This window comes from Chryseobacterium candidae (assembly GCF_004916905.1).
GTDB classification, from domain to species: domain Bacteria; phylum Bacteroidota; class Bacteroidia; order Flavobacteriales; family Weeksellaceae; genus Chryseobacterium; species Chryseobacterium candidae.
On the sequence record NZ_SDLV01000016.1, the window covers coordinates 57,672 to 115,342 of the forward strand.

At 36.4% G+C, this 57,671-nt stretch carries 50 protein-coding genes and 2 pseudogenes (2 of these 52 cut by a window edge); 28 read left to right on the top strand and 24 right to left on the bottom strand.

The genetic code is table 11. From position 1 onward, the window contains the following. The 6 genes from purM to EK417_RS08725 form a co-directional block, all read left to right on the top strand. Positions 1–719, top strand: partial view of a phosphoribosylformylglycinamidine cyclo-ligase gene (purM, locus tag EK417_RS08700; protein WP_110367264.1) — the 3' portion only. 274 nt of this gene lie to the left of the window's left edge; the window shows 719 of its 993 coding nt (coding positions 275–993); its start codon lies beyond the left edge, outside the window; its stop codon occupies positions 717–719. 83 nt (positions 720–802) lie between these two features. Further along, on the top strand, positions 803–1,369 hold the full coding sequence (gene purN, locus EK417_RS08705; protein ID WP_136521929.1) for a phosphoribosylglycinamide formyltransferase: 567 nt from the start codon (positions 803–805) through the stop codon (positions 1,367–1,369). 174 nt (positions 1,370–1,543) lie between these two features. Then, positions 1,544–3,061, top strand: coding sequence for a bifunctional phosphoribosylaminoimidazolecarboxamide formyltransferase/IMP cyclohydrolase (gene purH, locus EK417_RS08710; RefSeq protein ID WP_110367262.1), 1,518 nt, complete (start codon positions 1,544–1,546; stop codon positions 3,059–3,061). Positions 3,062–3,151: 90 nt separating this feature from the next. Next, positions 3,152–4,390, top strand: coding sequence for a phosphoribosylamine--glycine ligase (gene purD / locus EK417_RS08715; protein ID WP_076594259.1), 1,239 nt, complete (start codon positions 3,152–3,154; stop codon positions 4,388–4,390). Between the two features lie 172 nt (positions 4,391–4,562). After that, on the top strand, positions 4,563–6,092 hold the full coding sequence (gene guaA, locus EK417_RS08720; protein WP_076594260.1) for a glutamine-hydrolyzing GMP synthase: 1,530 nt from the start codon (positions 4,563–4,565) through the stop codon (positions 6,090–6,092). Positions 6,093–7,181: 1,089 nt separating this feature from the next. After that, positions 7,182–8,684 carry a bifunctional GNAT family N-acetyltransferase/carbon-nitrogen hydrolase family protein gene (locus EK417_RS08725; RefSeq protein WP_076594263.1) on the top strand — a complete coding sequence of 501 codons (1,503 nt, stop codon included), beginning with the start codon at positions 7,182–7,184 and terminating at the stop codon, positions 8,682–8,684. A 57-nt stretch (positions 8,685–8,741) separates the two neighbouring features. Here the strand turns inward: EK417_RS08725 and EK417_RS21035 are convergent, their stop codons facing one another. Then, entirely contained in the window at positions 8,742–8,906 is a 165-nt protein-coding gene (locus EK417_RS21035) for a hypothetical protein (protein WP_168801959.1), read from the bottom strand. Positions 8,907–9,118: 212 nt separating this feature from the next. Between EK417_RS21035 and EK417_RS08730 the strand changes: the two genes are divergently transcribed. From EK417_RS08730 to EK417_RS08740, 3 genes are all read left to right on the top strand, one after another. Beyond that, positions 9,119–10,768: an ABC1 kinase family protein gene (locus EK417_RS08730; protein ID WP_110367259.1), complete on the top strand. Its 1,650-nt coding sequence runs from the start codon at positions 9,119–9,121 to the stop codon at positions 10,766–10,768. An 88-nt stretch (positions 10,769–10,856) separates the two neighbouring features. Further along, entirely contained in the window at positions 10,857–11,366 is a 510-nt protein-coding gene (locus EK417_RS08735) for a hypothetical protein (protein WP_110367258.1), read from the top strand. Positions 11,367–11,520: 154 nt separating this feature from the next. After that, a complete protein-coding gene (locus EK417_RS08740; RefSeq protein ID WP_136521930.1) occupies positions 11,521–12,873 on the top strand; it encodes a DEAD/DEAH box helicase in 1,353 nt (450 codons plus the stop codon). Positions 12,874–12,949: 76 nt separating this feature from the next. Here EK417_RS08740 and EK417_RS08745 read toward each other — a convergent pair whose 3' ends face one another. The 5 genes from EK417_RS08745 to EK417_RS08765 all read right to left on the bottom strand — a co-directional run bounded on the left by EK417_RS08745 (position 12,950) and on the right by EK417_RS08765 (position 16,880). After that, complete coding sequence (locus EK417_RS08745; RefSeq protein ID WP_076594267.1) at positions 12,950–13,606, bottom strand: GDSL-type esterase/lipase family protein; 657 nt, start codon at positions 13,604–13,606, stop codon at positions 12,950–12,952. 66 nt (positions 13,607–13,672) lie between these two features. Continuing rightward, complete coding sequence (locus EK417_RS08750) at positions 13,673–14,134, bottom strand: lipocalin-like domain-containing protein (protein WP_076594268.1); 462 nt, start codon at positions 14,132–14,134, stop codon at positions 13,673–13,675. A 306-nt stretch (positions 14,135–14,440) separates the two neighbouring features. Next, positions 14,441–15,604, bottom strand: a complete 1,164-nt coding sequence (locus EK417_RS08755; protein WP_076594269.1) for an iron-containing alcohol dehydrogenase — start codon at positions 15,602–15,604, stop codon at positions 14,441–14,443. Between the two features lie 228 nt (positions 15,605–15,832). Next, positions 15,833–16,438: a hypothetical protein gene (locus EK417_RS08760; protein WP_136521931.1), complete on the bottom strand. Its 606-nt coding sequence runs from the start codon at positions 16,436–16,438 to the stop codon at positions 15,833–15,835. A 37-nt stretch (positions 16,439–16,475) separates the two neighbouring features. Continuing rightward, entirely contained in the window at positions 16,476–16,880 is a 405-nt protein-coding gene (locus EK417_RS08765; protein ID WP_136521932.1) for a hypothetical protein, read from the bottom strand. Positions 16,881–16,990: 110 nt separating this feature from the next. Here EK417_RS08765 and EK417_RS08770 point away from each other — a divergent pair, with 110 nt between their 5' ends. Next, entirely contained in the window at positions 16,991–19,525 is a 2,535-nt protein-coding gene (locus EK417_RS08770) for a phosphoenolpyruvate carboxylase (RefSeq protein ID WP_136521933.1), read from the top strand. A gap of 209 nt (positions 19,526–19,734) precedes the next feature. On the opposite strand, the gene EK417_RS08775 is transcribed toward EK417_RS08770, so the two are convergent. Further along, positions 19,735–21,336: a S8/S53 family peptidase gene (locus EK417_RS08775; protein ID WP_136521934.1), complete on the bottom strand. Its 1,602-nt coding sequence runs from the start codon at positions 21,334–21,336 to the stop codon at positions 19,735–19,737. Between the two features lie 89 nt (positions 21,337–21,425). On the opposite strand from EK417_RS08775, the gene EK417_RS08780 reads away from it, so the two are divergent. From EK417_RS08780 to EK417_RS08795, 4 genes are all read left to right on the top strand, one after another. After that, positions 21,426–22,550 carry a DegT/DnrJ/EryC1/StrS family aminotransferase gene (locus tag EK417_RS08780; protein WP_136521935.1) on the top strand — a complete coding sequence of 375 codons (1,125 nt, stop codon included), beginning with the start codon at positions 21,426–21,428 and terminating at the stop codon, positions 22,548–22,550. Further along, positions 22,551–22,961 (top strand): hypothetical protein, encoded by a 411-nt coding sequence (locus EK417_RS08785; protein WP_136521936.1) that lies wholly within the window; start codon positions 22,551–22,553, stop codon positions 22,959–22,961. 18 nt (positions 22,962–22,979) lie between these two features. Next, positions 22,980–24,002 carry a UDP-glucose 4-epimerase GalE gene (gene galE, locus EK417_RS08790; protein WP_136521937.1) on the top strand — a complete coding sequence of 341 codons (1,023 nt, stop codon included), beginning with the start codon at positions 22,980–22,982 and terminating at the stop codon, positions 24,000–24,002. A gap of 144 nt (positions 24,003–24,146) precedes the next feature. After that, complete coding sequence (locus EK417_RS08795; protein WP_076594277.1) at positions 24,147–24,599, top strand: adenylyltransferase/cytidyltransferase family protein; 453 nt, start codon at positions 24,147–24,149, stop codon at positions 24,597–24,599. 44 nt (positions 24,600–24,643) lie between these two features. Here EK417_RS08795 and EK417_RS08800 read toward each other — a convergent pair whose 3' ends face one another. The 5 genes from EK417_RS08800 to pnuC form a co-directional block, all read right to left on the bottom strand. Then, entirely contained in the window at positions 24,644–27,253 is a 2,610-nt protein-coding gene (locus tag EK417_RS08800; RefSeq protein ID WP_136521938.1) for a TonB-dependent receptor, read from the bottom strand. A gap of 134 nt (positions 27,254–27,387) precedes the next feature. After that, on the bottom strand, positions 27,388–28,413 hold the full coding sequence (gene mltG, locus EK417_RS08805; protein WP_136521939.1) for an endolytic transglycosylase MltG: 1,026 nt from the start codon (positions 28,411–28,413) through the stop codon (positions 27,388–27,390). 33 nt (positions 28,414–28,446) lie between these two features. Then, the gene (gene dapF / locus EK417_RS08810) at positions 28,447–29,214 is read right to left on the bottom strand and encodes a diaminopimelate epimerase (protein ID WP_076594284.1); all 768 of its coding nucleotides are present in this window, start codon (positions 29,212–29,214) and stop codon (positions 28,447–28,449) included. Between the two features lie 88 nt (positions 29,215–29,302). Next, entirely contained in the window at positions 29,303–29,959 is a 657-nt protein-coding gene (locus tag EK417_RS08815) for a hypothetical protein (RefSeq protein WP_136521940.1), read from the bottom strand. A gap of 4 nt (positions 29,960–29,963) precedes the next feature. Then, positions 29,964–30,635, bottom strand: coding sequence for a nicotinamide riboside transporter PnuC (pnuC, locus tag EK417_RS08820; RefSeq protein ID WP_076594286.1), 672 nt, complete (start codon positions 30,633–30,635; stop codon positions 29,964–29,966). A 164-nt stretch (positions 30,636–30,799) separates the two neighbouring features. Between pnuC and EK417_RS08825 the strand changes: the two genes are divergently transcribed. The 4 genes from EK417_RS08825 to hemN all read left to right on the top strand — a co-directional run bounded on the left by EK417_RS08825 (position 30,800) and on the right by hemN (position 35,747). Beyond that, positions 30,800–32,317, top strand: a complete 1,518-nt coding sequence (locus EK417_RS08825) for an amino acid permease (RefSeq protein ID WP_110367244.1) — start codon at positions 30,800–30,802, stop codon at positions 32,315–32,317. A 45-nt stretch (positions 32,318–32,362) separates the two neighbouring features. Next, a complete protein-coding gene (locus EK417_RS08830) occupies positions 32,363–33,376 on the top strand; it encodes a WD40/YVTN/BNR-like repeat-containing protein (protein ID WP_136521941.1) in 1,014 nt (337 codons plus the stop codon). A 132-nt stretch (positions 33,377–33,508) separates the two neighbouring features. Continuing rightward, a complete protein-coding gene (locus EK417_RS08835; protein ID WP_136521942.1) occupies positions 33,509–34,150 on the top strand; it encodes a COG3650 family protein in 642 nt (213 codons plus the stop codon). 238 nt (positions 34,151–34,388) lie between these two features. Continuing rightward, positions 34,389–35,747, top strand: a complete 1,359-nt coding sequence (hemN, locus tag EK417_RS08840) for an oxygen-independent coproporphyrinogen III oxidase (protein ID WP_136521943.1) — start codon at positions 34,389–34,391, stop codon at positions 35,745–35,747. Between the two features lie 97 nt (positions 35,748–35,844). Here hemN and EK417_RS08845 read toward each other — a convergent pair whose 3' ends face one another. After that, positions 35,845–37,212, bottom strand: coding sequence for a PQQ-dependent sugar dehydrogenase (locus EK417_RS08845; protein ID WP_136521944.1), 1,368 nt, complete (start codon positions 37,210–37,212; stop codon positions 35,845–35,847). Positions 37,213–37,428: 216 nt separating this feature from the next. Between EK417_RS08845 and secD the strand changes: the two genes are divergently transcribed. The 3 genes and pseudogenes from secD to EK417_RS21400 all read left to right on the top strand — a co-directional run bounded on the left by secD (position 37,429) and on the right by EK417_RS21400 (position 42,682). Beyond that, positions 37,429–40,338: a protein translocase subunit SecD gene (secD, locus tag EK417_RS08850; RefSeq protein ID WP_110367239.1), complete on the top strand. Its 2,910-nt coding sequence runs from the start codon at positions 37,429–37,431 to the stop codon at positions 40,336–40,338. A gap of 175 nt (positions 40,339–40,513) precedes the next feature. Continuing rightward, complete coding sequence (locus EK417_RS08855; RefSeq protein ID WP_110367238.1) at positions 40,514–41,773, top strand: TCR/Tet family MFS transporter; 1,260 nt, start codon at positions 40,514–40,516, stop codon at positions 41,771–41,773. 172 nt (positions 41,774–41,945) lie between these two features. After that, positions 41,946–42,682, top strand: a pseudogene (locus EK417_RS21400) (arylamine N-acetyltransferase family protein). Between the two features lie 71 nt (positions 42,683–42,753). Here the strand turns inward: EK417_RS21400 and EK417_RS08870 are convergent. Further along, complete coding sequence (locus tag EK417_RS08870; protein WP_136521947.1) at positions 42,754–43,701, bottom strand: hypothetical protein; 948 nt, start codon at positions 43,699–43,701, stop codon at positions 42,754–42,756. A 303-nt stretch (positions 43,702–44,004) separates the two neighbouring features. Here EK417_RS08870 and EK417_RS08875 point away from each other — a divergent pair, with 303 nt between their 5' ends. The 4 genes from EK417_RS08875 to EK417_RS08890 all read left to right on the top strand — a co-directional run bounded on the left by EK417_RS08875 (position 44,005) and on the right by EK417_RS08890 (position 46,246). Further along, positions 44,005–44,346, top strand: coding sequence for a Sec-independent protein translocase subunit TatA/TatB (locus EK417_RS08875; protein WP_034696279.1), 342 nt, complete (start codon positions 44,005–44,007; stop codon positions 44,344–44,346). A gap of 2 nt (positions 44,347–44,348) precedes the next feature. Further along, the gene (locus EK417_RS08880; RefSeq protein WP_076594296.1) at positions 44,349–44,915 is read left to right on the top strand and encodes a phosphatase PAP2 family protein; all 567 of its coding nucleotides are present in this window, start codon (positions 44,349–44,351) and stop codon (positions 44,913–44,915) included. Next, positions 44,912–45,724, top strand: a complete 813-nt coding sequence (locus tag EK417_RS08885; protein ID WP_136521948.1) for a tetratricopeptide repeat protein — start codon at positions 44,912–44,914, stop codon at positions 45,722–45,724. The genes EK417_RS08880 and EK417_RS08885 overlap by 4 nt, the downstream gene beginning before the upstream one ends. A gap of 69 nt (positions 45,725–45,793) precedes the next feature. Then, positions 45,794–46,246 (top strand): tRNA (cytidine(34)-2'-O)-methyltransferase, encoded by a 453-nt coding sequence (locus EK417_RS08890; protein WP_076594298.1) that lies wholly within the window; start codon positions 45,794–45,796, stop codon positions 46,244–46,246. 146 nt (positions 46,247–46,392) lie between these two features. Here the strand turns inward: EK417_RS08890 and EK417_RS08895 are convergent, their stop codons facing one another. Beyond that, positions 46,393–46,866, bottom strand: coding sequence for a 23S rRNA (pseudouridine(1915)-N(3))-methyltransferase RlmH (locus tag EK417_RS08895; protein ID WP_076594299.1), 474 nt, complete (start codon positions 46,864–46,866; stop codon positions 46,393–46,395). Positions 46,867–47,286: 420 nt separating this feature from the next. On the opposite strand from EK417_RS08895, the gene EK417_RS08900 reads away from it, so the two are divergent. Further along, positions 47,287–48,300, top strand: a complete 1,014-nt coding sequence (locus EK417_RS08900; RefSeq protein ID WP_136521949.1) for a YihY/virulence factor BrkB family protein — start codon at positions 47,287–47,289, stop codon at positions 48,298–48,300. Here EK417_RS08900 and nhaA read toward each other — a convergent pair. The 3 genes from nhaA to EK417_RS08915 all read right to left on the bottom strand — a co-directional run bounded on the left by nhaA (position 48,297) and on the right by EK417_RS08915 (position 52,164). Then, positions 48,297–49,475, bottom strand: a complete 1,179-nt coding sequence (nhaA, locus tag EK417_RS08905; RefSeq protein WP_136521950.1) for a Na+/H+ antiporter NhaA — start codon at positions 49,473–49,475, stop codon at positions 48,297–48,299. The genes EK417_RS08900 and nhaA overlap by 4 nt on opposite strands. 2 nt (positions 49,476–49,477) lie before the next feature. Beyond that, positions 49,478–51,688 carry a RelA/SpoT family protein gene (locus tag EK417_RS08910; RefSeq protein WP_076594302.1) on the bottom strand — a complete coding sequence of 737 codons (2,211 nt, stop codon included), beginning with the start codon at positions 51,686–51,688 and terminating at the stop codon, positions 49,478–49,480. A 110-nt stretch (positions 51,689–51,798) separates the two neighbouring features. After that, positions 51,799–52,164: a hypothetical protein gene (locus tag EK417_RS08915; protein WP_136521951.1), complete on the bottom strand. Its 366-nt coding sequence runs from the start codon at positions 52,162–52,164 to the stop codon at positions 51,799–51,801. 320 nt (positions 52,165–52,484) lie between these two features. Between EK417_RS08915 and EK417_RS21040 the strand changes: the two genes are divergently transcribed. Continuing rightward, positions 52,485–52,646: a hypothetical protein gene (locus EK417_RS21040; RefSeq protein WP_168801960.1), complete on the top strand. Its 162-nt coding sequence runs from the start codon at positions 52,485–52,487 to the stop codon at positions 52,644–52,646. Between the two features lie 71 nt (positions 52,647–52,717). Here the strand turns inward: EK417_RS21040 and EK417_RS08920 are convergent, their stop codons facing one another. The 6 genes and pseudogenes from EK417_RS08920 to EK417_RS21045 all read right to left on the bottom strand — a co-directional run bounded on the left by EK417_RS08920 (position 52,718) and on the right by EK417_RS21045 (position 57,284). After that, the gene (locus EK417_RS08920; protein ID WP_136521952.1) at positions 52,718–53,149 is read right to left on the bottom strand and encodes a hypothetical protein; all 432 of its coding nucleotides are present in this window, start codon (positions 53,147–53,149) and stop codon (positions 52,718–52,720) included. 3 nt (positions 53,150–53,152) lie between these two features. Next, on the bottom strand, positions 53,153–54,061 hold the full coding sequence (locus tag EK417_RS21405) for an RHS repeat-associated core domain-containing protein (RefSeq protein ID WP_228457915.1): 909 nt from the start codon (positions 54,059–54,061) through the stop codon (positions 53,153–53,155). Positions 54,062–54,271: 210 nt separating this feature from the next. After that, positions 54,272–54,724 (bottom strand): hypothetical protein, encoded by a 453-nt coding sequence (locus tag EK417_RS08930; RefSeq protein ID WP_136521953.1) that lies wholly within the window; start codon positions 54,722–54,724, stop codon positions 54,272–54,274. Then, the gene (locus EK417_RS21655) at positions 54,724–55,929 is read right to left on the bottom strand and encodes an RHS repeat domain-containing protein (protein ID WP_317129501.1); all 1,206 of its coding nucleotides are present in this window, start codon (positions 55,927–55,929) and stop codon (positions 54,724–54,726) included. Before EK417_RS21655 ends, EK417_RS08930 begins: the two co-directional genes overlap by 1 nt. An 868-nt stretch (positions 55,930–56,797) precedes the next feature. Beyond that, positions 56,798–56,986, bottom strand: a pseudogene (locus EK417_RS21775) (RHS repeat-associated core domain-containing protein); the annotation flags it as partial. Positions 56,987–57,137: 151 nt separating this feature from the next. Continuing rightward, complete coding sequence (locus EK417_RS21045) at positions 57,138–57,284, bottom strand: hypothetical protein (RefSeq protein ID WP_168801961.1); 147 nt, start codon at positions 57,282–57,284, stop codon at positions 57,138–57,140. 230 nt (positions 57,285–57,514) lie between these two features. On the opposite strand from EK417_RS21045, the gene EK417_RS08945 reads away from it, so the two are divergent. Beyond that, positions 57,515–57,671, top strand: partial view of a hypothetical protein gene (locus tag EK417_RS08945; RefSeq protein WP_136521955.1) — the 5' portion only. The gene runs 107 nt beyond the window's last position; the window shows 157 of its 264 coding nt (coding positions 1–157); its start codon is at positions 57,515–57,517; the stop codon falls past the right edge of the window.

Below are 57,671 nucleotides of genomic sequence, written 5' to 3' on the forward strand. Positions count from 1 at the left end.
GTCACGGAGCAAAACCGTTATTCTTTTTAGATTATCTGGCTTGTGGAAAGCTGGATTCAGAAATTGCTGCAGAAATCGTTTTAGGAATGGTTGCCGCTTGTAAGGATAACAACTGTGCGCTGATTGGTGGTGAAACTGCTGAAATGCCTGGAATGTACCAGCCTGGAGATTATGATGTTGCCGGATTCTGTGTAGGAATCGTAGAAAAAGATCAGATCATTGATGGTTCTAAGATCAAGGCAGGAAACAAAATTATTGCATTACCAAGCTCAGGATTCCACTCAAACGGATTCTCTTTAGTAAGAAAAGTATTCCCGGACTTTGAAGAAGAGTTTGAAGGAAAACCGTTATACGAAACACTTTTAGTTCCTACAAGACTATATTATAAAGACATCCACAAAGTATTGGAAGAAGTGAAAGTAGAAGGGATTGCTCACATTACAGGAGGAGGTCTTTATGAAAACGTTCCAAGAATTATTCCTGAAGGACTTTGCGCTTCTATTGACGAATCAAAAATCAGAATTCCTAGTGTGATGCTTGAGCTTGAAAAAAGAGGTGGAGTAAAACGTGAAGAAATGCACGGAACATTCAATATGGGTGTAGGAATGGTAATCGTTGTAGATGCTGAACATGCTGAAAAAGTATTGCACCTTTTGGATGACGCTTACGAAATCGGAGTAATCACTGAAGGAGCAGAGAAAATCAATTTATCACTATAATAATATAACAATATAACAATGTACCGGTGTACCAATTAAATCATTGTTACATTGATAGACTGATACATTGTTACATTATTAATATGAAGAACATCGTTGTACTCGTATCCGGTTCAGGAACCAATCTGCAGAGAATCATTGATACTATTGACGCTGGAGAAATCCAGAATGCAAAAGTATCTTTGGTAGTGGCTGACAGAGAATGTTTCGGACTGGAAAGAGCAAAGAATCACAATATAGAAAACATATTGATTCCGAGAGGAAAGAATTTCAGCAGTGAATTGGCTAAAGTAATCCCTGAAAATACAGATCTTATTGTATTGGCAGGATTTTTATCCATCTTAAAATCTGAATTCTGTGAAAACTGGAATGGTAAAATAATCAATATTCACCCGGCTTTGCTTCCGAAATTCGGAGGAAAAGGAATGTGGGGAATGAACGTTCACAATGCAGTCATTGAAGCCAAAGAAACAGAGAGTGGGGCGACTGTACATTTTGTGACACCGGGCATTGATGAAGGAGAAGCTATTCTTCAGAAGTCTTTTGAAGTAACCACTGAAGATACTCCTGAAACGCTGGCTCAGAAAGTTCACCAGATTGAATATGAAATTTTCCCGCTAGCCATCAATAAGGTTCTGGGAAATGAATAAATATAACAATGTATCAGTGTACCAATTTACCAATGTTGAAGGTATTGTTACATTGCTAAATTGATACATTGTTACACTAATAAAAGAAATCTAAGTAAAATAAAAGTAAGTTCGGAGGTGAAAGACCCGGACACAGTTTGAAATAGCTGTAAAAAGTAAAAAATTGAAAGTAAAATGAGTAAAAAGAGAGTTTTAATCAGTGTTTCTGACAAAAGTGGATTAATTGAATTCGCACAGTTTTTGGAAGCTCAGAATTATGAGTTAATCTCAACAGGAGGAACGTTCAAACATTTGAAAGACGCTGGTTTAAATCCTATTCAGATTGATGAGGTAACCAATTTCCCTGAAATGTTGGATGGAAGAGTGAAAACTCTACACCCGAAAGTTCATGGTGGACTGCTGGCTGTCCGTACCAACGAAGAGCACATGAAAACCGTTCAGGAACACGGAATTGGTCTGATTGACATGGTGATTGTAAACCTTTACCCTTTCTTTGAAAATGTAAACAAGGATATTTCTTTACATGAGAAAGTAGAGTTTATTGACATCGGCGGCCCTTCAATGCTTCGTTCTGCAGCTAAAAACTTTGATTCTGTTACAGTTATCACTGATGTGGAAGATTATGCAGCAGTGAAAATTGAAATGGAACAAAACGGAGATACATACATCGAAACCCGTAAAAAGCTGGCAGGAAAAGTGTTCAATCTTACCTCTGCGTATGATGCAGCAATTTCAAGAATGCTTTTAGATGAAGAATATCCTGCTTATCTGAATGCTTCCTATAAAAAAGTAGCGGATCTAAGATACGGAGAAAACCCTCACCAGACAGCAGCTTACTACGTTTCTACTTTCGAGAACGGAGCGATGAAAGATTTCGAACAGCTTGGAGGTAAAGAACTTTCTTTCAACAATCTTCGTGATATGGACCTTTGCTGGAAAGTAGTCACTGAGTTCAAAGAAGAAATGGCCTGTTGTGCGGTAAAACACTCTACCCCTTGCGGAGTTGCCATTGGTACTTCAGCATTGGAAACCTACCAGAAAACATTCGAATGTGATCCGGTTTCCATCTTTGGCGGAATTGTTGCAATGAACTATAAGATTGATGCAGCAACAGCGGAAGAACTCAACAAAACTTTCCTTGAAATTGTAATGGCTCCTGAATTTGATGAAGAAGCCCTTGACGTTTTAAGAAAAAAGAAAAACCTGAGAATCATCAAAATCGTAAACCCGGTTTCAGACAAACAGACTTGGGTGAAAGTAGACGGAGGAATCCTTGTCCAGGATAATGACCTTCACTTTTCAGATGATATCAAAGTGGTAACTGAAGTACAGCCTACAGAAGAACAGAAAAAAGCATTACTTTTCTCTCAGAGAGTCGTAAAATATGTGAAGTCTAACGCAATTGTAGTTTCCAACGGAATTCAGGCATTCGGTATCGGAGGCGGACAGGTCAACAGAATCTGGGCAACTCAGCAGGCTATCGAAAGAGCAAAAGAGAAATTCTCAGGAGATTTAGTTCTGGCTTCAGATGCATTTTTCCCTTTCCGTGATGTGGTAGATTTCTGCGCTCAGGAAGGTATCAAGGCAATCATTCAGCCGGGTGGAAGTGTAAAAGATCAGGATAGTATTGAGGCGGCAAACGAGCACAATATTCCAATGATGTTTACAGGTGTCAGACACTTTTTCCACTAATTAAAATAGAATTAAAAAATAATTAGGGATTGTATTTTTAGCATTCAAAATTATATATTTGTAAAATAAGACTAGATAATAATATAAAGTATGAGAATATTAATCATAGGTGAAGGCGGTAGAGAATCTGCTTTAGCGGCAAAGCTTCAGAATGACTCAAGAATTTCTAAAATGTTTTTTGCCAACGGGAATGCTACTACCGATGTAATAGGGAAAAATGTTCATTTATCAGAAATCAAAGAACTTAGAGATTTCGCGATTAAAGAAAAAATTGATCTTACGATCGTAGGTCCTGAAGCTCCTCTTGTAGCGGGTATCAAGGATGAGTTTAAAAAGCATGATCTTAAAGTTTTCGGGCCTAATCAAAAAGTAGCGAGCCTGGAAGGAAGTAAAGCTTTCTCTAAGAAATTTATGCAGACCTATGATATCAAAACAGCTAAAGCGGTCGTATTTGATTCATACAATGACGCTAAAGAGTATGTGCAGACACAGCAATATCCTTTGGTAATCAAAGCTAGCGGTTTAGCAGGCGGAAAAGGGGTGGTTATCTGTGACAACCTTGAAGAAGCTGAAGCTACAATCCACGATTTCATGATCAGAAGAATCTATGGTGATGCTGGTATTCGTTTAGTTATTGAAGAATATTTACAAGGTTTTGAAGCGTCTATCATTGCTTTCTCTAACGGGGAAAAATTATTCCCTTGTGTAGCGGCTAAAGATTATAAAAAAGCTGGAAACGGAGATACAGGACCTAATACGGGAGGTATGGGTTCCGTAGCACCAAGCCCGGAATTTACTCAGGAGCACTATGCAGATTTTGAGAAAAATATCTTAGAACCTACTGTTAAAGGTCTTAAAGCTGAAGGTTTCGGATTTAAAGGAATCATCTTCTTTGGATTGATGGTAACGAAAAACGGAGCTTACCTTCTTGAATACAACATGAGATTCGGAGATCCTGAAACTCAGGTATTGATGGCATTAATGGAAAACAATCTTCTTGATGTGATCCAGGATTGTATGGAAGGAAAAGACATCGAGCTTAAGTTTAAAGACGAAAAAGCAGTTTGTTTGGTAATGTGTTCCGGAGGTTATCCGAGAAACATCGAAATAGGTTTCGAAATTACGGGTGAAGATAAACTGAAACACAGTAAACTGTTATACGCAGGAGCAATCAGCAAAGGAGATAAAGTAGTTTCCAATGGAGGTAGAGTACTGAACATTGTGGCTACAGGAGCTACTTACGAAGATGCCCGCAAAAAAGTTTACGAAGACGCAGGTCACGTACATTTCGATTACGGCTTCTACAGAGAAGACATCGGAAAGTTTTAATAAAAATCACGAAAAAAGATTTGGATACATTCCAAGTCTTTTTTTGTAAAACAGTTAAATAAGCAATAAGCTTTAAGCTACAGGCAGTATGCTTATTGCAGTATAAAAAGCTTATAGCCTGAAGCCTATTGCTTAAAGCTTATAATTAATCATCATTTATCAATTATCAAAAATGAACAACGGTATTATTATTTTAGATTTCGGATCCCAGTACAACCAGCTTATCGGAAGAAGAATCCGTGAGATGGGTGTATACTCTGAAATCTTGCCTTACAATACACCATTACAAGATATTTTAGCTAAACAGCCAAAAGGAATCATCCTTTCCGGTGGACCAAGTTCTGTAAATGCAGAAAATGCCCACCTGGTTGAAAAAGAATTATACGAGCAGGGAGTTCCTGTCTTGGGAATCTGCTACGGAATGCAGATGACGGCTCACCTTTTAGGAGGAAAAGTAAACAAAGGAGAAAAAGGAGAATACGGTAAAGCCAACCTTGAGATCGTTAAAGAAAGCTCTTTATTAAAAGGAGTTACTCAGAACTCTGTAGTTTGGATGAGCCACTTTGACGAAGTAGGAGAATTGCCTGCTGGTTTTGAATTAAATGCAAAATCAGGCGTAATCGCTTCTATCTCCAATGAAGACAAAAAAATCTTCTGCGTTCAGTTCCACCCGGAAGTTTCTCATACAGAAGAAGGAGGGAAAATGCTTGAAAATTTCGTTTTCAGCATCTGTAATGCAGAGAAAAACTGGAAACTGACCAACTATATTGAAAAAACAGTTGAGGAAATCCGTGAGAAAGTAGGAGACAATAAAGTAATCCTTGGTCTTTCAGGAGGGGTAGACTCTTCTGTAGCCGCTGTTTTGATCCACAAAGCAATCGGTGATCAGTTAACTTGTATCTTCGTAGATACGGGATTATTGAGAAAGGATGAAGGCAAAAAAGTAATGGATCAGTATGGAGAGCATTTCCATATGAACATTAAAATGGTAGATGCCAAAGAAAGATTCCTAACAAAATTAGCCGGAGTAGACGATCCTGAAGCGAAGAGAAAAATCATCGGAAACGAATTCATCCATGTTTTTGACGAAGAATCTCACAAAATTGAAGGTGCTAAATTCTTAGCTCAGGGGACTATTTATCCTGATGTTATCGAAAGCCAGTCTGTCAACGGACCATCTGCAGTAATCAAGTCTCACCACAACGTTGGAGGACTTCCTGAAGATATGGAATTTGAATTATTAGAGCCATTAAGAGAGCTTTTCAAGGATGAAGTAAGAAGAGTAGGAGAAGAATTGGGAATTCCTCACCATTTGGTATACAGACACCCTTTCCCAGGTCCTGGATTAGGAATCAGAGTATTGGGAGCGGTAGATGCTGAAAAAGTAAGAATCCTTCAGGAAGCTGATGATATCTTCATTGAAGAATTATACAAAAATGACCTTTACGAAAAAGTATCTCAGGCTTTCGTAGTCCTTCTTCCTGTAAAATCTGTAGGAGTAATGGGTGACGAAAGAACTTACGAATATACAGCGGTAGTTCGTTCTGCCAACACCATCGACTTTATGACAGCAACATGGAGCAGACTTCCTTACGAGTTCTTAGATACTGTTTCAAGCAGAATCATCAACGAAGTAAGAGGAATCAACAGAGTAGCGTACGATATTTCAAGCAAACCGCCTGCAACGATTGAGTGGGAATAATTTCTGACTTGAATTTAGATATAATCCTGCCCGTTTTTGGGTGGGATTTTTTTGTTAAAACTGTTTTAATGAAAAAACGATTACAATAATATTGATAACAATTAACAAGCAATATACCAGTTTAAAGAGTATATGCTTATGGAAAATAACGTAATTTATTAACATTGTAATCATTAAGTAAAAGTAAATGAAACTTTTTACTTCCTGAGGTTTTATTTCAGATGCTGAAAACAAGTTTAAATTATGTGAAAGATTGATCATTGAGTCTGAATAAAAAATTCTTAAAATAAAAATAATGGTGATACTGATGAGTAAAGTTACTGCGTATGGTTTCATCAGCTAATAAAAATTTAATATAATCATTACTCTCCGATAAAAAGTTATAAATACATTGAGAATATCAATATTTACAGCATGAATTAACAGGCCGCTCCTCCGGAGCCATAATTTTAAAACAAATATGTCCTATTAACAGTTTAGCTCCCAGTGGAGCTGGATTTGATCCCGTCGGGATCTGCTGTTAGTAGAAAAAAAGAAGTTCCCATAAAAATAAAGCTCCGGAGGAGCGACCTGTTAATTACGCTTTAATTTTAATCGGACGAGAATCATTTTTAATTGACATTGTAAAATAAAAATCTTCAGCAGAAAAAGCATTCAAATTTTCCATAAATTCAAAATAAACATTGTAAATGTCAGGATTTACAGATAGATATGGATTAGAGAGAGTATCAACACTAATGTATTCTATATCATGAAATGAATGAAGAATATTTTTTACTTGTAAAGCATATTGACTTTCGATAAAAATCAGAGGATTAATTCAAACAGATATATCCGATGGTTTTATTTTCAAGGCACAGAATAGTACTTTTTTTTCTGTATCCATTTCTATATCAATACTATAATGAGGTATAAGTGTCTCCATGACAGACCTGAAGTCAGAATGTTTCCAGTAATTATTTGAATAAACTGCTGTTTGCAAAGTTGCGGTGATATCCACTGTTAAATTTTGTATAAATAGTTTGGGAAGTACTTTGTATAAGGATATAAGTAAAATATTTTCCCTAAATTTAAGTAAAATTACATCAAATGCAAATAGAAACAAGAAACCTGACGCTTCAGGATTATGATGAACTGGCGGAAACGATGAAAAGGGCCTACCCGCAAATGTCGGAGTCCATTTGGTCCAAAAAAAGTATTGATAAGCTTACAAAAATGTTCCCTAATGGGCAGATATGTATTACTGTCGATGGAAAATTGGCTGCTGTAGCACTTTCTATCATCGTCAATTATGAAGAATTCGGGGATGAACATACCTACAGCGATATTACGGGAAATTATACATTTAATACCCATACTTCCACGGGAAATGTTCTTTATGGAATTGAAGTTTTCGTAGATCCTGAGTTTCGGGAGTTGCGCTTGGGAAGAAGGCTTTATGATGCCCGAAAAGAACTTTGTGAACACTTAAATCTGAAATCCATTGTTCTGGGCGGCAGAATCCCGAATTATCACAAATACAGCCATGAATTTTCTCCAAGAGAATATATCCGGAAAGTAAGAGATAAAGAGATTTATGATCCGGTATTGTCTTTCCAGCTTTCCAATAATTTTCTTCCGATAAGAATCCTGAAAAAATACCTTCCGGAAGATGAAGCATCCAGAGAAAATGCAGTTCTTTTACAATGGAACAACATCTATTACAGCAGAAAACCGAATACCATGCAGGACAGCATTATCCGTCTCGGATTGGTGCAATGGCAGATGAGGCACTTCAGAGATATTGAAGCCTTTTATGAACAGGTGGAATTTTTTGTGAATGTAATGGGAGATTATAAATCCGATTTTGTCCTGTTTCCGGAACTTTTCAATACACCTTTATTAGCTCCTTTCAACAATCTTTCTGAAAGAGACAGTATGATAGAATTGGCTAAGCTTACGGAACAGATTAAAAAGAAAATTTCAGAACTGGCCATAAGCTATAACGTGAATATTATTTCCGGAAGTATGCCTGTTTTTGATAATAATGATTTGTATAATGTCAGTTATCTTTTGCACCGTGACGGGCGTATAGACGAATACCGGAAAATTCACATTACTCCGAATGAAAAGAGATATTATGGAATGAAAGGAGGAAATGAAATTAAAGTATTTGATACCGACTGCGGAAAAATAGGTCTCGTGATCTGCTACGACGTAGAATTTCCGGAATTACCGAGGATTTTAGCCGACCAGGGCATGAAAGTACTGTTTGTTCCTTATCTGACAGACACTCAGAATGCTTATATGAGAGTACGCCACTGTGCTGCAGCAAGAGCCATTGAAAATGAATGCTACGTAGCCATTGCCGGATGTGTAGGAAACCTTCCTAAGGTCAATAATATGGACATTCAGTTCGGACAGGCAGCCGTATTTACCCCTTCCGACTTTGCCTTCCCATCCAATGCTGTAAAAGGAGAAGCGACTCCCAATACAGAAATGACATTGATTGTGGATGTAGATCTGAATCTCCTGAAAGATCTCCATCACAACGGTTCTGTTCAGGTGATGAAAGACCGCAGAAAAGATCTTTATGAGACTTATCTTAAATAACAAAACAGAATGCGAAAGCATTCTGTTTTTATTTTACCTAAAATTTTTTTGAGCAGCTTACATATACTCAGGACATACTACAGCAGGGCAGATCAATTTTGGACATCTTGGTCTTCCATCTTTAGGGCAGCATTCGTTGGAGCAGTTTCCGATAATGATCCCGCTTCCTGCAATCCCTTTTAATTGCGCTCTTGAAAGTTTGTTGTTACGTAAATTTTTCATGTGCTAATATTTTTGATTTGTTTTAATTTTGTACGCTGTAAATATATTAATTTTTATAATATATGATGCTATTTTGTTGTTATTGATGTATTTTATTCTTTAAAATATTGGTTATGTGTTATTATTTTTAATTTATTCATCGGTTTTGTAGTCATAATTCTTTTCATAAAGGAACAATTTTTGGAGTAAATTGCATCTACTATTGATACACTATGTTTGACAAGCCTCAAAGAAAACTGAAAAGATCCGCAAGACTGATTTCCGTACTAAGTAAATATGGATTCAAAGATATTCTTGCAAGAATGAATGGAAATAAACAGGAAGAATCTTCCTCCGGTAATTCAGATGAAATCATTTCAAAAGGAACCGTTTACGAAAGAATAAGACTGGCTCTTGAAGAGCTGGGACCTACGTTTGTAAAATTGGGTCAGACATTCAGTAACAGAGAAGACCTATTACCGCCGGAATTGATTCAGGAGCTGCAGAGGCTTCAGGACAAAGTGGAAACAGTAGAGATGGATGTAGAGGAAGCACTGGAAAATGAATTTAATATTTCTGTGAAAGATTATTTCCGAGAAATCCAAAAAAAACCTTTGGCTACTGCTTCCATTGCGCAGGTTTATAAGGCTGTTCTGCTGGATGGCAGTCCTGTGATTTTAAAATTGAGAAAGCCTAATGTACAGTCAGTCATTGAAGATGACTTACTTTTGATTAAAGATATTGAAAAGCTGATATCTGCCTACTCGGAAATAGGAGAAAAGCTGAATCTGAAACAGGCTATTTCTACCTTTGAAAGGTCTTTGCTGGAAGAAGTTTCCCTGATCAATGAAAAGAACAATATCCTGCAGTTCCGTGTGAATTTTAAGAACAATAAAGAAACTTATGTTCCTAAAGTATACGAAGAGTTTTCCAACAACAATATTCTCTGTATGGAATTTATTGATGGGATCAAAGTAACCGATACATCTGCCCTGGTGGAAAATGATATCGATCCTGTAAAGGTTTCAGAAACAGGATTAAGACTTTTTGTATCACAGATTTTAGACTATGGATTTTTTCATGCTGATCCTCATGCCGGAAATATTTTAGTGAGAAAAGACGGTAAAATTGTTTTCATTGATTTTGGAGCAATTGGGAAAATTCTGCCTAATGATAAAGAAATTCTTGAAAATCTTATCATAAGCTTCGTCGCCAAAAACTCTCATAAAATAGTCCGTTCTCTCAAAAAAATGGCCATAAGCTATGAAATACCTGATGAAAGGCGTTTTGAAAATGATGTGGAAGAAATTCTGAATTTTGTTCACAGTTCATCATTACAAGATATCAATGTACAGCTAATCATCAACAAGATGAAGGATATTCTAAAAGATAACAGGCTCTATATGCCGGATTATTTTTATCTTTTATTCAAAGGAATCAGCCTGATAGAAGGGGTGGGAAGGAGTATTAATCCAGATCTTGATATTGTTAAAAGTCTTCATCCTTACACCAAAAAGATTTTCACCAGGAAAATAAGCCCTAAGAACCTGTTAAAGACAGGGATGGACAGGATGATGAATTTCACGGATAATGTAGATGAAATCCCCAAAGAACTTCGTTCCGTTCTTCAAAAACTGGATGATAATAAATTCACCGTTTCCAGCGAAATCAAAAATATAGAGAAGACCAACCAGCTCATCAAATCCAGTGTGGTGAATCTTATACTAGCCATGGTTCTAGGGGCAAATATCATAGCCACTGCTATCGTTTTTTCTTCGGAATCAGGACCCAGAATAGGAGAACTTTCGGTAGTAGCAGTTTTAGGCTTTATCTTTTCGATCCTTTTGGTCGTAATCATCCTGCTGAGGGTAACCAGAAAATAAACGTAATTTAAAAACCAATTATCCACCCAAAAATCCCGTCTCTTACTCAACACTCTGTTATACCTGCAACCCGTAATTTCAGCCAACAATGAAAACGCTTATTATACCAGTAATCGCCTTATTCAGTTCTTATAGTTTCGCTCAGCAAACAAATGAAGAGAAACTTCAGGGAGATTTTGATGGCAGCGGAACAAAAGAATACGCTTACACAAAAGTCAGCGAATGTGGTGAGGAATGTGAAGGAAAGTGTGAAACCACTATTTATTTCAGTGATAAAAACATAAAGCCTATAAAGATCATACCCGCAAACCAGGGAAGTCTGTATAATCTGGGAGATCTTAATGGCGATGGGAAAGATGAGATTGGCTTTTATCCGAATTGGTGTACCAGCTGCTGGCATCCGTTTTATGTGTATACTTTGGATAAAACTGACTGGAAGCCATTATTGCCTCCTATCTCAACCCATTGTAATCAGTGGGAAGAAGAGCAATTTCCTATCAGAAAAGATCCGAAAAAGAAAGGGTATGTTATCGTTACTTCCAGCAAATGGATAGATGATGATATTAAAATAATCAGTGAAAGTGTAAAGGTAAATTAGCATGTTAACTTCTTGCTGGTGGTTCTTTGTTGCTGAAAATATCAATGCATTTGGCAGCGATTTTCTATATTCAGATAGCTACTCCCTAAAACCTGCTGTCTAATATCTGCCACCTCTAATTTTCAACTTCTAATTAAATACCTATCTTTGCAAAATGGAAAAACTCACTTTTGCGGATTTTGACCTTCCGGTTAAAATTCTCGATGTTTTAGCGGATCTGGAATTATTTGAACCTACTCCAATTCAGGAGAAGAGCTTAAAGCCTATACTTTCGGGAAGAGATGTAATGGGAATTGCGCAGACAGGAACCGGGAAAACATTAGCTTATCTTTTACCCGTTCTGAAAACCTGGAAATACAGCAAGACAGGAAACCCAACTGTTTTGGTGCTTGTTCCTACAAGAGAACTGGTGGTGCAGGTAACAGAAATTCTTGAAAAACTGACAGAAAATATCACTGCAAGAGTAATCGGAATATACGGAGGAAAGAATATCAATACCCAAAAACTATTGTTCAACGATGGCTGCGATATTCTGGTAGGAACACCGGGAAGAGTAATGGATCTTTCTATAGACAACGCTATTTCTCTGAAAGAAGTTCAGAAGCTGATCATTGATGAGTTTGATGAGATGCTTAACCTGGGTTTCAGACCACAGCTTACTCACATTTTTGAAATGATGAAAGAGAAGAGACAGAATATTCTTTTCTCTGCAACCATGACGGAAGCGGTAGATGAAATGCTGGATGTGTATTTTGCCAGTCCAATTGAAATTTCGTTGGCTAAATCCGGAACGCCACTGGAGAAAATAGAGCAGATTGGTTACAAAGTTGAAAACTTTAATACTAAAATCAATTTACTTGAACATTTACTGAAGACCAATACTGATATGTCCAAAGTATTGATTTTTAATAATAATAAGAGACATGCCGATTTGCTCTTTACTAAAATTGATGAGCTTTTCCCTGAACAGTTTGATGTGATCCACTCGAATAAATCACAAAACTACAGACTAAAAGCAATGAAAAGGTTTGAAAATGAAGAGATCAGAGGTTTGATTACGACGGATGTAATGGCAAGAGGTCTTGATATTTCAAATATTACTCATGTAATCAATTTTGAAACGCCCGATATTCCCGAACAATATATCCACAGAATCGGTAGAACGGGTAGAGCAGATAAAGAAGGAACAGCTTTGGTTTTTGTAACGAAAAAAGAAGAACCTTTACTTCTGGATATTGAGCTTTTGATGGATAAGGCATTGAAATTTAATGAATTTCCTGAGGAAGTTAAGATCAATCCTAAAAAGATCGCCGCTGAAGAAGAGCAGATCGTTATGAAAAATCCTGCACAGGTAAAACTGAATGATGGCGGTGGAGCATTCCATGAGAAAAAGGCTAAAAATACCAAAGAAAACTGGGGTGGACCTTCCAAAAGAAAAGCACCTAAGAAATATGGAGCCAACAGGGCTCAGCAGAAAGCAAAATCTAAATCGAAAAGAAAGAAATAAAATAAAAACGATTCCTGATACGGGAATCGTTTTTTATTTTAAAGCAAGTCCTCATCCTGAAAATCCAGCTTATTTTTTATTTCAGATAAGGAGTGATCACCTTAGCCCAGATGTTATATCCTTCCGGCTTAAAGTGAAGCATATCTTCCACAAAAATATCTTTTCTTACGTTTCCGTCAGCATCTTCCATTGCTTTTGTAACATCAATGAATTCAGCATTGGGTTCTTTTTTCATAAAGGCAGCGATCTTTTTGTTGGCTATTTTTATTTGAGGCCAGATCACTTCTCTGCTTGGCGAATATTTGATCGAGATATAATCTATTTCAATATCAGGAAATCTCTCACGTATTTTTCTGTAAAAGCTTTTGAATCGGTTAACGACCACTTTGGCTTTTAGCTGGTGATTATCTGCAAAATCATTTTCGCCACAGTAAATAATGATCTGTTTGGGCTGATAAGGAGCTAAAAGGTCATTCGCAAAATCATTAAGATCCGTAAGTCTTGATCCTCCAAACCCTCTGTTGATAATAGTTTTACCCGGGAAATAATCTGCTACATCCGTCCATTTTGTGAATGATGAGCTTCCCAGAAAAAGGATAGCATCCTTTTGAGGCGGATTTTGCTGGTCAAGCTTTTTAAACTCCTGGATGTCTTGCCAGAACATGGGTTTTTTCTCCTGAGAAAAGGCAATAGCAAAGTACAGCAATAGAAATGCTGATAGAATCTTCTTCATTATATTCAGTTTTAAATTTAACTATAAAAGTAATAAAAAAACTCCCGATTAACGGGAGTTTATAATTTATCTTTCGTAGGTAATATAAGGAATGTCGGGAATTTTATCTCCGTCCATATCAAATAGTCCTGACTGCTGAGCCATTTTTAAATTTTTGCCTGTCAATACATCTATTCTGTAATTGACCGTACCCTCATCATCAAGTTTAATTCCAATAACTTTTGAGTCAGCATCATAAGTGTATCTTCCCTCACTTTTCTGATCCATTTGACAGTCTGCACCTGTTCCTGTATATGCTGTATAGCTCACATAATAATCTGTTCTGAAGAAAAGAGTATTTTTGGTTGCACATCCGGTGTTTGGATACATTTGAAGCACTGTTTTATTATCTTTTCCGGAAATAATTTCTCTTTTAACTTCCTTCCAGTCTCCCTTCATGATTTCCATATCATAAGCTTCAAGATTGTCATCTTTACAAGAAGTAAGCGCCAGGGCAGAAAAGGCAAATAAAAGTAGCTGTTTTTTCATTTTCACAAATTTAAGAATATGCTAAAATATAAATAAATTTGAAATATCTGTAATGAAATAGTGAATTTTTAAACGAATGTTTGTAAATTAAATAATTTTGAGAATAAAATCAGTATTTTCGAGCAGATAAATTCCTTTTAAAAATAAAAAATTGATTTAAAGACAAAAGATATTATCCCTTTATCTAACATCAAAAGAAGCGGACAAAAGCCCGCTTCCTATACAATTAAAAGCCACTCCGGCTTCAGTCAGAATGTAAAATACTAAACCTTAAACTTAGAATTTTAAACCTTAAACTTTAAATTCCTAGTAGCTCATTTCTACAATCTTATACGCGTCCTGCGGAGTCAGTTTTTTATATTCTCCAAGGCCAAGCCAGTTTCTATCCGTAAAAGCTTTTTCAACTTTTTCAGCAGTTCCTTTAAAGTCCTCCGTATATTCGGAAAGTCTGGTTTTGATGTGAAGACTGTGGAAGAATTCTTCCAGTTTTTTAATACCCAGTTCAGCTTTCTCTTCTACAGTTCCTTCTTTGATTCCCCAGACTCTTTCAGCGTACTGAGCCAGTTTTCCTTTTTTATCTTCGAAATTGTAACGGTAATGAGAAGGTGCAATAATTGCCAGGGTTCTTGCATGATCAATACCGAAATATGCTGTCAGCTCGTGTCCCATAGCATGTACTGCCCAGTCTGTAATCACTCCTTTCTGGATCAGTCCGTTCAAAGCCATTGTACAGCACCACATAAAGTTTCCGGCAGCATCATAGTTGAAATCATCAGCCAGTACTTTAGGAGCGGTTTCCTGTAGACTGATCAGAATGCTTTCTGCAATTCTTTCCTGAAGGTCCGCAGAAGAAGGAGCCGTCATATATTGCTCTAAAACGTGAGTATAGGCATCTGTGATTCCGTTCACGATTTGATTTTTCGGAATAGATCTGATCACTTCCGGATCCAGTACAGAAAACTGCGGGAAAAGCCCGGGTCCTCCTGAAGATAATTTCTCATTGGTTTCTCTTCTGGAAATAACGTAACCTGAATTCATTTCCGAACCTGTTGCAGGCAGTGTTAAAATACTTCCGAAAGGCATTCCCTGTCCTTCAAATGTTCTTACCGACTTTCTCAGGATCTCCCACGGTTCACCATCATAATTGGCTGCTGCAGAAAGAAATTTTGTGCCGTCAATTACAGATCCGCCCCCTACAGCAAGAAGGTAAGTGATGTTTTTTTCTTTGATAAAGCTTAGGGCATTGATCAGAATTTCATATTCAGGATTGGCAGGAACTCCACCAAATTCATATAAATCATGGTCTTTCAACGCCTCTTTTACCTGATCGTAAACACCATTGTTTTTGATGCTTCCACCGCCGTAAATCATTAATATTCTCGCGTCTTTGGGGATTTCTTTGGAGATTTTAGCGATTTCGCCTTTTCCAAAAAGTATTTTTGTAGGATTTTTAAACTCGAAATTAAGCATTATTCTAAATTTATTTTAAGCCAAATTTACGGAATGAAAAAAGAAAAGTGAGTTAATAAAATTTTAAAATTGCTATCATTCAGTTTTATGAAAGCTATTGAGGCAAGCAGCCCTTTTGTTTTTAGATGATAACTTTTCAAATCCAAAATAGATGAGTTCTAAGAATAAAGTATCTTCCCTTAATTCCCTTTATCAGCCTAAAAAGCTTACTATTTTCCAAAAAAGCGGTTACAGAGAAGTACAGTTTTCATCTTTCGCATATACTCCATTCCTTTTCGCTTCCAGCTTTCCGGTTCTTCTGTTGATTGTAACTAAAAAAGACTCTTTCACAGCCGGACAGCCCTTAGACTGCATAAGATACATAGAAAAATGACGGTTGTCCATTTTATAAGCTCCGGTAAAACGGTTGCTTGTATCTACCGAATAACCATACGTTTTGGCCAGTAAAATCGCTTCAGGAAGATTATCAACAGTTCCTATAAAATCTCTCAGCTGTTGTTCACTGGAAAAATAAACAGCCCTTTCGTTTTTACACGCAAGAATGTATGAAAAACAATTGTTCCCGATGCATTTCTGGAAAAAACCTCTTTCAGGAACAGGTTCATTGATCGTCATAAAATCAGGAGCCTGGCTTTCGTAGATAACTGCTTTTTCATAATCCATATCATTGCTGAGAACGCGCCAGTAAGCATAATCTTTATCAGGAACTATGAAAGGATAGAGGTATTCTGCGGTATCAAGGATATCAGGAATTTTTTTATAATCATCGGGAACCTTGATCTGGCTGTAAAGCAGATTAGAGAGAATCAGGGAAAATGCGATGATTACTTTCATAGAGAATGTGTTGTCTGTACAAATTTAAGAAAGAGAATTATTCCAATACAATTTTATAATATCCTTTTTCAGCAGTTACATCAATATCTATACCTGTAAACGTTAATTTATTGATTTGATAGCCATCACACCCTCCATTAAATTCTGATGACTGAATTGAAAAATCCAGGTCTTTAATATTAGAAAAGAATTTATACTTTTTTGTTCCATTATAAGCCCCTACGTTTTCTAAAAGGACTCTATTATCGGATGTTTTGGATAATTGCACACTGGCATTATTTTCATCCTGAATAGAATAAGTTGTTAATGTTCCATTGGTGATAAGATTTTCATTATTGGAATTGACGAACTCAAAAATGATGGGTAATGGTGCATTGTAACAATCTTTTTCACAAGAGATGAATAGAAGGGTAATGAGTAAGAAAGTCAATATTTTTTTCATGGATTACAGATGATGTATAGAGTAAATTTACTATTATTTTTTTGCATTTTGCCCTCAATTTTTGTCATTTGTCAATTAAATTAATTTTAAAATCGCTTACATTTGTTACTATGATACATGACCAACGCGCAGAAAAATTCAGGCAGATCGTGGAAAATAAGTTCCAGATCTACAATTCATTATTTATGAGCCTGCCTTATGATAAAATGACGAATATCGGAATGCTGCTTCCGTTTCTCTATGAAGAAAGCAGAACCGGCTATGAAGCAGGAAAAACTCCTGAAAATATCGTCGAAGAATTTTTTAAAAACCATACCGATCTTCAGAACGAAGAGCAGAAACTTGAACTGCTTTTCAAGATCATCCAGTATATAGAAAGACAGGTTGTTTTGTTCGATAGTATTGAGGATGCTGCATTTCCCAACCTTCATTCTGAAAGTGATAACGGTACGGTAACCAATCTCTTTGAACGTTCTTTTCAGGATCATAAAATTGAAAAAGTACGCGAAAAATTGAAAGATTTTAGCGTTAAGGTTGTATTTACTGCGCATCCTACTCAGTTTTATCCAAGTTCGGTACAGAGAATTATTCAGGATTTGAGAGGGGCTATTACCCATGATTCGGTGACTCAGATTGATACGCTTCTGCAGCAGCTGGGGAAAACTCCTTTTGTCAACAAAGAAAAACCGACTCCAATAGATGAGGCACTGAGCATTATTTCTTATCTGAGATATGTATATTATGATACCATTGGCGAACTGTTTACGAAGATCAAAAAGACTTTCGGGAACGGTCATTTTCACCTTCATGAAGATATTATCCAGCTTGGTTTCTGGCCGGGAGGTGACAGAGACGGAAATCCTTTTGTAACAGCAGAGGTAACGAAAAGAGTAGCGGAAGAACTTCGTTCTGCTATTCTGAAATCATACTACAGCCACTTAAAATTTATCAGGAGAAGATTGAGTTTCAGAGGCGTTTCCGAAGTGTTAACCCAATTAAGCGAAGAGCTGTATGCTGCCATTTTTGATGGAAAAGACATTAAAGCAGAAGATATTTTAAAGAAAGCAGCCGAAGCAGAAAAAATACTGACCAACGAACATAACTCTTTGTTTTTAGATCTTTTGATTAATTTCAGAGACCGTGTGATGATCTTCGGTACTCACTTTGCAACCTTGGATATCCGTCAGGACAGCAGAATTCACCAGAAAGTTATTGATGAGGTGTATGCAAAAGTATATGGAAATGAAGAGGCTGATTACGAGAAGAAATTCAATAAGCTGATTCAGATTTCTGAAAAAATAAATGCAGATGATTTCGAAGACATTGTAAAAGATACTTTGTTAACGGTTTCTCAGGTTTCAGAAATTCAGGATCTGAATGGATTACGAGGCATGAACCGCTATATTATTTCCAATTCTGATGCCGTAAAAGACGTGATGAACGTATATGCCTTCTTTAAAATCTGCGGTTATAAAGATGAAGAGATCAATATGGATATTGTTCCGCTTTTTGAAACCATGGAAGGGCTTGCCAATGCAGAAAATGTAATGAATGAGCTGTATCATAATCCAGTCTACAAAAAGCATCTTGAGAAAAGAGGAAACCAGCAGACGATTATGCTTGGATTCTCAGATGGAACCAAAGACGGAGGATATTTAAAAGCCAACTGGGAAATCTATAAAGCCAAAGAAGTACTCACAAAACTTTCGGAACAGAATAATATTAAAGTTGTTTTCTTTGATGGCAGGGGAGGCCCGCCGGCAAGAGGAGGTGGAAAAACCCACGATTTCTATGCTTCCCAGGGAAAAACGATTGCCAATAATAAGATTGAATTAACCATTCAGGGGCAGACGATTACCAGTATTTTCGGAAACAAGGAGCAGGCAAAATACAACTTTGAACAGCTTCTGACAGCAGGTGTTGAAAATGATGTATTTAAAAATTCAAAAAAAGAACTTACAGAAAAGGAAAGAGCTTTGATTATAGAGCTTGCAGATATCAGCTATAAAAAATATTCGGATCTGAAAGCGCATCCCATGTTTGTGCCTTACCTTCAGGAAATGAGTACGCTTGAATATTACGGAAAAACGAATATCGGAAGCCGCCCTTCAAAAAGAGGAAACGGAAGCGAGCTTAAATTTGAAGATCTGAGAGCCATCCCGTTTGTAGGCTCATGGTCACAATTAAAACAGAATGTACCGGGATTTTTCGGTTTTGGATATGCGATGCAAAAGATGAAAGAGCAGGGCAGATTTGAAGAGGTAAGAGAACTGTACAAAGGTTCGGATTTCTTTAAAACTTTAGTTTTGAACTCCATGATGAGTATGAACAAGTCTTACTTCCCATTGACTTATTATATTAAAAATAACCCGAAATTTGGAGCATTCTGGAATATTCTTTTCGATGAATACGAGCTTTCCAGAGATATTATGTTGGAGCTGACAGGATTTAAAATGCTTCAGGAAGAAGATCCTTTATCCAGAAAATCTGTGAAGATCCGTGAGAAGATTGTGCTTCCGCTGTTAAGTATCCAGCAGTATGCTTTGATGAAAATTCAGAAAGGAGAAGGGAACAAAGAAGCTTACGAAAAGCTGGTGACGCGTTCATTATTCGGAAATATTAATGCCAGTAGGAATTCTGCATAAGTTATTACGAAAGTAATAGGATATCAATAGGAATGGGTTATAATCCTGAGCGTAGTAGAAGGATGCCCATTCTTTTTTTATTAACCAATCCTCCGGCTTCAGCCAAAACATAGGATATACAGTTTGAGAAAAAATAGTTTTCACACATTCAACAGATCAAATAAAATATAGAATCTGTTCAATCTGTTGGATGTGCAGGAGACAAATAATTATTCCTTTAAGAATTTTTCATAGAAAACCTTATCCTTCGTCTGAATTTTCAGATAATAGGTTCCTTTTGCAAAATCTTCCACTTTTATAGATTTCTGCTGGTTGCTTTTTCTGATTAATCTTCCCAGATTATCATATATTTCCAGGGACTGAACTTCTTGTTCTGATGCTACATTAAGAATGTTTTTTGCAGGATTCGGAAAGATAGAATACGTTTCTTTTTTTACAATTTCAGATGTATTCAGAACAAGATTGTATAAGCTTCCGAAATTAAGGATTCCAAATCCCATCTGATCCGAATGGGCAGGATAAAGTGATGCCGTCTGTCTCAGCTTTGTTCTCATCTGCTCTCTGTTCATCGCTGGAAACGCCTGGATAAGACATGCAACACCGCCGGCAGCAATAGGAGTCGCAATTGAAGTTCCATTCACAATTAAGGTAGCATTATCATAAACGGTTGTCGTACCGGTTCCCTGGGTACTTCCGTCCGGTTTTACCACCCCGAGAGCATTAGGCCCGAAAGAAGAAAACCCTGAAGCATTTCCGGCAGAATCTACAGATCCGATAGAAAATACTTTAGCATTATCAGCGGGTGTCATAAGGTAATGCCACGGCTGTTGTCCCGAGTTACCGGCAGCGGCAAGAACAAAAATACCTTTTTCAGCAGCAATGCCTGCTCCGCGGGCAATAAAGGAGGTATTGCCATCCATATTGGCATACGTATAATTGTAACGGCTTTCGTCAAAAATATTGTAACCCAATGATGAAGTAATGATTTCAACTCCTTTTCTGTCTGCTTCCTCAGCCGCCTCAATCCAGTATAGCTCTTCTTCGGGAATCTCTACGGTAGCATTTTCACTGCGGTAAAGGTAAAAATCAGCATCAGGTGCAGCTCCTGCAAAAACGTCTTGAAGATATCCGCCAATAACACCTAACACAACGGAACCATGAGTACTGAGAGCCGTATTATAAATATCTGCGGTTTTGGTAACAAAATCATAAGAAGCTTTGATATGATTATTCGTCCATAATCTTGTAAAGGCAGCTCCTGTATTCACAGTTGGGAATCCTGCATCAATTACCGCTATGGAAACTCCTGTTCCCGTATAACCTGCCAGATGAAGCGGCCGGATATTCACCTGGTCTATTTGTCCTGCCCCTGATCCATAATTGAAGTTGGTAAGTGTTTTATTGATACTGGCATCGTCTTTCCATTTTCCTGATGATGTTTTCACGGTAGTAGAAGTGTTTCTGGCAAAACTTTCAACAGAGGAAACATAAGATTGGGCCTGTAATAACGTTTTTTGCGCCGGAGTGGCATTTACAGCTGCTCCATTAAGCCATTTTGAGTAATCCTTAACAACAAATCCCAAATTTTGAAGATTCTGAAGGTAAGACTGTTCAATAGGAGCATCCTGATCATTAAGCGGTATTCCCAGCATTGTACGTCTGTTGAGTGATTTCTGGCTGAGCTCTGACAGCGGATTGGCATAAAAAGCAGCTTTATTAGGCTTATCCGTAAAGTAAACAAAAACAAGCTCCGTTTGTGCAGAAACGGTTAGGTAACCTGTTAGGAAACAAAAGAGTAAAAGTTTTTTCATAAAATTTATTTGTATAAAGATAAAAACAAAATCAATAAAATTTTTGATAGGATTTTAAATTCCTTATTTTTACAGAAATATTTTAGTATATGAAAAAAATTCAGATGGTTGATTTGCAAAGTCAGTATTACAAAATAAAGAATGATGTAGACAATGCAGTTTTGAATGTAATGGATTCTGCGGCATTTATTAACGGTCCTGAAGTAAAGTCTTTCCAGAATGAATTGGAGTCTTATCTAGACGTAAAACATGTGATTCCGTGTGCCAATGGTACAGATGCATTACAGATTGCCCTGATGGGGTTGGATCTGAAAGAAGGAGACGAAATTATCACGGCTGATTTTACTTTTGCTGCAACAGTGGAGGTAATTCATCTGCTTAAATTAAAGTCTGTACTGGTAGATGTAGATTATGATACATTCACAATTTCTACTGAACAGATTAAAAAAGCAATTACGCCCAGAACAAAAGCGATTATTCCGGTACATATTTTCGGACAGTGTGCCAATATGGAAGAAATTTTAAAAATTGCTGAAGAGCACAATTTATATGTTATTGAAGATAATGCCCAGGCAATCGGTTCAGAATATACATTTTCCGATGGAACGGTAAAACAGGCAGGAACAATGTCTACTGTGGGAACCACTTCTTTCTTCCCTTCAAAAAACCTGGGATGCTACGGAGACGGAGGGGCTATTTTTACCAATAATGATGAATTAGCTCACCGTTTAAGAGGAATTGTAAACCACGGAATGTACGAGAGATATTACCATGATGAGGTGGGGGTAAACTCACGTTTGGACAGCATTCAGGCAGCGGTTTTAAGAAAAAAACTTCCTCACCTTGATTCTTATAACGAGGCAAGAAGAAAAGCAGCAGATTTCTACGATGAAGCTTTCGAAGGAAACCAGAATATCCTGACTCCCAAAAGAGCCGAGAACTCTACTCATGTATTCCACCAGTATACATTAAGAATTCTGAATGGAAAACGTAATGAGCTTCAGAAGTTTTTATCGGAAAAAGATATTCCTGCAATGATTTACTATCCTGTGGCGTTGAGAAAACAAAAAGCATACTTCCAGGAAAGTGATGCTGCAGATTTTGTGAATACTGATAAGCTTTTGGATCAGGTAATTTCTTTACCGATGCATACAGAATTAGACGAAGAGCAGCTGAAATATATTACGGATGCAGTCCTTGAGTTTATGAAATAAATGAAAAAAAAGATATTTAAATATAGGCTGGTATACTATTTAGCGGTAATAACCAGCTTACTACTTTTTATAATATCTGCATTTTCCGTATTTGAAATATTTAATGATTTTAACCTGTTTAAAACATTGTTTATTGCTATTTCGCTTGTTATTAATTCGTTTGCATTTGTCAATCTTGTAGAAAAATATGATAAAGCTATTTTGTTCCTAAATCTTAGTTTATTTTTATCTATAATTGTTTTAGGTTACCCTTTATTATTTGGATTTTTAAATGGATATAATATTTTGGAAAATTTTACTTTTAAATTCCTAATTATACTCATATTGAATTTACTGATTGTCAATGTATTTAAAGTGAAAAAATATGCGGGAGCGAATGAAATAGAAAACATAGGAAAACATCAAGATTAACAAATTTTAAAAATAAAAATGGCAATACTTGTTACCGGCGGCCTTGGATATATTGGTTCTCACACTGTTGTAGAACTTCTTAATAACGGCTTTGAAGTGGTTATTATAGACGATTTATCCAATACGGAAAGGTTTATTTTAAAAAACATTGAGGAAATTACTGGTAAGAAACCTGTTTTTTATCCTTTCGATTTAAGAAGAAAAGAACTTCTTACTCAGGTTTTTGATGCGCACCAAATTGATGGTTGTATCAATTTTGCAGCCTCTAAAGCGGTAGGAGAAAGCCAGATCATTCCTGTAGACTATTATGAGAATAATTTGTTTTCTTTGATTAATATTCTTCAGGAATTTAAAACAAGAAAGATCTCCAATTTTATTTTCAGCTCATCGTGTACCGTTTACGGACAGGCAGATGTAATGCCGATAGATGAAAATACTCCGTTGAAAACGCCTGAAAGTGTATACGGGAAAACAAAACAAATGGGAGAACAGATTTTGATTGATTTTGCAAAAGCCTATCACAGTAAAATATCGCTATTAAGGTATTTTAATCCAATCGGGGCACATCCATCCGGAAAGCTGGGAGAATTGCCTATAGGAATTCCTAATAATTTAGTACCTTATGTGATGCAAACAGCTTCAGGAATAAGAGAAAAATTAAATATTTGGGGAGATGATTACCCTACAGAGGACGGAACTGCCGTTCGTGATTATATCTATGTTGTTGACCTTGCAAAAGCACACGTTGCAGCACTAAAGAAACTCATTGATGATCCTTCATCGGATGCTGTGATAGATATCTACAATCTGGGAACAGGAAAGGGTTCATCTGTACTGGAAGTGGTAAAAGCATTTGAAAAAACCAATAATGTAGAAGTGCCTTATCAGATATGTGCCAGAAGAGAGGGAGATATTACTATTGCGTATGCTAATCCAGATAAAGCCGGAAAAGAGCTCCACTGGAAGTCTGAAACCTCGCTTGAAGAAGCTCTAAGAACAGTTTGGGAATGGCAGAAATATCTGAAAACCAGAAATTCATAGACTTAAGTGTTGAGAAATACTGACGTCACATGAAATAATAATTTAAACGATCATAAAACAAATTACAAACATCTTCCTTGAAAATTAAGTGTTTTATCTTTTTAAGAAACATGTATTTCAGCGAAGCTTTAATTTAACATTAATATGAAGACACAGAGAATAGGTATTACATTTTCGTCATTTGACTTATTGCATGCAGGTCACATCAAAATGCTTGAAGAAGCTAAAACCGTGTGTGACTATTTAATTGTTGGACTTCAAATCGATCCGTCTCACGATCGTCCAAACAAAAATAAGCCAAGCCAGACTATTGTTGAAAGATATATTCAACTGAAAGCAGTGAATGCTGTGGATGAGATTATTCCTTATTACACAGAAGAAGACCTTTTGGATATTCTTAAATCATTTGTGATTGATGTAAGAATTATTGGAGATGATTATATGGACAGAGACTTTACAGGTAAAAAATACTGTGAGGAAAAAGGAATTGAGATCTTTTACAACAAAAGAGACCATCGGTTTTCCACCAGTGACCTGAGAAGGAGAATCTACGAAGCTGAAAAAGAAAAAGATGCCAAAGCAGAACCTGTAAAATAACAGAAATAAAAAATCCCGAAAGTACTTTCGGGATTTTTGCTGTCTTACATAGGGCCGCCTTGCTGGTCATCACCTGTTGCGTTGGAATTGATGTCCTTTTTCTTTTTAGGTTGTTCAATTTTTTCTCCCTGCTTAAATCTGTAAGTTAACGAAATAGCAAACTGTCTTGGCTGCCACTGCATATAGTTTCTTCGTGTATAATCCTCATTGAAACTAAATACTTCTCTGCTTCTTGTATTGAATATATCCTGAATATTGAAGGAAATTGTTCCGTCTCCTTTCCAGATAGTCTTGGATGCACCGAGATTCAGGGCATACATATCTTCTGTATTTTGGCTGGCTGTTTTCTGTGCCCCTCTATAGAATCCCTGTAATTGTACACTTAGCGTTTTGTCAAGCTTGAATGTTGTATTAAGACGGGCTCTGGTAGAAAAACCGTCTCCTGTGAAATTCATGCTGCGGGTTTGCTGCAGCTTATTTTTATCAATAGCATCATAATAAGCAATTCCTGTAGTTTTATATCCGAACATGTCCAGACTTCCCATGATTTTCAACCATGCAAATGGATCATAAGTAAAGTTCAGGTCCAAACCATAACGGTCATCGTTTCCTAAGTTGATTGGCTTTGTATAAAATACACCAAGGCTTTCATCAGGTCTGTAGACCAACATTTTGGTATCATCCGTTGCGTGTCTGTAGTATAGGGTAGGATTAACCGTGAATTTTTTTCTGGTAATATTATATCCTACTTCAAATGAATCTACATATGAGGGATTCAGGTCTATGTTTCCTTCAAAAATATTCTGGCTGTTGCTGTAATTCGGGAAGGGAACCATAAAGAAGGACCTTGGTCTGTCTATTCTGCGGGAATAATTAAGCAAAATCTGATTATTTTTAGATACATCATAGCTTAAGAATACACTCGGAAATAGATTATTATAATTTTTGGTCTTATCTAACGGCTTATCATTAGGATTTTGATTGATATAATTAATGCTGACATTGGACAGCTCATCTCTTAAACCGAGCTGATAAGCAAATTTTTCTCCTATTTTACTCTTAAATTGTAGATAAAAAGCATTGAAGACTTCTTTATAATCTGTATTGTTATTATAACTTGGAATAAAAGGATTGTTGGAAGTACTGCTTACAAAATTATTGTAAGTATTATCATTAACATCCAATCTATATCCTGCTTCAAGCTTGGATTTTTCTCCTATTGGCAGCTCATAATCAGCTTTACCGATTATTGTTTTAGTTAACGAATATCTTCTTGTAATATCCTGCACATCAGGACGAAGGTCGTAAGTTTCAAGAATATCCGCATTATTGTTACTTCTGTTCCTTTGCAGACTTAATGATACGGATAAATTTTGTCCGTTATCATCAAATTTATGATCTAATCCCAAATCTCCCTGGAAAGCAAGGTTATTGAAGATACTTTTAGAATCTCTTCTTCCATAGGGATTTAATAAACTCCATTTTCCTGCTGTAGTGCCCGGATCCGGTGAATCTCTGAAAAACCTGTAAAAACTGTCGTAGGTATCAAGAAGTTCATTTCCGTCTCCTTCAAATGTTCTCACCAATCCTGTGAAATTAATGGAAGTCTTATCAGATAAATCATATACAAAACCCGCACTCACATTATAATTTTTATTATACGTTTTATTCTCGGAGTTTTGCAATTGATGAACAAGAACATCATTAGGCTGCTGGAAAGCAATCACATCGGGAAATGTGAGATTGTGATAGGTTGTTTCCGAATTATTCTTCGTTTTGTTTTCTGTGTAACCACCACCGCCATTCAGGAACCATGTCCAGTTGTTTTTTCTCCAGCTCAGGTTCGTATTGAGAGAAGTTCTTGGAAAATATCCCAGTGATCCAACCACACTACCATTAAATCCTACCTTTTTATTTTTTTTTAGGATGATATTCAGAATACCGGATGTACCACTTGCTTCAAATTTAGAAGAAGGGTTGGTAATAACTTCAATTCTTTCAATCTGATCCGCCGGAATACTCTGCAGTGCATTCGCTCCGTCATCTATCCCAAGAAGGGCAGAAGGCTTTCCATTGATAAGAAACTTTACATTGGTACTTCCTCTCATAGAAACTGTTCCGTCTGTATCCACGGAAACTGAAGGAACATTAGTTAAAACATCCTGAAGATTTCCTCCTTTGCTCACAATATCCTGCGAAGGATCATATGTTTTCTTATCAAGCTCTACTTTATAAGGTTTCGCTGCAGAAGCAGTAATTACAACACCCTGAATTTCTTTTGTTTTGCCATCAGCAGTAGACGAAGGCTCTGCTTCAATAGATAAAGCTCCGATATTACCTGCTTTTGCAATATTTTTGCTGACTACACTTTTTTTGTAATCAATAGCTTCTACTGTAATATCATAATCTCCGGGCATAAGCTGAAGGGTATATTGCCCTTTTTCATCTGTCAGTACAGCATCACTTAAAGTCTTGTTGGCCTTATTGCTGAAAGTTACGGAAGCATAAGGAACCGGTTGATTTTTTTTGTTGACAATGATCCCTGAAACTCCAGCTTTCTCCTGTGCAAAAGCCAGTGCTGCCGCTGAAAGTACTAAGGTAAGTCCTAAAGTTTTTCTGGTGAAAATATTGACAATTTCTGTCTTATTCTTCATAGGTTATTTTTTTGTATAAGATCGTGAAAGAATAACCCTTAATATTTTGAGTGTCCATACTAGGCTGATCATCAAAATATTATGGTCGTTTATTGTTTTTCTAACTGTATAAATTTTTTAGGTGCTTTCTAAGCCTATTTTATATTTTTTGAGTTGAGCCAATCCTGATAGGCCTTTGCATTCACCGCATGTTCTTCAGCACTTGCAGTAAACTTATGGTATCCGAATCTTGCCGGATCAGCACACATAAATATAAAATTGTTGTTTTCAGCATTTAAAACAGCATCTATTGAATTCTTATCCACTACACAGATGGGCCCCGGAGGAATACCTGCATTGGCATAAGTATTATAAGGTGATGGTGTAGACAAATGCTTATAAAATACCCTTTTTATAGGTTCTTTAAAATTTGTCTGCTTATTGATTGCATAAATAACTGTAGGATCAGACTGAAGCTTCATTCCTTTTCTGTAACGGTTTAAATACAATCCTGCAATCGTTTTCATTTCATCTTTTTTTCCTCCGGATTCTTTATAAACAATAGAAGCCAGTGCATAAATCTGATCTCTTGTAAGACCAGACTGCTTTTCTTTACTTTTTCTTTCACTCGTCCAGAAATCATTATACTGATTTTCAAACTTTGAGAAAAACTCTCTCGGGCTTACTGTCCAGAAAAAATTATAGGTATCAATGAAAAAGTATTTTTTTAAATCTTCAACATTTTTATAGCCTTTCTCCTGTGCAACAGCATCCAGATCATTGACAAAATGTAATGAATCAATTTCCGTTTTTTTAGTCACCTTACCAATCATCTGGTACATATCTCCAAAATCACCGATTCGGTAAGAGTTGGCTGTCTGGTTACCAGCTTTGATCATATTGACAAGGTTTTTGTTGCCTGTTCCGCTCTGGATATGGTAACGCCCTGCTTTAAAATTCGTATCAAGACCTTTTTCCTTGGCTACAGCTTCAAAAGACTCTCTGTCTTTAATATAAGGAGCAATAGAATCTAGGATTTGTTTAAAGCCCGCTCTGTGAGGAATCAGAACGTAACCATCCTTTTCTACGTTATTTCCTAAATATTTATTATAAAATCTCAAACCAAAAAATCCTGCCACTACAAAAGCCAGCAGAATGACAATGAGAATTGCTTTTTTCATTCTTATTAAATGTTGATTAAAAGTTTTTTGTTTTTAAAGAAGATCTGTTTTACCTCTAAAAACTTGCTTTGCAGGACCTTCTAACCAGATATTCTGGAATGCATCCCCGCTTTTTTCAGCATATACTTTAAGGTTTCCGCCTAAAGTTTTAACTTTTACAGAGGTTAGATTATGTTTTTGCAGAAAAGTTAAAGCGGAAGCTGTAACTCCTGTTCCGCAGCTGTAAGTTTCGTCTTCAACGCCTCGTTCATAGGTTCTTACAAAAATTTCATTATCTGAAATTTTTTCTACAAAGTTCACATTGATTCCTTTTTCTTTATATTTTTCAGAATTTCTGATGCCATATCCTTCGTCATAGACGTGATACTCTTTCAGGTTGTCTACATATTTTACATAGTGTGGAGATCCGGTGTTCAGAACAAAATCATTTCCGTCATGGGAAACAGTATCTACATTGATCATTTTTAATTTAATGATTCCGTTATGGATTTCAGCTTCATGTTCACCGTCGGTAGCAATGAACTTACATTTGTCTTCAAAAATGTCAAGGAAAAAAGCAAAAGCAACAAGACATCTTCCTCCGTTTCCACACATCGTACTTTCCCCGCCATCAGAATTGTAGTATACCATCTTGAAATCATATTCAGGATCGTTTTCCAATAGAATAAGACCGTCAGCACCTATTCCGAAGCGTCTGTCACATAGCTTTTCAATACTATCTTTATCTTTAGTAAATTGGAGATCACGGTTGTCTACCATTACAAAATCATTTCCTGTTCCCTGATATTTATAAAATTCCATATTTTTTTGTTAATGAAGAAGCAAAATTACTATATTTAAAATGAAAAACGAACAGTGTTAACTGTTCGTTTCCTTATTTATAATCGTTTTATCTAAAGCCGCCTCCGCCGCTCTGCTGTCTGCTTGAACTCGTGCTTTGGCTGCCCGAGCTATTTCTGAATCCCCCGCCGGAAGATTCTGACCTGCTGCTTTCAGAATTTCTGAAACCGCTGTTATTCTGGTTATTCTGATTACTGCTGTTTTGATTTCTGAATCCACTGTTACCGTTGGAATTTCTGAAACCGTTGTTGTTTTGATTTCCCTGATTATTCTGATAACCATTGTTCTGGTTTCTGAATCCGCTGTTGCTGTTGGAGTTTCTGTTATTGTTGAATCCTCCGTTATTATTGTATGAACCGTTGCTGTTCGTTGTACGCGTATTCTGGAATCCGTTCTGAGGTCTTGAAGATGAAGTAGACCTTCTTTCTACGTAGACCTTTCTTCTGGAGTTATTGTAGCTATCATAGTAATAAGGAATACCATTATCATAGTAATAATTAACATTGCTTCTGTAATAATAGCCGTCATTACCCCAATATCCACCGCTTCCGTAATATCCTGAAGGCGCATAGTAATATCCGTTGTTATAATACGGATCTCCATACCCATAGCTTCCGTTGCTTCCGTATCCGTCGGTATAAGCTAAACAAGAGGTTAAACTGGTAATAGCAAAAATACTGAATGCTATTTTAAATAAATTTTTCATGACTTTATTGTACTTTTTTTTCTTTAAAACTTTTTTTCCAACTGACGTATCCCAAGATCGCCATTATAGTAAATACCAAATATTGAACCGAAGTGATTCCAAGCCCCTTAAAAATCATCATAGGGATACAAATAAGATCCCCGATAATCCAGAAAATCCAGCTTTCAATGCGTTGTTTAGCCATCAACCACATTCCTGCCAAAAATATGGAGGTAGTGAAAACATCCATCCAGTTTGCCCAGTCCAGATGATATAATCCCAAACTGACTCCTTCCATCGAAAATTGATTATCGATATAAGGTTTGTAATAATAAATTAGGGTAACAAGTGCCAGACTCATCACAAAAAGAATACTTGCATGTATCCATTCTTTTCGGGTAGCCCATGTAACTTCTACATGAATATGATCTTCAGAATTTCTTGCCCATAGAACCCATCCATAAATACTCATGACAGTATAATAGACGTTAATCATACAGTCTCCCAGCAGCCCGGCATTGAAAAGAAGATATACATAGATCAGCGTTGAAATAATGCCAGTAGGGTACACCCATATATTTTTCTTTATGGAAAAAAATACGCTCAGTATTCCGAAAATTGCACCTGATGCTTCCAACATAATTTGTAAAGAATCATAGCTTTCATAAGGCTTTACAAAAAGATCATATAAATTCATGCAATCAAAAATAAGCAAAAATATGGACTTTTTAAAATGGATTATATAATGTGTTGTTCAGGTTTTTAAACCTTTAATGTAAAATAAATGAGGAAAGTTTAACGATTAACGTGAGAGTTTCTAAATTTTTTATATTTTCGTAAATCCTTAATAAATAAAAAAACATGTCGAAAATTTGGGTAAAAAAGCCACTAAGTGCCTATGAGGCAGATATGAAGAAAAGTGAGCTGAAAAAAGTCCTTGGAAAATGGAGTTTAACAGCAATTGGAGTGGGTGCTATCATTGGTGGTGGAATCTTTGTTCTTACCGGAACAGGAGCCTATTATCATGCAGGACCAGCTCTTGCTATTTCCTTTATCATAGCAGGGATTGCCTGCGTTTTTGCTGCATTATGCTATGCAGAGTTTGCATCCATTATTCCTGTAGAGGGTTCAGCTTATGCCTATGCATACGGAACAGTAGGAGAAATTTTTGCATGGGCAATGGGATGGTGTCTCATCCTCGAGTATGCCATGGCGAGTATGGCCGTTTCCGTAAGTTGGTCCGGATACTTTAACAAATTTTTAAAGATTTTTAATATTCATTTGCCTGCCTATCTTACATCAGATCCGGCAAGTTATACCGGAGATGGTTTTTCTATGAACCTTCCTGCATTTATTCTTGTTCTTTTAATTACTGCATTATTGGTAAAGGGAACTAAAGAAGCTGCAGGAGCGAATAACCTGATCGTTTTAATGAAAACTTCAGCTGTTATCTTTGTAATTATTGCAGGAATATATATTATTTTCTCTAATACCGATCTTTACAACGCTGTAGACGGTGTTAAAAACTGGAAACCTTTTATTCCGGATCAGATTCAGATTAAAAATTCTGAAGGAGATATGGTTTCTGCCTACGGTATTAAAGGAATTATTTCCGGAGCAGCAGCGATTTTCTTTGCTTATATTGGTTTTGATGCTGTTTCTACGCAGGCTGGGGAAGCTATTAATCCTAAGAAAGATGTACCTTTCGCAATTATTGCTTCATTATTGGTTTGTACAGCTTTATATATTTGTGTATCTCTTGTATTAACAGGGATGATGCATTATACAGACTTTAACCCGGAAGGGAAATATCCTGATGCTATTAAAGCTCCTGTAGCATATGCTTTTGAAATTGCCGGAAAACACTGGGCCAGTAATATCGTAACAATTGCTGCTACTGTAGGGTTAATTTCCGTAGTAATGGTAATGATGATGGGACAATCCAGAATCTTTATCGGGATGGCAAAAGACGGATTGATTCCTAAATTCTTCGGTGATCTTCATCCAAAAACAAAAACACCTTATAAAGGAATTATTTTGTTAGGAATTGTAGTAGCTTTGATCGCAGCATTTACCCCTATTTCAACATTGGCAGATATGACAAGTTTCGGAACCCTGTTTGCATTTACACTGGTTTGTATTGCAGTTTGGGTGATGAGAAAGAAAGAGCCTAATTTGATCAGACCTTTCAAAGTTCCGGCTTATAAAATAGTTGTGGCATTGGGAGTATTTATCAATATTTATTTGATATTTAACTTAAGCGCTCACGCATTGGAGCTTTCGGCTGTGTGGTTATTCCTGGGTGGTTTAGTATATTTCCTTTATGGGAAATCAAACAGTAAACTGAACAATCCTGAAAAATATCAGAACCAGGATTAATAATATAAACCGCTTCGGCGGTTTTTTTTGTCACAATATTATAATATGAAAAAGATTTTTTCCATTTTATTTCTGTCCACCGGACTTACAGCGTTTTCCCAGCAGGTAGAAAGCCTTGAAACGATTCTTAATGATAAGATCAGCATCAGAGCCATTGAAGTATATGACAACAAAGTGTGGTATAGTGGTACGGATTCCAAATTTGGGTTTGTAGATCTTAAAGACTATAAAAATCAGAGGCAGATAAAACTCTCAGAAAATAAGCTTCAGTTCAGAACATTAGCACAGAACAAAACGTCTTTTTATGCTATTAATATTGAAAGTCCGGCTCATTTCTTTAAAATTGATAAAAAAGATCTGAAGTCACAGGTTGTTTTTAAAGATACAGCAAAAACAGCTTTTTATGATGCTTTACATTTCGTTAATGATAAGTTAGCCTATACTTTTAGTGATTCGGATAAAGATCTGAGGCTGAAGCTGGCGGTCTATAAAGACGGGAAATGGAGTATGTTTAAGAATAATATAATATTAAACGAGGGTGAAGCTGCTTTTGCTGCAAGTAATACCAATATTTCATCCTCTAAAAAATATTTATGGATTGCAACAGGAGGAAAAGCTTCAAGAATATTAAGAATGAATCTGAAGGATGAAAATATCGAAGTTTTCAATACTCCAATTATACAGGGAGAATCTTCACAGGGGATATATTCTATTGACTTTTACAATGATCATTTTGGAATTGCTGCAGGAGGAGATTATACAAAACAGGATGCTAATATCAACAATGTTGCTACCACTAATGATGGGGGGAGAACCTGGCAGATTCATGCTTCAGGGCAAAATGCGGGATACACCACCTGTGTGAAAATTAAGCCGGGATCAAAAGGAAAAGAGATTATTGCGGTGGGAGACAAGCATATCAGTTACTCTTCAGATTTTGGAAGGACGTGGAAGAAAATTTCCGATGAGAAAGGCTTCTTTGTGTGTCAATGGTTAGATGGTAACAATGTTGTACTTGCAGGAAATAACAGAATTGCCGTCATAAAATTGAAATTTTAATTTTCCTCTCTTGAAATTTCAGATAAAACAGGCTGTTGGGATATCTTACAGAAATAAATGTTATTTTTGTATATTGAAATTTACCGGAGAAGTTTCGGTAACACCGAGAACAAAAAAAGATTAATTAATATGATGATGAAGATAAAAAATAAACAATGGGCTATATGTCTTGGAATGTCAGCAGTAATGTTAGCTGCCTGTAAAAAAGATGAAAAAAAGCTGCCGGAAAACACAGCTCCTGTAATTTCTTCTTCTGAAGGAAAAGTTGTGGATTCTGCGAAGACGGGGACTACAGAATCCGGATATAATCCCGACACCACAGACAATGCCACTGCTGAAAAACTGAAGCTTTATCTCCAGGATTATTTGAAAAACGATCTGCCGTCCCTTGAAACTTCCGACCGCCAGTTTTCTTTTTATACTGTAGACCTCAATAATGATAAAAAAAATGAATATTTCATTTCACTTTCAGGAAGAGCATTTTGTGGAAGTGGAGGCTGTACATTTTTATTACTAAGCAGTGATATGAAGCTGATCAACAGGTTTACGGTAATGAGACCGCCGGTTTTCAGAAGTGCAGCAATTACTTCAGGATGGAATGATCTTATTTTAAAGAGTGGAAACGGAAAGTTCATACATTTGAAATGGGATGCGAAAGCTGGTAAATATCCTTCCAATCCATCAATAGTTAAAGAAACAGATATGGCACCGTCCGGTCATGACTTCATTATGTGGGATGATAATTTTTCAAAAGCGAAAATATTTACATTTTAATGGGCAATGCACCATAAAAGCATATGATTGACATATTCTTCTCATGAACAATTTTTAAATAGTTAATATAGAATTTATCATTATATTGAAGAAAGTCAGTATTCATCGTATTTAGATTCATTATAAAATAGAACCTAATATAATTCATAGACTAAAATTCATAACTAATGGTTAATTTTGTAAGGTGAAATTTTAATTATGTTAAATTTCATATCCTTATAAAATTTTAATTTTCAAAATGAACTCTTTAATAGATAAGTATAATATTCCCGGGCCGCGTTACACGTCTTATCCTACCGTTCCATATTGGGATGAATCAACATTTTCACCGGAAAAATGGAAGGAAACTGTAATCAGGTCTTTTCATGAGAGCAATGCAGAGGAGGGGATTTCTATTTATATCCATTTGCCTTTCTGTGAGGCGTTGTGTACGTTCTGTGCGTGCCATAAGCGTATTACCAAACAGCATAGTGTTGAAATTCCTTATCTGGAAAGTGTTTTAAAGGAATGGAAACTTTATCTTGATCTTTTCAACGAAAGACCTAAGCTGAAAGAATTACACCTTGGTGGAGGTACGCCTACTTTCTTCTCTCCTGAGAATTTAAGAACATTGCTGGAAGGTATTTTTTCAACAGTAGAGATTGCGGAACATCCGGAATTTTCTTTTGAAGGGCATCCAAATAATACCACGAAGGAACATCTTCAAACGCTATATGATCTTGGTTTTAGAAGAGTGAGCTTTGGAGTTCAGGATTATGATCCTAAAGTTCAGAAAGCGATCAACAGAATCCAGCCTTTTGAAAATGTGAAAAACGTTACAGAATGGGCGAAGGAAATAGGATACAGGGGAATCAGCCATGATCTTGTTTTCGGATTGCCGCACCAGAATTGGGATGCAATGGAACATACCATCCGGAAAACAATGGAGCTGAAACCGGACAGACTTGCATTTTATTCTTATGCACACGTTCCATGGGTAAAAGGTGTTGGGCAGAGAGGTTTTGATGAAAATGACCTTCCAAGTGGAGAAGAAAAGCGCCGTTTGTATGAAGATGGTAAAAGACTGCTTCAGGATTTAGGATATATTGAGGTTGGGATGGATCACTTCTCTCTAGAGCATGATGATCTGTACCAGTCTTTGATTCATAAAAAACTTCACAGAAATTTCATGGGCTATACTTCAAGCAAAACCCAGTTGATGGTTGGTCTTGGAATGTCTGCTATTTCAGATTCCTGGTATGCGTTTGCCCAAAATGTGAAAACGGTTGAAGAATACCAGAAGATGGTTGAAGGAGGTGAAATTCCTGTTGTAAAAGGGCACGTACTGAGTGAAGAAGATCTTATTGTAAGAAGACATATTCTGAATTTAATGTGCCAGCTTGAAACAACATTTGACGTCAATAATTCTTTCCCTGAACTTGAAAATGCACTGGAAATGCTGCAAGAAATGGAAAATGACGGTTTGGTTGAGATCAACGGAACCGAAATTAAAATTACTGAAGCAGGTAGAGCTTTCACAAGAAATGTAGCAATGGTTTTTGACCTGAGAATGATGAGAAACAAACCGGAAACGAGAATTTTCTCTATGACAATATAAGCAAAAGCGGTTCAGATCTGAACCGCTTTTGATTTGGTTTCGGGTTAGTTTTTATCCTTTTATAGACATAGTGTTTCGTTTGCGCCTACAAAGACTATTATTTAATAATTAATTTCTGGCTATAAGATTTTAATTCCCCTGATTTTAGATTGATAAAATATACTCCGGCAGGTATTCCTGAAATATTGATGCCTTTACTGCTAGTGATCTGATCTGTTTCCAATACTTTTCTCCCTTCTGCACTGATGATTTCCAACGTTGCTTTTTTATCCTTCACGCCATCAATGAAAATTTCTTTTGAAGCAGGGTTGGGGTAAACTTTGATACTTCCTAAAGTGTTTTCCTGAGTGCCTAAAGTGCCTGTTGAAATTTTAAATATTTTTCCGCTGTTGACGGCTGCCACATACAATCCTTTTTGATAGTCCTCTCCAAAAGTAGAAAAGTTGTTTCCGGAATAAGGAGAAGTCCATGTTATGGCATTATTGGTGTCCAGAACTCCGATTTGGGTAGAACAGTAATCCGCGAAGAAATATTTCCCCTGCAATGCAGGATATTGAGTTCCTCTGTATACATAACCGCCCGTGATGGAACATTTTCCTCCCGAATGATCATATACCGCAATAGGAAAAGTCATTGTAGCCTGTGCTGCACATCCTGTGGTATTGTAGGTGTTATTTCCTTCATAGCAGCGCCAGCCATAATTTAATCCGGCAGTAGTAATGGGCATTTTGTTGATTTCCTCTATTGCTCCCTGTCCCACATCTGCAATCATAGCATTTCCTGTTGTAAGATCAAAGGAAAATTTCCATCCGTTTCTAAGACCATAAGCCCAAATTTCGTCTGAGCCATCCACACCTGCTCCTGCAAAAGGGTTATCAGGCGGAATATTGTAAGGACCGGTAGCATCTACATCTATTCTCAGCATTTTTCCCAGTAGTGAATTTTTGTTTTGAGCGTTATTATTCGGGTCACCGCCACTTCCTCCGTCTCCGGTGATGATCCAGAGTTTTCCGTCAGGAGCAAAATGAATGCTTCCTCCATTATGATTGTCGAAAGGCTTGGGAATATTCAACAGTATTTTTTCAGACGCAGGATCGGCTACATTTGGATCTGTTGAACTGACGCTGTACCTGGCAACAATAATATTGCCTGAAAGATTGTTATAATACACAAAAAAATACCCGTTCGCAGAGTATTGAGGATGAAATGCAAGACCAAGAAGGCCTCTTTCACCGCCGAAAGTAATTTTTGATCCGATATTCAGAAAGTTGGTGGTGTTAATAGTCCCGTTGGGTTGAATAATTTTAATGATACCGTTCTGCTGTACAACAAAAAGGCGGCTGTCGTTGGCGTTCGTAATCTCTACAGGGCTGGTAAGTCCTGTCACAAATTCTTCCAAATTAATGCTTTGAGAATTAAGAATTAAGGAAGAAAAAATGCTGATGCAAAAAAATAGTTTTTTCATAATGTTTTGAAATTTAGTGTGTTGAGGAAGTAAATGAAAATTTTATACCAATCGATTTTGAAGACTTCATGATGATAGTATGAAAAAATTGTTAAATCTTAAATAGAAATCACGATGCCAATATATCTGGAAATAAACCATTTCTGTTGTTAAAAATTCATAAAATACAAGAAAATCATTATATTTGCCGACTTAATTTAACGTAGTTATAACAAAATGCAAGGAAAAGGACTTATTACAATTGTCGCTATTGTACTAGGGTTGATTTGCTTAAACGAGCTATTACCAACATGGTACGCCAGCAAAATTGAAAAGCAGGCAACTGCTATTGCAGGAGACAATCCGGAGAAGTATCAAAAAGAAATCGCAAGACTTTCTAAGGATACTTTGAACTTAGGATTCACAAAACTTTATTACACTAAAGCCAAAGACAAGGAAATGAAACTTGGTCTTGACCTGAAAGGGGGGATCAACGTTCTTTTGGAGATCAACCAAAGAGATCTTGTGAATGATTTAACCAATTATTCTACCAATCCTGTCCTTATTGAGGCTTTAAACAAAACGGATGAAGCACAGAAGAATTCTACTAAACCTTACATCGACAACTTCTTCGAGCAGTTCGATGTAATTAACAAAGCTAAAGGTGCAAACCTTAAGTTGGCAGATCCGGAAATTTTCGGAAATACAACCCTTACTGAGGTAAAGTACAATACGCCTGATGATCAGGTAAAAAGCATTGTTAAAAGAAAAATCGATGCATCTGTAGGAACCGCTTTCGAGGTAATCAGAACGAGAATTGACAAGCTTGGAGCGATCCAGCCAAACGTTCAGAGAGTACCTGGTACTGCGAGAATTTCTGTAGAAATGCCTGGTATGAAGGACATCGATAAAGTGAAGAAAATGCTTCAGACTTCTGCAAAACTTCAGTTCTGGGAAGTACAGCAGGTTCCTGAAATTGCCCCTTATTTCCAGACTTTAACAACTATGGTTGCTACAAAAGGAGATTCTATGGGAGTTGCAAAGAATGTGAACTTCATGAGCCTTTTACAGCTTGACAAATTAAGAACAAATGGTGTTGCTAACGTAAAATTATCTGATACTGCTGTTGTAAACAAAATTTTAAACAGCAAAGTAGGGCAGTCTTTACGTCCGGCTAACATTAAATATACACAGTTCATGTGGGGTTACAAACCTGAATCTACAGATGCTGAAAGCTTAGTATTGTACGCGATCAGAGGTAACATCAACCAAAAAGCTCCGGTAGACGGTGCTGTGGAAACTGCAAACATCAGCTACGATGAACTTAGCAGAGTCGTGGTAGACATGCAGATGGACTCCAAAGGAGCTAAAGAATGGAAAACACTTACTGAGAAAAACGTTGGAAAACCGGTTGCAGTAACTCTTGATAACAGAGTGTACACAGCTCCTAACGTTGTAGGTGCTATCCCTAACGGTAGAACGCAGATCTCTGGTAACTTCTCTCAGGAGGAAGCTAAAGAACTGGTAGACGTATTAGGTGCTGGTAAATTGCCTGCAGGTGCAAAAGTAGTTCAGGCTACAGTTGTAGGTCCGTCTTTAGGACAGGAGGCTATTGATTCTGGTTTAATGTCGTTTATCATTGCATTTGCGATTATCATCGTTTATATCATTTTCTACTACGGTGGAGCTGGTGTATATGCGGTAATTGCGATGGTGATCAACTTATTCTATATTTTCGGTATCATGGATTCGGGTGACTTTACCCTTACACTTCCAGGTATCGCGGGTATTGTTCTTACGATGGCAGTAGCGGTCGATACGAACGTTATCATTTATGAAAGAACCAAAGAAGAATTATTCGCTGGGAAAAGTATTCTTGAAGCTTACAAAGATGGTTTCAAACATGCATTGAATGCGATTATTGACGGTCACACTACTACTTTCCTAACGGCAGTTGTATTGTTCTTCTTCGGAACAGGACCTATCAAAGGTTTTGCACTGACTTTGATGATCGGTATTTTAATGACATTATTTACGTCTGTACTGCTTTCAAGAGTAATGATCTTCTCAAGATTAAATAAAGGAAAAGGACTTTCTGTCTGGACTCCGGCTACGAAGAACCTGTTCAGAAATACCTGGATCGATTTCATCGGAAAGAGAAAATATGCGTACATCGTTTCTGCTGTTCTTACAGTTATCTGTATTATTTCTATCGCAACACAAGGTTTCAAATACGGTATCGACTTTACCGGTGGTAGAAACTATGTGGTAAGATTTGATAAAGATGTAAAAGCTGAAGATGTTGAAGAAAAATTAGTAGCATTATTCAAAACTGAAGATGGTAAAAACTCTTCTGTAGAAGCTAAAACTTTCGGAAACAACAAACAATTAAAGATCTCTACAGATTACCTTATCGAAGATGAATCTTTGAAAGCTGACCAGATTATCGAGCAGAAATTATTTGAAGGCTTAAAATCAAACTTACCGGCAGGAACTACATTGAAAGATTTCAAATCTGCTGATAAAGACCACGCAGGAATTGTTTCTTCTGAGAAAGTAGGACCTTCTGTTGCTGATGATATCCAGACTCACGGTATCTATGCGGTATTGGCAGCATTAGCAATGATCTTTATCTATATCCTGGTAAGATTTAGAAAATGGCAGTTCTCTCTTGGAGCAGTTGCCGCTCTATTCCACGATGCAGTAATTATTTTGGGAGCCTATTCATTGCTTCACAAATACATGCCGTTCAACATGGAGATCAATCAGGATTTCATCGCTGCGATTCTTACTGTATTAGGTTACTCAATTAACGATACCGTAATTATCTTCGACAGAATCAGAGAATACCTGAGAGAGAAAAAATCTTTAACATTGGCAGGTCTGTTTGATGACTCTATTTCAAGTACATTGGGTAGAACATTCAACACCTCATTCACTACGATTCTTGTGATCCTTGCGATCTTCATTTTCGGAGGTGATAACTTAAGAGGATTCATGTTTGCGATGTTAATCGGTATTGGATTCGGTACTTACTCATCCATCTTTGTTGCGTCTGCAATTGCTTATGATTTCCTTAAAACAGGAAAAGAAGAAGAGGTACATGGAAAATCCACTTCTGCAAAAGAAGAGCTTGCTTCAAAGTAATACAAACTACAATAAATTAGTAAAGGCCGTTTCGAAAGAGACGGCCTTTTTTATCGGATGGTAAATAAAATGAGGACAGCTTTACTTTCTTTTTGATTTACATTCTTTACTCTTCATATTAACTCTTCATAATTTAGAATCATTATTTTTCAGATTTGATTAATTTTGCACCATCATGGAAAATTCAAAGAAAAAAGCGGCTATAGGCTTCATATTTATTACTTTACTGATCGATATTACAGGCTGGGGTATCATCATTCCTGTAGTTCCTAAATTAATTGAGGAACTTATTCATGCAGATATCAGTGAAGCTGCAAAGTATGGCGGCTGGCTTGGATTTGCCTATGCATTTACCCAATTTATATTCTCTCCGTTAGTAGGAAACCTTAGTGACAAGTATGGGAGAAGACCCATTATTCTGATTTCCCTTTTCGGATTTGCAGTAGATTATATTTTCCTTGCACTGGCTCCCACAATCTGGTGGTTGTTTTTGGGAAGGATTATTGCTGGGATTACAGGAGCAAGTGTCACCACGGCCAGTGCCTACATTGCCGATATTTCTACAGATGAAGACCGGGCTAAGAATTTTGGACTGATAGGGGCTGCCTTTGGTCTGGGATTTATCATTGGACCGGTTCTGGGCGGAGTTCTTGGACATTATGGTGCAAGAGTTCCTTTCTATGCTGCAGCAGGCTTGTGTTTGCTTAATTTCCTGTACGGATATTTCATCCTTCCTGAAAGCCTGGATAAAGATAAAAGAAGAGAATTCGACTGGAAACGTGCCAATCCTATAGGTTCATTTAAGTTTTTAGGTAAGCATCCTGAAATTTCAGGCTTGATTGCTTCGTTGATATTAATCTATATTGCAGGGCATGCCGTGCAGAGTAACTGGAGCTTTTTTACAATGTATAAGTTCAGCTGGACAGAAAGAATGGTGGGAATTTCATTGGGAGTAGTAGGTTTGTTGGTGGGTCTTGTACAGGGCGGACTCATCAGATATACAACCCCCAGATTGGGAGAGCAGAAAAGTATTTATTATGGATTGGCTTTCTATGCTGTGGGAATGCTGTTGTTTGCTTTTGCTTCAGAAGGCTGGATGATGTTTGTATTTTTGGTACCCTACTGTCTGGGAGGAATCTGCGGACCCGCTTTGCAATCGGTTATCACGAAAAGTGTTCCTTCCAATGAACAGGGGGAACTTCAGGGAGCATTAACGAGTTTAATGAGTGCTACATCCATTATCGGGCCGCCAATGATGACTAATTTGTTTTACTATTTCACGCATGATGAAGCGCCGTTCAAATTTTCCGGTGCGCCTTTCTTTTTAGCATTTATTTTAATGGCAGTCAGTGTCGTGATTACTTATGCTGCTTTTCAGAAAAGAAATAAAAATTCAGTTGATGTAACCTCTGAAAAGGATTTTCACAAGTCATAGATTTGTTCTATTGATGTACTACAGGTGATTTCTAAGTTACATTTTTCCATAATTTTACACGAGTGAAATCGTTTTACTCATTTTTGAAACAGGTAAAAATCAATTTATGAATACATCGGATCTGGAAAATTATTTGGAACGGATTCATTTCTCCGGAACTCCGGAATTGAGCATGGAGACATTGAGAAAGATACATCAGCTCCAACCCAAATTTATTCCGTTTGAGAACATTGATTCTTATACGGGAATTGTTCCTTCTTTGAATGTAGATGATATTTTCAGAAAACTGGTTATTGAATCCAGAGGTGGATATTGCTATGAACAAAACCTGCTTTTAAGTGAAGTTTTAAAAACATTGGGATTCCATGTAAAGCTCCAGCTGGGAAGAGTAGTGTGGGGAAGACAGGAAGACAGTATTGCCGCACAAACCCATCTCTTGCTTATTGTTGATTTTGAAGGAGAACATTATGTGTGGATTGCGGATTTGGAACAGCTACACTTACTTCGCCCATACTTTTAAACAAAGAAGATCAGCAGCAAACACCCAACGGAATATTTAAAATTTCTCATAAAAAAGAAACGTATACACTTTGGATGTGGAAAGAGCAGTGGCTTCCGGTGTACAGGTTTATTCCCGAACATGTAGAACCCATTGATCTCGATATTTCCAACTGGTATCTGTCTACCCATCCGGACTCTCATTTTAAGAACAGGCTGATTCTTTCAAAAGTAGATGAAAATGCCCGCTATACCTATACGGATCATGTATTGAATATACGATCCGCTGATGGTGAAAAAGAAGCTGTAACGATAGAAAATGATATACAGCTCTACGAAATATTAATGAATACATTCGGACTTAAAGAAAATGCAATAGAAACATTGAAGTCAAAAATCAGAATCTGGTAGAACTTATCAATACAATAAACGGGAAGCTCAGCGAGCTTCCCGTTTTGATTAAAATCTGATTTTTATGAAAATTATGGATAAAGGGATTTTGTCCCGTTACTTACAATATTACTGCCTAATCCGGAGAATGATACAGAGAAATTAGTAGAATTAAAGTTCAAAGAACCTGTAGGAGTACAAAGTCCAAGTGCATAACGGCATTGCCCGTAAGCGCCTGTTTTTTTGGTAATCTTACTTTCGCTTTTTGCTTTTCCTAAACTGATATATCCCCAGTCACTTACATCTGCATTGGACACCGTAGACCCTGAATAATAAATGGTAATCTGATATCCTGCTTCACCTCGCTTAGATCCCCAAAGCCAGTTAGCTGTCCACCATTGTTTATACCATGTAGAAACCACTTTTGAAGCCTGATTGTTAGACGCTTCTGAATTTCCACGGGTATCCATCATCACAAGACCTCCGAAGATATTGTCCCAGATGATTCCTGAATCACCATAAAAACATAGTGTGGTAAATTTCCCGCTTTTGCCGTTCCATGTTACTTCCATAACCTGGGTACCTGGTTTTACTTCTTCGGTGATGGCTTCTTTTAATCCTTGTTGGGCGATTGTTAAATCCTCACCATGATACAAATCTCCAATTTTTCCGATTTTTACAGAGGATGGATCCATAATATTTCCGGAAGCAATGAACTGATCTTTATCCGTAATCAGTTTTTTAGACAGTTCTACCCCTTGTTGGGTTGAAATTTTCCCCAATACAGCCACTCCCACAATCTGTAAATCATTTTTTAAATAAGTTTCAAGATTTTTGGTGGATTCATTCAGTTGAAGCTGTACTGCTTCAGGAACAAGTTGAGAAGAAGAAGGAGTAATCTCTTTTTTCAGCTCATCTATGGCTGTCTTAGCCTGAACCGTTTCCTGCTGATTCATTTCATTGTTTTCATTCTGGCAGCTTTGAAGTGCCATTACCAAAAGCACGGCGAAAACTTTAAAAGTAGTCACTAGTTTTTTCATAATTAATATTTGTTTGGTTGTGTATCATAAATATACATAATTGTTGTGTAATTCTCATTATTTTGAATTAAATATTTATTAACTAATAGGTATTAGGTAAAAGGTAGCAGGAATTAGGGCTGAGTTTGAGAGTTTAAGGTTCAAAGTTTAAGGTTATGAGTAACCCGAAACTTGCAACACCCCAAAAACCAGCAACAAATTAAACTCGTACCCGAAACCCCCAGAACTTTATAAAATCTTAAAATTTGTTTAAATTTTTAGTTTACAGTCCATAAATGCAATAATCTTTTGTAATTTTACAACATGGAATTAAGCATTGGAGAAATGGCACTTATTGCCATTGCAATCGTTGTATTATTCGGTCCGGATAAACTGCCTCAGATTGCGCGTGACTTAGGTGCAGGCGTTAGAAAGATGCGTGGGGCAGTGGAAGACATTAAAACCGAAATCATGAAAGAAACAGATAATCCTGTTTCTGAAATCAAGCGTGAGATTGAGAAGGTAAAAGATGCTGCAAAGGATTTCAACCCGATGAATGATATCCAGAAAGATATTCTGACGGAACCTTCTTCAGTGGCTTCCAATGAACCTCCAAAACCGAAACCTGCAGATGATGAGACTTATGAAGGACCTGTAAGCAGATAATCATGGAGGAAATCATTCAGGAAGATAAGAAGGTATTTCTTTACCTTAATAATTTGGGGGATTCATCTTTCGATCAGTTCTGGATGCTGATTTCCAGTACCTGGATCTGGGTGCCTCTTTATATTATATTTCTTTATTTTTTATACAAAAACCACAAACTAAGATCATTAGTTTTTATCCTTATATTTCTGGCTATTGGAGCAACGGTTTCTGATCAGTTAGCCAGTGTCTTCAAATATGGTGTGGCGAGGTTAAGACCTTGTCATGATCCTACTCTGGAACATCATATGAGAATTGTGAAATGCGGTGGACAGTTTGGGTTTTATTCTGCTCATGCTTCCAATACATTCTTTTTGGCATCCTTTTTAAGTATTTTGTTAAAAAATAAGCTTAAGTGGTTTCCATATGCTATATTTGTATGGGCTATAGTGGTTTCCTACAGCCGCATATATTTAGGAGTGCATTTCCCGATAGATATTTTGGTGGGGGCGTTTGTTGGATCTTTATTGGGAGTGATATTTGGTGCACTCGCCAAAAAAGTCATCAACAAACAAACTATAAATTCATGAAAAAAACTTTACTGGTAGTAACTTCCCTCTGTTTCTCAATTAACTTCTATGCCCAGGATAAAAAACTGGCTGAAGAATGCTTCCAAAAAGCTGATTATAAATGTGCAGAAGAGCAATATTTAAAACTGGCAGAAAAAGAACAGATCCAAAAATTTCAATCAGAATATTACGATTATCTGGGTACAGCTCAGAGAAGGCTTGGAAAGACCACTCAGGCTTTTAAATCCTATGAATCTGCTTTGAAAGCCAATCCCTTGTCTGTTTCCGTTTATGCCAATCTTTCATCACTTTACAGTCAGAAAGGAAATAAGGTAAAAGCGCTGGAATATATAGAAAAAGGACTTCAGTTGAATGCTGAAACTCCGGATCTGTATCTTACCCGTTCCAAAATTTACGACAGTCAGGGAAAAAAAGATCTTGCCATCAAAGATCTTAATCAGATTCTGACTTTTGCTCCTGATAATCTTTTTGCGAAGACAGGGCTGGCCAATCTGAAAAAAAATAATGGTGACCTGGACGGAGCTTTAAAAGATTATAATCAACTTCTTTCCGAAAAACCGGAATCATTGCTTTATAATGGTCGTGCAGATGTTTATTTTAAAATGAAAAAATACAAGGAAGCGCTTACGGATGCCAATAAAGCAATTTCCATAGACCCGAAATTTGCACAATCTTATGTGAGCAAAGCAATGATCCTGTTCGATACTTCCAAAATTAAGGAAGCCTGCGAAAATCTTGATAAGGCTGTAGCTTTAGGCTATGAAAAAGCAGTGCTGACAGATGTTTATGCTAGATGTGTAAAGAAATAAATTACAAAATTCCAATCCAGATCATATAAATAAATCCATACTAAAAAACGAATAAAGAGATAGAGAGAGATGTTGAATATTGTTCTTGTAGAGCCTGAAATACCCAATAATACCGGAAATATCGGAAGATTATGTGTAGGAACCGAAAGCAGATTACACCTGATTCATCCCTTTGGATTTGTAATTAATGATAAAAACCTGAAGCGTTCCGGATTGGATTACTGGGTACATCTTGATGTTTCTGAATATGCAGATGTGGAAGAATGGGCTAAAAATATTCCTGATCGGTCCCGTGTGTTTTTAATGAGTTCACATGCTGAAAAATCATATCTTGAAACTGAGTTTCAGGACGGAGATTGGTTAGTTTTCGGAAAGGAGAGTGTGGGATTGAGTAAAGAGGTTTTAGACCGTTTTGAAAATCATTTAACCATTCCTATGTCGAAACTTATCAGGAGCTTTAATATTGCCAATTCCGTTGCTTTTGTAGTGGGTGAAGCAAAGAGGCAGATCAGCCTGAAATAAAAAAGAGTTTGTCTCAAAAATGTCATTCTGAATACAGACTGAAAGTCTGCGAACGTAGTTCAGAAATGTAATGAAGAATCCCATACTTTTGGTTATAATGAGATTCTTCCTTTGTCAGAATGACATTCTTGAGAGCCTCTTTTGTTTTAATCGTTATGATAAGGTTTTCCCTGCAGAATCTGGTCGGCACGGTAAAGCTGTTCTACAATAAACAGGCGGATCATCTGATGGGTAAACGTCATTTTGGATAAAGACATTTTTTCATTAGCTCTGCTGTAGATCTCTTCAGAAAAACCATAAGCTCCTCCAATCAGAATATGTACTTTTTTTACAGAAGAATTCATCCAGGTATCAATTTTCTGGGAAAATTCGCGGCTGGTAAACTGTTTTCCCCTTTCATCAAGAATCACAACCAGGTCGTTTTTATCAATATGGTTTACAAATAACTTGGCTTCTTCTTTTTTAAGAAGGTCCGGAGATAGGTTTTTGGCATTTTTTACATCCGGAATTTCTGTAATTTCAAAATTCCAGTGTTTGGGTAAACGGTTGAGATAATAATTGATTAAAGAGGCTATTTCTTTATCATCTGTTTTACCGATACAAAGTAAACTGATTCGCATTGTAAGAAGTTTCAGAGGGCAAAGATAGGGCTTCATACGGCAAGTTCAAAGTTTTGAGATTTCAGGGTTATTTTGTTGGCAGTTCTTTAAAGGTAAGGGTTAATAAATTGATTCAACGATCCGTTTTAGTAATAATAGTTTCAACAGGCTCAGCCTGACAATGTCTGAAAAACTTCGGTTGGTATTCAGGTTGTCACCCTGAGCCTGTCGAAGGGTTATGAATATAAATACCTTTTTTAATGATTAATATCGAGTATTAATTCAAGGGATAAGTCTATAACCTGAATCTGATATTTTCTTAGAAATAGCTATTCCCTGATCCCTGCTACCCCTGACATCTATCATCTGCAGCCTAATTCCGTTCTATCTTTTTCCTATTTAATTTAATTCCCCTACCTTTGTATAAAGACAAACAGATCGATGAGTGTAAAGGTTCCCAGATTTATTTTAAAGATTCAAGAGTTTTTCGACAGCATTCATATTCCTGTTTTGGGAATATCACTCTGGCAGATGTTTCAGATCTATATCTCCGGGATTTTTAAAGGAAAAATAGGGCGAAAAGCAGCGGCTATTTCCTGGAGCTTTACCATAAGTCTGTTTCCTTTTATCCTTTTTTTGCTCTCTGTACTGCCTCATATGCCGCTATATGATGAGCTTCAGTTCTATATTTTTGATGTGCTGCTGCATAATGTTTTTCCATCCAATATGGAAGGAGATGTAAAAGGGTACATTGTAAGCAATATCATTCCGAATATGAAAGGAATCAGTAACCTGACCATTCTTCTGGCGCTTGTTTTCGCTACAAATGGTACATTTTCCCTGATCAATGGATTTAATGAAAATACAGATGAAAAATTAAGTGATGTCAAAGAGTTTATCCTTTCATTCTTTATCACCATAGGCTTTATCACTATCGTTTTCTTAACCCTTTTCGGAGTGTATTACACAGAGGTGGTAATGAAGCTTTTTAAACCTGCTTACGATGTTTCATGGCTTGTAGATAACTTATCCAAAATTATCGGATTTGTTTCTTTCCCGCTTTTTTATTTTATACTTCTTACGCTATTTTACTGGTTGGGAACTGTTAAGATTACAAGATTCCGGCAGGCGGTTCCGGGAGCAATTCTGACCACGGTACTGTTTGTAGCTACTACTTATATTTTTGCCATTTATGTAAAGGATATTGCACGATATAATGTACTTTACGGCTCCATTGGCAGTATGATTCTACTGATGGTTTGGGTAAATGTAAATGTATATCTCCTTTTATTCGGGAATGAGCTGAATATGGCGATCCGAAAACTCAGAATAGAAAAACTGCTGTCTGATGAGATCCGGAAAGAAGCCTCAGGATATCATGCTCAGATTACTGAACCGGACTTTGATAATCATGAGGAACACAAAAGAAAATTGGAGAACCGGAAGAAAGATTAATTCTCTTCCAGTTCAGGGTTTTCTTTTGAGCTTACACTTAGTATGATAAATCCGGCAATTGCAGCAATAAAGGAGGCAATCAGGATTGCAAACTTCGCTTCATCCTGAATAGGAATTTCTCCTTTGAAAGAAAGCAATGCAATAAAAATAGACATGGTAAACCCGATTCCGGCTAGTAATCCTACACCAAACATCTGAAGCCAGTTGCTATTTTGAGGCAGTGAGCTGAGTTTTAATTTGATGGCAATCAATGAAAATAAATTGATACCAATCAGTTTACCTAATACCAGTCCACAGATAATTCCCAACCCTAATGTGCTTGTGACTCCTGCTACCATTTCACTGGAAAAAGTGATATTGGTATTCGTTAAAGCAAATATCGGCATGATCAGAAAACTTACCGGGATATGAAGCTGATGCTCCAGTTTTTCTAATGGTGAGATTTCTACATTGGAAGCATTCGTAGGAATTGAAAAAGCAAGCACAACACCTGCTATCGTAGCATGAATTCCGGAATGATGAAGGAAATACCATAAAAATAATCCCGGAATGATATAAAATACAGTTTTTGTTACTTTTAAAAAGTTTAACATAAAAAGTAAGGCTGTTACCCCGAAAGATAACAGGAGATAGCTCCAGTGGATTTGCTCTGTATAGAAAATCGCAATTACTAAAATAGCTCCCAGGTCGTCTACAATAGCTAATGCAGCCAAAAATATCTTAATAGAATTAGGAATCTTTTTACCTAACATCGAAATGATAGCCAGCGAAAATGCAATATCTGTTGCCATAGGAATTCCCCAGCCATTGCTGTATTCCGTTCCTGTATTGAAAATGCTGTATATTACAGCAGGAACAAGCATTCCGCCAACGGCTGCAAAAATAGGGAGGGAAGCATTTTTAAAAGATGAAAGTTCACCTTCTACAAGTTCACGTTTTATTTCAAGGCCTACCAGAAGGAAAAATACAGCCATCAGTCCGTCATTGATCCAGATGCTGATAGGATATTCCAATCCAAAAAGATGAGTGCCGGCTTTCTGGTTTAAAAAAAGCTGAAAGTCCTCTGCGGCAGATGAGTTGGCAATAAGCAATGAAATCAGTACACAGAAAATAAGAATAATTCCTGAGGACTGACTGTTGTTGAAAAAATTTTTAAAATAAAGGGATAAATTCATGTTTATGATTGTACTCGTCTCACTCTTGAAACTCCGTTAATATTTTTAAGTTTTTTAAAGGTCTCTTCCAGCTGACCTTTATTTTTGACTTCGAGGTTGATATTTCCTGTGAAAACACCATTGTTGGATTCAATAGACATACTTTTCATATCCATCCCCATACTTCCACTGATGACCGTTGTGATATCATTAATCATCCCCATTCTGTCAAGTCCTTCAATTTCAATTTTTACTCTGTTCATGAAGCTTTCCGCATTCACCCACTTGGCAGGAATGACGCGGTAATCATACTGTGCTCTCAGATTGATGGCATTCGGACAGTTGTCACTATGTACCTTTATTCCGTCTGAGATCGTAATAAATCCGAAGATTTTGTCTCCCGGAATTACTGTGCAGCACTTTGCATAGGTGTAGTTAAGTTTCTCTTCATCCTTTCCAAAGACAATCATGTCAAGGTTTTCCTCTTTAAGGTCCTCAAAATGCTGACTTTTATTAGGTGATTTTCTGAATCTTGAAAGTAAGTTATTGAATACGTTTTTGCTTTCTATATATTTTCTCAGGCTGCTTACATCCAGTTCATTACTTTGGAATTTAAGGAAGAGCTCCTGAGATGATTTTAAATTAAAGAATTTTTGAAGTTTATTAATTTCATCATCATTAAAATTGATTTTCGCATGACGAAGCTTTCTCTGCAGGATTTCTTTTCCTTCTTCTACCAGCTGGTTTTTCTGAGAGTTCAGATAACCCTTGATTTTGGATTTGGCTTTCGAAGTCACAACGAATTCCAGCCAATCCGATTTAGGTTTCTGGTTTTGGGAAGACAGGATGTCTACCTGATCTCCGTTTTGAAGAATGTAAGAAATAGGAACCAGTTTTCCGTTGATTTTAGCTCCCAGACATTTCATTCCCAGATCAGAGTGAACAGAGAAGGCAAAATCTAAAGCAGTAGCATTAGTCGGAAGGATTTTAATTTCTCCTTTTGGCGTAAAGACAAATACTTCTTTGGAATATAGGTTAAGCTTAATATTGTCCAAAAGTTCCGAAGTGGAAAGGTTCTGCTGCTGTTCAAGTACTTCACGGATCTCGGTTACCCATCTTTCAAAATTTCTGTCATCAGAACTCTGTTTGTATCCTTCTTTGTATTTATAGTGTGCAGCAACTCCTTTTTCAGCAATTTCATCCATTCTTTCGGAACGGATCTGTACTTCAATCCATTTTTTATCCGGTCCTAAAACGGTTAAATGTAAACTTTCGTATCCTGTGGAACGGGGCTGCGTAATCCAGTCACGCATTCTGGAAGGGTTACTGTGGTATACATCCGTAACGATAGAGTAGATCTTCCACGCCAGGAATTTTTCATTTTTCGCATCAGATTTATAAATAATTCTAATGGCGTAGTTATCAAATACCTCTTCAAAGGAAACCCCCTGTTTCAGCATCTTTCTGTAAATGGAAGAAATAGCTTTAGCACGGCCTTTGATTTTAAAGTTTAAGCCTTCTTCATTAAGTCTTTCGGATACTTCCTTCTTAAATTCTTCGATATATCTTTCACGGCTTTCCTTGGCCAGTTCCAATTTCTCTGTGATCTCGTTATATACTTCGGGACTGTTATATTTTAAGGAAAGATCTTCCAGCTCAGATTTAATATTATACAATCCAAGACGGTGAGCCATGGGAGCATAGATATACACTGTTTCCGAAGCAATTTTTTTCTGCTTATCCGGAGCCATGCTTTCCAGAGTCCTCATATTATGGAGACGGTCTGCAATTTTAATCAGAATCACCCTGAAATCCTCGGATAATGTCAACAACAGTTTTCTGTAGTTTTCAGACTGCACAGAAATATTCTGGTGGTTCATGATGGAAATTTTGGTCAGTCCATTCACGATATTGGCAATCTTTTCTCCGAATATTTTTTTAAGGTCTTCGTAAGTGTAATCAGAATCTTCAATCACATCGTGCAAAAGCGCACAGGCAATAGAAGTAGCACCCAAGCCAATCTCTGTTGCTACAATTTTAGCAACAGCAATAGGATGGTAGATGTAAGGTTCTCCGGATTTTCTCCTTTGATCCTTATGGGCATCCAGTGCGATATCGAATGCCTTTCGGATGAGCTTATTGTTTTCCTCATCCAATGTTCTGTATGTGTTAGAAATCAGATCCTTATATCTGGCAAGGATCTCTTTATTCTCTTGTTCTAAATCGTAGCTCATTTGTGCGTATGCCTATAATTAGACGAAAATACGAAAATTTTTAGTTTTTTCAAACATAAAAGATCCGCAGTGTACACTACGGATCTTCGGTTATTAGATTTTTATATCGATTAGAATTTCACTTCAGAATTCATACCATCGCTTGATGTTTTGATTTTAATTTCCGGGCTGTTATGAATTTCAGCTCTGTTTCTTGCATCAATATACCTTTTAATCGTATCATAATTGGTTTCATTAATGTTCATATTTTCGAACAGATACGATTTCAATGCTGCATTCTGAATAAATGCGCTCCGTGCAAGGTCAATCTGATTGATATCATTTACAGTAACACTTGCCAGATATTGGGAGTTATTAGAATCATTGTTAAGGTACACAATGTAATCTGAGTTTTCAAATCCTGAATTTTCCAGATCACTTTCCAGTTTTTTGTAGTCGCTGTGATAATCAAATACTCCAGCTAATATATGTGACATAGTTAATTGGTTTTAAGTTACCCTTAAAGTTACTAATAATTTTCTGATTATCATTGTGTTTAAGTCAATAAAATTTGTTGATTAATATTCTGTTTCCGATAGATTGGGACAATGTTTAATAATTATTATTGAACAGGTGTTTAATTTTAACAATTGGATAATGTATGTCTTTTTGAAACCTTGACACCTCTTTCGTTTTGTTTTCCGTTTGAAGACAGAATACCATAAACAAAAACTTCAAATTGCGAGTTTTTTTATTATCTGCCACACGAAAGGATTCGTTCGGGAGCGCGGGTGAGGAAGTAAAACGATCTATTGACATGACCACGCAACTGGCAGAAGCCTTAGAAGTATCTCTGGATTATCTCGTACGGTCTACGGATGTTCTTTTGAAAAAAAATATCGTCTCTAAAATTCTCGACATCCAAAAACTAAAAGAGAACGACAGACAACACGTCTTCGCTCTTCCTGATACAAACTAAATTGCAAAGCATTATGTAATACCCAAACCCCTCGCAAATTGCAAGGGGTTTGGGTATTACATGGCTTAAATTTACATAAAAGAACGAGCTTTATTAGTATATTCAATTTTATAATGATTTTTATCTTTTCCAATATATATAAACTTATATTTTGGCAATTGTTCTTTATTCAATTTTATTTCCTGCTTCTTGTCAATAGTGATAATAATTTCTTTATCATTAAAAATTACACAAGCGGTTGTAAATCCAAGCATTGGCATAGTTTTACCTCTTTTATCAAGAATTAAACTATCTCCATTTTTGACTGTTATGATATTGTCAAATTCAGATGTAAAGGTTAAGAAAGATTTGTTTTTATCGTGTGCATTAAATTTTTTAATCATAACTTTTGAACGTACATTATCAACAACGTCCATCTTCGTTCCGTATATTTCGGATGTTTTTACAGTTGAACAACTGATAAAAACAAATAAGCAAAAGATTATTATATTAAATTTTTTCATTATCTAGTTTTTTGGTTGTTGTTCTTCTACTAACTTTATAGCATTAGTTCTTTGTTCTGGAGTTATTTTTGTTCCAGGACCTCCCTCTCTCATTAAGTTGTCTGGAGTAGATTTTAAAGTTGCTTTATCATTATGACGAGTTCCTAATGTATGGCCTGTTTCATGAGCTCCTGTTTTAGCGACATCAGATCTATTCTTATTATCAAAATTTAATTGATCCTTCTTTTCATCCCAACCGAGCCCGTCCGTAGTAATAACATTGATTTGAGTTCTATTGGTCTGTGTATTGTTGTTGGTATCGGTAATTCCGTTGGTATAGTATGTAGCATCCGTATTCTCTCCATTTTTAAAATCATCAACATTATTAGAATCATACCCTATATTATAATCCCAAATCATAGTAGATTTATCGCTCTGGCTAAACGTAATATTAACTTGATTACCAGCAGAGTCTTTTCCGCCAAAAGAAGAAACGATTTGAGCTTCTCGTTCTTTTAACAAGGTAGACATTTGCGCATTAGAAAGAACCCCTCCCGTATTATTTACAGGCTTGTATGTAAGATGTAAATTGACAGTTTTATTTTCCAAGTTCCTACTCGCTACCCATTCTAATCCTTCTAATTCTCTACCGTCAATTACACGATTTTCTGCAAATGCATAGGTGCTATTATATGGAAAAGATTCCGCAAGCGGATCAATATTAAAGAACCTTCCCACATCGGGCATATAATTTCTCCACTTAAACGAGTAAAAACCAGTCTCCTGTAATTCCTGTCCTTGAAACTTATACTTTTTAAAACTATCCTGTCCAAAATAAGCATTTCCTGTTTTCAAATGATTCATACCGAATGGGTAATAATCATTACTGTCTACAATTTCAAGAACGCCTGTGCTGTTTTTGGCAAAGCTCACACGGACATTTCCTAGGTGATCTTTGTATTGATAAATATAACTAATTGTTAAAATACTACCACACGAAAGGATTCGTGCGGCAGCTTGGGGACCGCGAACAATAGTAGTGCAATCACTTTAACGATTTCATTTTTGATGGGGCTATCCAAACTTTTTGGACAGCCTCTTTTTATTTCTGGTCACGGACACAAGTCCGCGACATCGGGCATATTATCTTCCTAATTTAGAGATGATTTTTTCTTTAAAAAGTTTTGTAGACTGCTCATTCTCTTCTTTCGATAAATCCTTATTAATTTCTTGCCAATTTCCTAAAGATAATCCATTTTGAATACTTATAAGACCAATTCTTGTTTTATCCAAAACATCTTCTCTTACATAAAAATACATAATTTGATTACTTTCTTTTATGAAAATATAAAAAACAATATATCCATTTTTTAAGGTTTTATCTTGTAATAAAGTTTCCCTCCCTGCCCATTCAAATGGAGGAACTTGTAAGTCTGTATTTGTTTTGAGACTATCTATTTTATAAATTACTTTATCTTTTGGTAATTTTATCTCAAAAACTTCTGCATAAGGATAACTTCCTGCCGAAAATTTGTTTACGTCTTTGCAAGAAAATACAATTATCAGAAAGACTAAATTTACAATTTTGTATCTCATTATTTTTTCGGAGTATTAGATACTCCTTTATTTGAAGTTTTATAATCTTGATAAATATTATAAATAGCATTGCCGTCTGTGGCAAGTTTGAAAATTGTTTTAGGTGCAGCTGCAATCCCTAAACCAACACCAACCATTCCCGCTGCTTGTTTATCTGCGCTTGTTGCTCCATTAAATGGATTAAGAGCTATTTTTAGTTCTTGTGCTACAAATTTATAATCAGCTCCAATAGCTCTTGTATCAGTAAGTAGTCCCATAGCTCCCTCTGTTCCTAAATTATCATATCTTCTGTCGTGTCCTATTGCTGGATATTCAGACTGGAATAAAGGACTGTATTGATAACTCCAATCACCTCCATATGTTTTAGGATTATCTCCTCCAGGATAAGTAAGTCCAAATAAATTTTTGTAAAGCGTACCTGGATTTAGACAATCAGAACAATTACTAAAAATTGTTTTATCTCTTACTTCTATATTTTGTGTATTATCCATTACATTTCCACTCGCATCAGTTACAGTGCCATTATTATGTAATGTATATTGAAACTCTCCATCAGCTTGACCGTTTGTTGTACTTGTAACAGTAGAGCCTTCTCCCAAATGTTGAGCATTTTCTCCATAAGCAGCCGTTGCATCAGCTTGAGATTTTACAGAAGCATCGTAGAATACTTGACTTCCTCTTCTTACCCAATCACTTTCTGATCTTCCATCGGGATCAATAAATCTTATCGGATTGTTTATGGCATAGTTATAAGGTGTAAACCTTCTGTTTTTCTCCGCTAGCGGATCTACGACGCCCCATCTTCCAATATCCGGCATATAGAATCTCGCTCCGTAATCATACATGCCAGTCTCCTGCAGCTCCTTTCCATTGTACTTATACTTTTTAAAACTATCCTGTCCAAAATAGGCATTTCCTGTTTTCAAATGATTCATACCAAAAGGATAATAATCATTACTGTCTACAATTTCAAGAACGCCTGTGCTGTTTTTGGCAAAGCTCACACGGACATTTCCTAGGTGATCTTTGTATTGATAAATATAACTAATTGTTAAAATACTACCACACGAAAGGATTCGTGCGGCAGCTTGGGTCGCAGGTTCAGTCTTGTTTAAATTGTATATTATTACATTTATTTTTCTCATACCAATCCAACCAAATCTGCTTATCTTTTTCATAGGCACCATAAGGATATATTCTGCCATAATTCAACATTGTTTCAGATGACACATGTGTATAAAGTGATATAAACTTAAGAGATTTATGAAAAATTTCATTCTGATTTTTATTAATCAAGTTGTCTATAATATCTATATTTTTAAAAAATTCATTTTTAAATTTTTCATTTTCTATGCATTGAGAATTTTCATTATATGAAGCTCTTTTTTTTGTTATAGAACATGAAAAGCAAAAGGATACTATAAAGAAAATCTTTAACAAATTTTTCATAGTTTATGGTATAGGTTTTTTATTAACATTAATTCCTCCTGATGAAGTAGTAGTTATAGTTTGTTCTGTAACTGTGTTTTTACTATCGATAAATCTATCAGCTCCTCCTGTTGTATTCTCAATTCTAGTATTTCCATTTACCTTATTTTCTGCTCCTTTTGCAATATTATGAGAAGCCTCATAATCTACCGCTACTCCGCCAGAGGTTTTTCCAAGATCTCCAGCATTTAAACTCAACTTGGCTTTCTCATGCTGCTCAACAGTTGAATGAATTAGTGCTCCTGCACTCGTAGCTCCACCGTTTCCCGCTTTGTCGAATTCTGCAATATCTGCAATATCAATTTTATTTGTAACCCAGCTATCAACAATTGTATTTACATCATTCTCTACAACTTCTTGTTTCACTACATCACTACTATTTACAACATTTGAATATTCTTGGTAAAATGCTTTTTGTTCGGCTGTCATTTCTATACCTAGACTACCAATTCCAGTTGAAACAAGACTAACTTTTCCGGAACTATCCACATTTGCTATATAAAAACCTCCTGTCCCTTTAGAGATTTCATTCTTATATTTTTCAATTACTCCTGCACTTCCTGTAATAATAATATCATTAACACCACGTCCGTCAGGATCTATGAATCTAATTGGATTATTTACTGCGTAGTTGTAAGGCGACCATCTACGATATTGTTCTGCCAGCGGATCTACAACACCCCATCTTCCGATATCTGGCATATAGAATCTGGCTCCGTAATCATACATTCCTGTCTCTTGAAGCTCCTTACCATTGTACTTATACTTATACGCCTTTTTTAAACCTTCGATATGTGAATACGTGTTGATCAAAGTTTTTGCCTTAATACTAATAGCGAAAGTAAGTTTATTTCGTCAATTATCATAATTTGGAAAGACAAAAAAAATATCAAAACCGAAAATTTAAATACTGTGGTTATGATGATTATGGTTTAATCCTAACTATTTTATCATCTTGCATGATAACCAATTCGCTATTCATTTTCTTTTTGAATTCGATTAGTTTCTCATAAACCTTATCCATACCCGCTAAAATCTTAGCTTGGTTTTCTGTGCTTTTATATGGTTTCATTATTATATTTTTCTAGTTTATTGAATTTATTATTTTGTTGTTTACATTTAAAAAAGCAACTTTACGAAAGTAGTTAAAATTTCATATATATGTGTAGGTCATCAAACACAATTATCTTGAATATCATATTGCAGTACAATCTGCAAAGTCCTCATCAGATTATTGAAACTTTTCATCCTTTTTAATATTCAGTACGATTTTTGTTATATTTGTATATAAAATGTTTTGTGATGGAAGCAATGAATTTCACAAGGGAGCAATTAGCTCAATATATTCTGAATAATGCAAAAGATTCCGTAATTGATAAAATAAAAGCTCTCTTGGAAAAAGAGGACGAAACTGTTGCATATACAACAAAAGGACAGCCTTTAAATAAAAAAGAATACA

Bases quoted from the DNA above. Each gene is read 5' to 3' on its own strand.
- EK417_RS08845 (WP_136521944.1), bottom strand. From the start codon at position 37,212: ATGAAAAAACTATTTTTTTGCATCAGCATTTTTTCTTCCTTAATTCTT.
- EK417_RS08835 (WP_136521942.1), top strand. From the start codon at position 33,509: ATGATGAAGATAAAAAATAAACAATGGGCTATATGTCTTGGAATGTCA.
- EK417_RS08730 (WP_110367259.1), top strand. From the start codon at position 9,119: ATGTTTGACAAGCCTCAAAGAAAACTGAAAAGATCCGCAAGACTGATT.
- EK417_RS08785 (WP_136521936.1), top strand. From the start codon at position 22,551: ATGAAAAAAAAGATATTTAAATATAGGCTGGTATACTATTTAGCGGTA.
- EK417_RS08740 (WP_136521930.1), top strand. From the start codon at position 11,521: ATGGAAAAACTCACTTTTGCGGATTTTGACCTTCCGGTTAAAATTCTC.
- EK417_RS08800 (WP_136521938.1), bottom strand. From the start codon at position 27,253: ATGAAGAATAAGACAGAAATTGTCAATATTTTCACCAGAAAAACTTTA.
- mltG (WP_136521939.1), bottom strand. From the start codon at position 28,413: ATGAAAAAAGCAATTCTCATTGTCATTCTGCTGGCTTTTGTAGTGGCA.
- EK417_RS08895 (WP_076594299.1), bottom strand. From the start codon at position 46,866: ATGCGAATCAGTTTACTTTGTATCGGTAAAACAGATGATAAAGAAATA.
- EK417_RS21655 (WP_317129501.1), bottom strand. From the start codon at position 55,929: ATGGCAGAATATATCCTTATGGTGCCTATGAAAAAGATAAGCAGATTT.
- EK417_RS08775 (WP_136521934.1), bottom strand. From the start codon at position 21,336: ATGAAAAAACTTTTACTCTTTTGTTTCCTAACAGGTTACCTAACCGTT.
- EK417_RS08725 (WP_076594263.1), top strand. From the start codon at position 7,182: ATGCAAATAGAAACAAGAAACCTGACGCTTCAGGATTATGATGAACTG.
- EK417_RS21045 (WP_168801961.1), bottom strand. From the start codon at position 57,284: ATGAAACCATATAAAAGCACAGAAAACCAAGCTAAGATTTTAGCGGGT.
- EK417_RS08875 (WP_034696279.1), top strand. From the start codon at position 44,005: ATGGAATTAAGCATTGGAGAAATGGCACTTATTGCCATTGCAATCGTT.
- EK417_RS08780 (WP_136521935.1), top strand. From the start codon at position 21,426: ATGAAAAAAATTCAGATGGTTGATTTGCAAAGTCAGTATTACAAAATA.
- EK417_RS08745 (WP_076594267.1), bottom strand. From the start codon at position 13,606: ATGAAGAAGATTCTATCAGCATTTCTATTGCTGTACTTTGCTATTGCC.
- EK417_RS21040 (WP_168801960.1), top strand. From the start codon at position 52,485: ATGACCACGCAACTGGCAGAAGCCTTAGAAGTATCTCTGGATTATCTC.
- EK417_RS21035 (WP_168801959.1), bottom strand. From the start codon at position 8,906: ATGAAAAATTTACGTAACAACAAACTTTCAAGAGCGCAATTAAAAGGG.
- EK417_RS08910 (WP_076594302.1), bottom strand. From the start codon at position 51,688: ATGAGCTACGATTTAGAACAAGAGAATAAAGAGATCCTTGCCAGATAT.
- EK417_RS08750 (WP_076594268.1), bottom strand. From the start codon at position 14,134: ATGAAAAAACAGCTACTTTTATTTGCCTTTTCTGCCCTGGCGCTTACT.
- EK417_RS08770 (WP_136521933.1), top strand. From the start codon at position 16,991: ATGATACATGACCAACGCGCAGAAAAATTCAGGCAGATCGTGGAAAAT.
- EK417_RS08900 (WP_136521949.1), top strand. From the start codon at position 47,287: ATGAGTGTAAAGGTTCCCAGATTTATTTTAAAGATTCAAGAGTTTTTC.
- EK417_RS08870 (WP_136521947.1), bottom strand. From the start codon at position 43,701: ATGAAAAAACTAGTGACTACTTTTAAAGTTTTCGCCGTGCTTTTGGTA.
- purN (WP_136521929.1), top strand. From the start codon at position 803: ATGAAGAACATCGTTGTACTCGTATCCGGTTCAGGAACCAATCTGCAG.
- EK417_RS08735 (WP_110367258.1), top strand. From the start codon at position 10,857: ATGAAAACGCTTATTATACCAGTAATCGCCTTATTCAGTTCTTATAGT.
- EK417_RS08825 (WP_110367244.1), top strand. From the start codon at position 30,800: ATGTCGAAAATTTGGGTAAAAAAGCCACTAAGTGCCTATGAGGCAGAT.
- EK417_RS08930 (WP_136521953.1), bottom strand. From the start codon at position 54,724: ATGAGATACAAAATTGTAAATTTAGTCTTTCTGATAATTGTATTTTCT.
- purH (WP_110367262.1), top strand. From the start codon at position 1,544: ATGAGTAAAAAGAGAGTTTTAATCAGTGTTTCTGACAAAAGTGGATTA.
- EK417_RS08830 (WP_136521941.1), top strand. From the start codon at position 32,363: ATGAAAAAGATTTTTTCCATTTTATTTCTGTCCACCGGACTTACAGCG.
- EK417_RS08855 (WP_110367238.1), top strand. From the start codon at position 40,514: ATGGAAAATTCAAAGAAAAAAGCGGCTATAGGCTTCATATTTATTACT.
- dapF (WP_076594284.1), bottom strand. From the start codon at position 29,214: ATGGAATTTTATAAATATCAGGGAACAGGAAATGATTTTGTAATGGTA.
- EK417_RS08760 (WP_136521931.1), bottom strand. From the start codon at position 16,438: ATGAAAGTAATCATCGCATTTTCCCTGATTCTCTCTAATCTGCTTTAC.
- guaA (WP_076594260.1), top strand. From the start codon at position 4,563: ATGAACAACGGTATTATTATTTTAGATTTCGGATCCCAGTACAACCAG.
- EK417_RS08920 (WP_136521952.1), bottom strand. From the start codon at position 53,149: ATGAAAAAATTTAATATAATAATCTTTTGCTTATTTGTTTTTATCAGT.
- EK417_RS08915 (WP_136521951.1), bottom strand. From the start codon at position 52,164: ATGTCACATATATTAGCTGGAGTATTTGATTATCACAGCGACTACAAA.
- nhaA (WP_136521950.1), bottom strand. From the start codon at position 49,475: ATGAATTTATCCCTTTATTTTAAAAATTTTTTCAACAACAGTCAGTCC.
- purD (WP_076594259.1), top strand. From the start codon at position 3,152: ATGAGAATATTAATCATAGGTGAAGGCGGTAGAGAATCTGCTTTAGCG.
- pnuC (WP_076594286.1), bottom strand. From the start codon at position 30,635: ATGAATTTATATGATCTTTTTGTAAAGCCTTATGAAAGCTATGATTCT.
- secD (WP_110367239.1), top strand. From the start codon at position 37,429: ATGCAAGGAAAAGGACTTATTACAATTGTCGCTATTGTACTAGGGTTG.
- EK417_RS08755 (WP_076594269.1), bottom strand. From the start codon at position 15,604: ATGCTTAATTTCGAGTTTAAAAATCCTACAAAAATACTTTTTGGAAAA.
- EK417_RS08815 (WP_136521940.1), bottom strand. From the start codon at position 29,959: ATGAAAAATTTATTTAAAATAGCATTCAGTATTTTTGCTATTACCAGT.
- EK417_RS08890 (WP_076594298.1), top strand. From the start codon at position 45,794: ATGTTGAATATTGTTCTTGTAGAGCCTGAAATACCCAATAATACCGGA.
- EK417_RS08885 (WP_136521948.1), top strand. From the start codon at position 44,912: ATGAAAAAAACTTTACTGGTAGTAACTTCCCTCTGTTTCTCAATTAAC.
- EK417_RS08765 (WP_136521932.1), bottom strand. From the start codon at position 16,880: ATGAAAAAAATATTGACTTTCTTACTCATTACCCTTCTATTCATCTCT.
- EK417_RS08795 (WP_076594277.1), top strand. From the start codon at position 24,147: ATGAAGACACAGAGAATAGGTATTACATTTTCGTCATTTGACTTATTG.
- galE (WP_136521937.1), top strand. From the start codon at position 22,980: ATGGCAATACTTGTTACCGGCGGCCTTGGATATATTGGTTCTCACACT.
- EK417_RS08880 (WP_076594296.1), top strand. From the start codon at position 44,349: ATGGAGGAAATCATTCAGGAAGATAAGAAGGTATTTCTTTACCTTAAT.
- hemN (WP_136521943.1), top strand. From the start codon at position 34,389: ATGAACTCTTTAATAGATAAGTATAATATTCCCGGGCCGCGTTACACG.